Origin of the sequence: Thermincola ferriacetica (assembly GCF_001263415.1) — a bacterium.
Taxonomy (GTDB): Bacteria; Bacillota; Thermincolia; order Thermincolales; family Thermincolaceae; genus Thermincola; species Thermincola ferriacetica.
In genome coordinates this window covers 1-57,671 of sequence record NZ_LGTE01000017.1, presented here as the reverse complement: position 1 = coordinate 57,671, position 57,671 = coordinate 1, and the positions used below count along the sequence as shown (strand labels likewise).

The window sequence follows — 57,671 nt, the reverse complement described above, 5'->3', positions numbered from 1 at the left end:
AATATAACCTGATACTACTCCCGCAAAAAAGAAAAAGCCCAAAGCCAGAGCGTCATTTTTAAAAAGAAATGGAAACGGCAAAAATAATCCTATACCTGTACAAAAATATAAATACCTTAAAAGAGAGAGAATGAATGTCGGTAAAGTAATAGATATAATTTTGACCCAATCTATTTTCCAGAAGCCCTCTTTTTTCAACCTAAAAATAAATTTAGGAATTGCAAGTAATAAACCAAAAATAACTGAGAAAACTAAAAAAAATTCTACACTTGGTTTAATATTGTAAGTTCTCTCTCCGGTAAGTTCGAAAAATATATGAATCTTAATGCCCAAAACTAGAATTGCACTATATACTAATACAGATAAAAAATATACAACCCCCCGTTTTAAATCAGTCATAAAAACCCTCCTATTACTGTTTTTGAGCATTTCTCTTTTTAATTTACTTTATTTTACCATGGCATCTAATGTTAAAGCAATCAGATATTCCCATAATAAAAAAATTGACATTTTTTACCGTTCAGTTAACGGATTCTGCAAACGACCAAACAATAAGTGTAAAGGCTACTAGTACAATTTATTGGAATTACGAGTATAACAGCAGCGGTAGTAAATTTATTAAATTCACAAAAGGAACCGGAAGCTGGACAATTCTTGATAGTCAGGCGAGTATTATCAGCCGAAAAGTATCTTATGGTGCCAATGGCGCCCTTTACCCCAATACTAATGGCTATTCCGACCAAGGTCCCAATTACATTTATCCGACGTCAAATTCCTTTACACTGTATCCCCCAACTACTTGGAAGTCCTTAGCCATGAGCGCCCCCTACAATTTTGGTCAAACAATGTACTGTACAATGAAGCGCCTGCCAACCGGAGAAACCTGGGACTTCAAAGTCAATGGAGTACTCGGATTTTCCGTTAATAAAACAAATTAAAAACGTTTTGGGGTAAAACTTACAACCTGAGCCCGATATTCAATCGGGTTCAGGTCTTTATGTAATAGATGTGGGCGAAAAGTAACAAGGAAGCCCTTTAGACCTGGTGCAATTCTGTCTTGCGCTTTGGCTGTAAATTTTACTGCGTCTTTAAAAGGATTATTTTGGGGAACGTTAGCAACAAAAAAAGCTCCAGATAACCGGAGCTTCCAAACTTTTTTACAAAGGATATGTTGGAAAATTCGGGGAGGTTAAATGTTTTCCGGAGCGGGGCTAAAATCTTCCCATTGTTCTTCTGGTGTCAGGAGGACATATTATTCTGAAGAGGCACTTAAATCGTCCTCCGGCCCGTGACCCACGCAGTGGGAGCGGCTGCCGGAGGAGATTTCGTCCGTGAGCGGAAGAATAATATGCCCTCCATTTTTTGATTTCGCCCAGAGCGACGAAATCATTTAACCTCCCCTTGGCCTACTATGTTACTTTGTCTTCAAGCTGTAAGCTCCGGTTACCCGGAGCTTCAGCGCTCTAACCAAAGTACCTTTTCAGTAACCCATCCAGGGCCAGGGCATGCCGTGCTTCATCCTTGGCCGACTCGTCAAAAACATCATGGGCCTCATCAATATTGTTTTCTTTGGCCTTTACAGCCGCCTCCTTTTTGCCTTTGTTGGCCATGGTTTCCCCTTTCAGCATTTTTTCCACGTTTTCCTTGGTAGAACTGCTAATGAGCCCGTTTAATTCGGCAAACCTGGCCGCATGCCAGGCTTCATCCATGGCAATGGCCTTAAAGACCTCGGCAATTTCTGGGTATCCTTCCCTTTGGGCCTGCCTGGCCATGGCCAAGTATAAGCCCACTTCCATGGTTTCTCCCCGAAAGTTCTGGTCCACTGCCTCCTCAACAGCGGTTCCCTTTGTAACACCAATTTCGTTCTTAGTAGCAAATTCCATATTCATTCCTCCTCACATAATATGTTTTTTAAACTGGATTTACAAAATTTCCAGTTAAAATTGTTCCCTATTATTGTTGGTTTCGAACGAAAATTAATACCCCTGCCGACCGGCTTGGACTTTACCCCGGAATACGCGGTAAACATAGGTTGTATAAAAAAGGACTACCGGTACTCCCAACAGAGCAATAATAAGCATTATCTTAAGAGTTAACGGAGAAGAAGACGCATTGTATATAGTTAAGCTCAGGTTGGGGTCTGTGGCAGGCACCCAGTTGGGATACATACCCAGGGCCATAGTCAAAATCATGGCGGCCATAGTTACCGATGAAGCCAGGAAAGCCATGCCATACCGCCCGGCCTTGGTAGACAGGGGCCCCAGTATTATACCGGCAAGGGCCAGTAAAGGCACCAGGAAAAGCGCCGGCATTTTGGCGTAATTCGCAAACAAACCGGGTGCAACGATATAAGTAGCTACTGCCGATATTACATAAACAGCCACAAATACGATCCATATCCTGGTAAACAGACCTTTGGCCCGCTCCTGAACAGCGCCTTCCGTTTTCAGCATGGTATAGGTGACTCCCTGCATCAGGAAGGCCGCCAAACCAAGGCAACCCAACAGCAGAGAATAAGGATTGAGGAGCGCCAGGAAACCGCCCGTATAATTATAGGCGCTGTCCAAAGGCAACCCTTTAGCTACGTTGCCGACGGCCACCCCAAACAGCAGGGCCGGTAAAAAACTGCCCAGGAAAAAGAGGAAATCCCATCTCTTTTTCCACGTCTCGCTTTCAACCTTGTTGCGGAACTCTATGGCCGCGGCCCGGAAAATCAATCCCAGCAGGACCACCATCATCGCCAGGTAAAACCCGCTGAAAACGGAGGCATATACCTGAGGAAAAGCCGCGAACAGCGCTCCGCCGCCCGTTAAGAGCCATACTTCGTTCCCGTCCCAAAAGGGGCCCACAGAATTTAACAGTACCTGTTTTTCCTCTTCCGTTTTTCCAAGTAAGTAATAGAGAGAACCCACGCCCAGGTCAAAACCGTCTAAAATGGCATAGCCAATAATTAATATACCCACTAACAGGAACCATATTGTGTTTAAATCCATATTCCCCACCCCCAATTATTGCTGTACCGGGACTGTGCCGGAAAGGGAAACAGCAGAAGTTGCAGTCATATCTTCTTCTACAGCCGCCTTTTTTACTTCCCGCCGAATCAAGTAGACCAGCGCCCCCAACAGACCGCTGTATACCACAACAAACAACAGGATGGTCAGCAATATCTCACCGGCGGGCAGTGGTGAAACGGCAACCCCGGTTTTAAGTAACCCGTTGACAATCCAGGGCTGGCGACCGATTTCCGCTGCGAACCAGCCGAACTCGTTAGCGGCCAGTGGCAACAGCATGGAATAATAAGCCGTCTTAAGGAATCTCCTGTCTGTATATATCCTGCCTTTGATGAACAGGTAAGCGCCCCAGAGTACCAGTAGCACAAACCAGCCAAAAAGGAAGATCATGACCCGGTAAGACCAGTAGGTAGCCAGAACAGGCGGCCTGTCTTCAGGCGTGAATGCCTTGAGGCCTGTTATCTCAGCCCTGGTGTCTCCGTATACCAACCAACTCAGGAGACCGGGAACACCGATAGAAAATCGGGTTTCTTCCTTTTGCGGATCAGGAAAGCCGATAAGATTTAATGAGGCATTGGCACTGTTTTCCCACATTCCTTCAAAGGCCGCCAGTTTAGCGGGCTGGGTAACAGCAACCTGCTTGGCGTGCATATCACCAAGGAACCCCTGGGCCACCACGGCAAATAGGGCAAATATCAGGGCAATCTTCATGGAACCTTTGGCCACTTCTACATTTTTATTGCGTAAAAGGAACCAGGCACTGATACCGATGACAAAGAAAGCAGCGGTAATGTAGGAAGCATCAACAGTGTGCAAGTATCTTGGTATCGTAGACGGATTGAACACAGCCGCAAAGAAGTCGGTCAACACGGCCCTGCCTCCTTCAATCTGGAAGCCGGCCGGCGTCTGCTGCCAGGAATTGGCCACGATAATCCAAAAAGCCGATAAGGTACTCCCTAAGGCCACAAAGAAAGATGCAAAAAAGCGCATGGCTTTGGAAATCCTGTCGCGGCCGAAAAGCAGCAGGCCCATAAAGGTTGATTCCAGGAAGAAAGCGAAAACTCCCTCAGCAGCAAGCGGCGCGCCGAAAATATCACCGACGAACCTGGAGTACTCCGACCAGTTGGTGCCAAACTGGAACTCCATCGTTATACCGGAGGCAACCCCGACAGCAAAGATAATGGCAAAAAGTTTAAACCAGAACCGGGACATCCGGTCGTAAACTTCCTTACCGGTCCGCCAGTACAGAAACTCCATGACGGCAATAATTGTAGCCAGGCCGATGCTCAAAGGCGGAAAAAGAAAGTGAAAAAATGCAGTCAGACCAAATTGCAGTCTGGATAAAAATACGGCATCCATGGCATAACCTCCCATTTTTTATTGTTTACTATTTTGGTATACTTTTGGAGTAAAAATTATACACTACTTTAGTATACTTTTAACGTAAAAAAATTTAATTTATCAGATTGCCAAAGTTATGGTTTTTCAGTTCGTTATACAACTTTTTCTGAATACCGTCCAGGGCCCTGTGCACTTTGCAGCCAGGAGGACCTTTTTTGCTGCAGTATTCGGGATCTATGAGGCACCTGTTAATAGCCACGGGCCCTTCAATAGCCGTTACTACATCCAAAAAGCTGATATCCCTGGGGTCCTTCGCCAGGTAATATCCGCCGCCCACCCCGCGCTGCGACTTGACAATGCCGGCTTTAATCAGGGAGGGCATAATCTTAAGCAAGAATCGCATGGGAATAACTTCTTTCCGGGCAATAACCTGCGCTTCCACCACCTTTCCTTTGGGCTGCTGAGCAAGGAACAGTACTGCTCTGAATGCATAATCTGTTGCCTGGTTTATGTGCATGACCAATTCCCACCTTAATTGTTTACCGTTTTTGTGTACTTTCATTTTACAAAACTATACTATTTTTGTCAAGATTATTTTTAAAAAATCTTAACCAGAGTCTTGCTTTATCATTTTATCATTCTTTCAAAATCATCTTCGCTAATGACAGTAATACCTAACTGTCTGGCTTTTTCCAGCTTGGAACCGGGGTCGGCGCCGGACAGCACGTAGTCAGTCTTTTTGCTTACACTGGAGCTGACTTTGCCGCCCAGTTTTTCTATGAGTTCCTGGGCCTCTTTCCTGGAATATTTTTCCAGAGCACCCGTTAATACAAAGGTCTTGCCCTCCAGGGGTCTTTCTCCCCTTTCCGGAATATCCTGGGTCATTTTAACTCCGGCTCCCCTCAGGCGCTCGATCAACCGCAAATGGGCAGGGTCCCGGAAATAGGCCACAATACTTTCCGCCATTTTGGGACCTATTTCGGGAATAGCGGTAAGTTCTTCCTGTCTCGCCTCTTTAAGGCGGTCCATGGAGCCAAAATGGGCCGCCAGAATTTTGCCTGCCCTGGCTCCCACGTGGCGAATTCCAAGAGCGAAGATTAAGGAGGCCAGGTCTTTTTGCTTACTCCTTTCTATGGCATTGAGCAAGTTTTCTACCGATTTCTTACCCATCCGTTCAAGTTTAATCAGGTCTTCGGCATTGAGGTAATACAGGTCGGCGGCATCCTTAACCAAGCCTGCCGTCAATAATTGGTCTATCACCGCCGGCCCCAGTCCTTCAATGTCCATGGCATCCCTGGAAACAAAATGAATCAATCCTTCACGGCCCCGGCCGGGACAATCTTTGTTTACGCACCGGACAGCCACTTCACCGGCCGGTTTCCTGACAGGTCCGTGGCAGACAGGGCACTCTGCAGGCATAAAGAACTCCTGCTCCTGGCCTGTGCGCTTCTCTTTCACCACTTCTATTATTTCCGGAATAACGTCCCCGGCCTTGTGTATGATTACAGTATCGCCGATCCGGATGTCTTTTTCCCGGATGATGTCTTCATTATGCAGAGTAGCGCTGCTGATAGTGGAACCGGCCACCCGCACCGGCTCCAATTCCGCTGTAGGGGTCAGCACACCTGTCCGGCCAACCCGCACGTAAATTCGTTTGACCTTAGTTACAGCCTGTTCAGCCGGAAATTTATAAGCTATGGCCCACCTGGGGCTTTTGCTGGTGAACCCCAGTGCCGCCTGCTGGGCCAAACTATTGACTTTAATCACCATGCCGTCAATTTCATAAGGCAGGTCATGCCTTTTTTCCGTCCAGTTCTGGCAATAATCAATGACCTCATTGATATTTGGCAGCAGAACTATGTTAGGATTAATCCTGAAACCCAGGTCTTTCAGAAGGTGTAAGCCTTCCAGGTGGGTTTTAACCGGAGCTTGTCCCTGTACCGCGCCAAGGGCATACAGGAAAATGTCCAGGGAACGTTCCGCCGTGACAGCCGGGTCCAGTTGCCGTAAAGAACCGGCAGCGGCGTTCCGCGGGTTGGCGAACAAAGGTTCGCCTGCTTCTTCCCTGGCTTCGTTTACCCTGGCAAACTCTTTTTTCGGCATGTAGGCTTCACCGCGAACTTCCAGAAGCTTTAAATCTTGGCGTAAACGCAGGGGAATACTCTTAATCGTTTTCAAATTCTGGGTGATATCTTCGCCAACTTCCCCGTCGCCCCTGGTGGCTCCCCGGACAAACCGCCCGTTCTCATAAAGCAGGGAAACAGCCAGCCCGTCAATTTTTAACTCCACTACATATTCCACCCTTTCCCCCGCCAGGCTGGTCCGTACTCTTTTGTCAAAATCAAGCAGATCTGCGGCGGAAAAAGCATTGGACAAGCTCAGCATGGGAGCCAGATGGCGGACACTCTGAAATCCCTGGGCAGGAGCCCCGCCCACCCGCTGCGTGGGTGAATCGGGCGTGACCAAATCGGGATACTGTTCCTCCAGCTCAGTTAACTCACGCATTAGCCTGTCGTATTCGGCATCAGTAATCCTGGGCCGGTCCAGAACGTAATAATAATAGTTATGTTCTTCGATTTGTTTGCGCAGCTCATTAATTCTTTTCGCAGCAGCAGCCTTATCCAAATTCAATTCCCCTCTCTTGACACCTGAAACTTCCGGAAATCCGGTTATTTCGCCTCAACCTGTTGTTTCGAAAGCTAGATCAATTTAGCCACCTGTACAATAAACCAGGCGGCAGGAAAGAAAATCGCCTGGGCGAGGATAGTCCCGCCAATCCGGCTGAGAGCAAGATAAACAGTCATGTCTTTAACATCAGCCTCTGCCCGCAACCCTCTGGCAGCCTGGTCGGTAATGGATGCCACCTTGGGGTCTATGACAGTAACCCCCAAAACCGTCGCAAGCCCGTTAATAATGCCGGTCATATTGGTGGCCGTCCTGACATGATTTATATCCATCAGCCCCGCGTAAAGAGCAGACAAGACACCCGTCGTGTAAATTCCCGTAACCAGAATATTTAAAACAACAATCCGCTTAGGTATCTTTTGCCGCGAAATATGCGCAATCTGTTTTTTGCCAGGCAACCTGACGGCGCCCAATAGGCTTTTGATTTTTTGCGGGCTCAACAGCATCTTAACCATTCCTGGTACAGAACCAACCCGTTCAAAGAGAAAGATTCCTTTAGTAAAAATCCTGACAAAACTGGGTATCATAATCGTCCCCAGGATAGTCCCGACGGTAGCGGCCAAAAGCACCAATCTCATTTCCCGGCTAACGGCCAGTAAAACCTCCTGCCGGTTGACAGCCACCATGGCGCCGGCCCGGTCAATTATTTTACCCATCAATGGCGCCTGAATGGTATTGGCCGTGCTGGAGACCAGAAATATGACGTTCCACAGGGAAAAAGCCAAGGCCAGCCGCTGGGTCCGCACTCCAGCCAGGCGGACAGAATAGCCAAGCGTATTGATTAAATGTATTAAGGCCGTCAAAACCAGAACAAGCCACAGACGATGCGTAATAGCCATGCTTCACCAACTTCCCGGAACTGCACACCCACCAAAGATATTTTTATCCCGAAACCTTCTTCAAGGGTGCGTATCGTACCATCAGCTTTTTAATACCCAGGTCGGGAAAAGCGATACTCAATTCAGCATCTTCCCCCTTGCCGTTGACGGCAACAACCACGCCCACGCCCCATTTGCTATGCTGTACTTTATCACCCAGGTCAAAGAAACTTTCTTTTGGCCTGTCCTCTATTTTGTAACTTCCTACGGGCGAAACATGGGCCCTGTCAGCAAAAGAGCTCCGCCAGTCTTTGTCCCGTGAACCCCGGAACATTTCCCGGGACTCCCGTTCGTGACGGCGCTTTTCGCCGCCTTCCGTATCCAGTAAAGCAGGGGGTATCTCCTCTATAAATCTCGATACAGGGTTAAACATGGTGTTACCGAAAAGGTTCCTTTCCCAGGCAGCCGTAAGGTATAACCGTTCTTTGGCCCTGGTAATCCCTACGTAACACAGGCGGCGTTCCTCTTCCAACTGGCTGTTGTCCAGCATTGCCCGGGAATGTGGGAAGATTCCCTCTTCCATACCGGCAATAAACACCACGGGAAACTCCAGGCCCTTGGCGCTATGCAGTGTCATCAACACCACGGCATCGGCCCCTTCCGTATATTCATCCACATCGGAAATCAGTGATACCTCCGCCAGAAAGTCTTCCAACCGGTTTTCAGCGGCCCTGGCGTCAAATTCCTTGGTCACTGATAGGAATTCCTTAATATTCTCCAGGCGGGTTTGCGCTTCTACGCTTTTTTCTGCTTCCAGTTCCCGAATATACCCCGTTTGCTGCAACACTTCATTAACCAGTTCAGTTACAGAATAATGCCGGGCCTGCTGCCTAAAAGCTTCTATCAATTGGCCAAAATTCTTTACCGTTGACAGTGACCTTCCTGTAAGCCCCGGTATTTCCTCTGCCCGGATCAGCGCCTCGTAATGCGAAATTCCCTGGTAATTGGCATATTCTGCAATCTTACCCATAGTGGTGTCACCGATCCCCCGCCTGGGCACATTGATAATCCGCTGTAGGCTAATGTTATCGGCCGGGTTGGATATCACACGAAGGTAAGCCAGGATGTCCTTTATCTCCTTACGCTCATAAAACTTCAAACCGCCTACGATGGTATACGGAATCCCATTCTTGATGAAAACTTCCTCAATTACCCTGGATTGGGCGTTGGTCCTGTAAAGTACGGCAAAATCACGGTAAGGCCTGTCCTCTTCAAGATGCAGGCGATAAATGCGTTCAGCTATATAATAGGCCTCCTGGTATTGGTCCTGGGCCCTGAAAAATACAGGCAGCAGGCCTTCCTCATTTTCCGTCCACAGGGATTTTTCTTTCCGCCCTATATTCCTTTTGACCACGTGATTTGCCGCCGCCAGGATGTTTTTTGTGGAGCGGTAATTCTGTTCCAATTTGATTACCCTAGCTTCCGGGTAATCCCGCTCGAAATCAAGGATATTCTGAATATCGGCTCCGCGCCACCCGTATACCGACTGGTCGTCGTCTCCGACAACACACAGGTTTCTGTATTTGGCTGCCAACAGCCTGATCAGCCTGTATTGGGCGTGGTTGGTATCCTGGTATTCGTCCACTAAAATGTATTTAAACCTTTCCTGATAATAATCCAGAACCTGCGCAAACTTTTCAAACAGCTCAACGGTTTTCATGATCAGGTCGTCAAAATCCATGGCATTATTTTCCTTTAGCTTGTGCTGGTACAGTTCATAAACCCGCGCCCCGACCTCCTGGTAATAGTCCTGGGCCTGCCGCTTAAAAGCCGCCGGGTCCTGCAAGCCGTTCTTGGCCTGACTAATCAAAACTTGCATGGCCCGGGGAGGATATTTTTTATCGTCAATGTTCAATTCCTTTAAACAGTTTTTCAGTAAAGTTTGTTGGTCTGCCGAATCGTAAATTACAAAATTCCGGCCATACCCTAGTTTCTCTATTTCCATTCTCAGAATACGCACACAGGCCGAATGAAAAGTACAAACCCAAAGGTCCCGCGAATCATATCCCAAAAAGCGTTCCACCCGCTCTTTCATTTCCTGAGCAGCCTTATTGGTAAAAGTAATAGCCAGGATGTTGCGGGGGAATACCCCTTTCCTATGTATTAAATGGGCTATCCGATAGGTTAACACCCTTGTTTTACCGCTTCCCGCTCCGGCCAGAATAAGCAGCGGTCCTTCCGTCCATTCTACAGCTTCCTTTTGTTCCGGATTCAAATTAGCTCCAGTCAAAACTTTCCCTCCCTGAATATGTCAAAAGTGACTAATTGTAGTTCTCCACCGTGTAATTGTTGCACCATTAGATTGGGATTACTTATCACTGAAGTTCGCTGCCAGGGAGCCTGTTTCCTCCTAAAACTCCCGGCCGATAAAAATACTTACCGTCAGGATTAAAAGTACGGCCAGAGAAATCAGGGCATATTTTTTGTCCTGCTCGATGAAATAAAAAACAAGAACGGCTGTAACCACCCGCAACAACGGCGTAGCCAAAAGGATGAACAAACCGGCTTTTATAACTGTAACAGCCCAGGATCCCGCTCCGGCCAAATGGAGAATCAACCCGGCCAGAGTAATGATTATGCTGACATAATAACCGACAGACAATACCTGGCTGACAATACTGTTAAGCTTCACATTGACCTGATTACGATTTACCATAGCTTAACCCCCAACCCCTTTAATATCATGTCTGCAGCCAGGTATAAAAAGATGACGACAAATACTTTTTTCAGGCCGGCCACAGAAATTTTGTCATTGAAACGGGTTCCCAGCCGGGCGCCCAGAAAAACCCCCAGGGCTGAAGGCGCTGCGGTAACAGGGTCAATCAACCCACGAAAAAAGAAGATAAAACCGCTGGCCGAGGCAGTAACCCCGATCATAAAATTACTTGTGGCTACAGCCCTTTTTAAAGGAACCCCCATCAAAATATACATGGCCGGAATTTTTATCAATCCGCCGCCAATACCCAATAAGCCAGACAAAACCCCGGCCAGCCCGGATGCGGCAAGGCCTGCCGGCAAGCGGGAATACCGTCCGGCGCTATTGACCGATGCCGCTGCCGTTTCCCGGTGCCTGACCATAGAAACTGCATTATATAACAACAAGAGGCCAAATAATATCTGCAAGGTAGAACCGTCAACCATATTGGCTATTAAAGCCCCCGCAATAGCTCCAATAGTAGTACTCAATTCCAATACCATGCCCAACCTGATGTCAGCCTTGCCCTCCCTGACGTAAAGGCTGGCTGCTCCCGTCGATGTGGCTATTACACTGATCAGACTGATGCCTATAGCTTGATGCATGGGTAAACCCAAAACAATAGTGAGGGCCGGAATCAGTATAAAGCCCCCACCTAACCCCAACAGCGCACCAAAAATGCCACTTAATATACCGACGATAAACAACAAAAATAACTCCTGCATTTCCTCCACCTACTTGGCTGCGTTTTTTTTTTATTATATCACATTATAGCCAAAATTTAACCTTAAGCAAAAACAACCTCTCCCGAAAAGAGAGAGGTTATCAACAACAACATAAATTAGGACCGGTTGCTTAATCATTAGTGGTCTGTACCCCCATGGTGCCGGTTAAAGTTCTGGTTCTGGTTCTGGTTCTGGTGCTGGGCCTGGTTCCACTGTGGGGTTTGCTGACCCTGTACCTGCTCCTGAAATATATGGCCCGTTTGCATGCCGGGCAGCGTGTAAGGGCTGTATTGGTATTGCTGGGACTGGGCAGGTTGCCTGGCCTGCTGTCCCTGCTGCATCTGGTAAGGTTGTCTCGTTTGCCCCTTTTGGTTGAGCAGTTGCTCCACTTCCTGGCGGCCTTTGGCCAGAAACTGCGCTTCCTGGGAATCCAGAATTTCCATCAAACGCAGCAGTTCTCCCACATGCTGGCGTTCCTCGTCCCGAATGGAATACAATATGGTTTTTACCCGCTGGTCATCAGTAGCCATCGCGTGAGCATCATAGCCCATAATCGCTTCCAGTTCCCCGGCAATGTCCACTCTCAAAGCCTGTATCAACTCTTCCCTGGAGAGTTTCTTTGGCACATTACCCACAAAGGGGTCGCCCATCATTACCATAAAATCGCCTCCTTGATATTTTTTTCTAGTTTTTACAGTTGATTTAAATTTATGTATAACAACTTTTTTCCAATGAACTGAATTTTGCAGGAATTAGTATTTTTTTGTCGAAATTTGGTATTAGTTTAATTTTTCGATATTTACAAACTACCAAGCCAGTTATCCCTTGTAGTAGTTTCCGCGGGAGGTGATATGTAAAGACCCGCATAACAGAAAAACAGGAAAACGTTCCTAACAGGGGGTTTTCAACAGGGGGGGTTTTTTTGAAGAATATCACAATCCGCAAAAAAATTTTGTTTGCTTTTGTAGCTCTGGTAATTTTGTGCATTATTCCCATCACATTGGTTACTGTTTTTTCAATGAAGGAAGCAGTTGTCAGTACGGTACTGGAGAAAGCCAAAGCAGATTCGGCTACCGGCCTGGCCATTATTGACCAAACATACCCTGGCAACTGGGCTATCAAAGACGGAAAGCTTTACAAGGGTTCCCAATTGATGAACGACAATTTCGCCATAGTTGACAAAATTGCTGAATTGACAGGTGATACAGTCACCATATTCCAGGGAAATACCCGGATAGCCACTACTGTAAAAAAAGACGGCAAACGGGCAGTTGGCACCACTGTATCCAAGGAAGTTGAAGACATTGTTATCGGCAAGGGAGAGCCATATTACGGTGAAGCCGATGTGGTGGGGGTGAAATACCAGACAGCATATCAGCCTATCCGGAATTCCGAGGGACAGATAATCGGTATCTGGTATGTCGGTATTTCAAAAAAGTTTCTCGATGACCTTACCTTCAGATTTATAGTCAAACAGATCATAACAGGGCTGATTGTTCTCCTGCTGGCCTTTGTACTGGCATGGATAATTGCCGGAACCATTTCCTCACCCCTTTTCCGCCTGAAAAATGCCATGGAGCGCGCTGAAAAAGGAGACCTCACCGTTGACCTCAAAGTTGACACCGGTGATGAACTCGGTATCTTGGCTTCTTCCTTCAACAGAATGGTAGCAAATATCAGAGAAATTATCGGTGACATCATTTCTGCCAGTCTGAAATTGTCCGATACTGCCAATGAATTTACCCAAAACGCCGGTAATCTCAGCAGGTCCAACGAAGAAGTAAACAAAGCAATTGAAGAAGTTGCCAAGGGTAATACCACCCAGACCCAGGAAATTGCCGCAGTAGTGAAAAGCATTGACGAGCTCAGTCAGGCCATTTATTCAATCGCTCAGGGTGCCGATCAACAGGCAACCAATGTAAACAGGGCCTCGTCGGCCATCAGCCAAATGGTTGCCGAGGTGGAGGAAGTAGCCGCAAGTGCCCGTTATGCCGCCAAAACTGCCGAGGAAACATCTGAAGTTGCCAGTGCCGGCAGTGAAGTTGTTGAAAAAGTTGTTGGCGGAATGGAAACTATCAAAGCCAAGGTATTTGAAGCAGCCGACAAGATTAAAGAACTTGGTGAACAGTCGCAGCATATCGGAGAAATAATACAGGTTATAGATGAAATAGCCGAACAGACTAACCTGTTGGCCTTAAATGCCGCTATTGAAGCAGCCAGAGCAGGTGAACACGGAAAAGGTTTTGCGGTAGTTGCCGATGAAGTCAGAAAACTTGCGGAACGAAGCAGCAAAGCAACCAAAGAAATTGCCGAATTGGTCAATAATATCAGGCAGGGCACTGACAAAGCCGTCCTGGCCATGAATGAGAGTACAACAGAGGTTGAAACAGGAGCAAATCTTGCCATTGATGCCGGCAAAGCCCTCGAGAGCATATTAAACAATGTGACCCGAACCAATGACGAAATACACAAAATTTCAAACGCTGTCCAGCGTATCTCCGATCAGAACGCAGAGGTTGTTGAGGCCATAGATGTGGTGGCTCAGGTTACCGAAGAAAATTCATCCGCTACAGGAAAAATGGCCGCCAACAGCGATGAAGTAAAAAAATCCATCCAGAACATAGCCTATGTTGCCGAAGAAAGTGCTGCTGCCGCCCAGGAGGTAACAGCTTCAAGTGAACAGATGTATACGATCAGCGATGTATTAGCTTCTTCTTCGAAAGAACTGGCTGAAATGGCTGCCGCATTAAAGAACCTGACCGGTAGGTTTAAAGTTTAAGTAGGCTCGTAAAATAACCATGGCCGATTATAGTGAGGTAAAAGTAAAAGGGGCAATCCCAACAGTTAACCGGGACTGTCCCTTTCAAGTTTTCAATCAGGTTTACCGCCTCTTCCCCAATTCCGCAAACACATCATCTGGTTTGATGTCCTGTTCCTTCAGCAGAACAAGCAGATGATACAACAGGTCGGCGACTTCATAAACCACCTCTGCCTTGTTCCTGTTCTTGGCTCCGATTATTACCTCGGCCGCTTCTTCCCCCACTTTTTTCAGTATTTTATCCAGTCCCTTATTAAACAGATATGTAGTATAAGACCCTTCCGGCCGTTCAACATAACGGTCGGCAATGACATCATATACCTCGTAGAGTATCTCTGCTCCCGCTGCTGTCCTGTCCGTAGTTTGATTTCTGACCTGTGAGCAATTTCCCTGAACATCTTGATTTTCCTTAATTCCATCCACTCTGTTATGAAAACAGGTTTTTTCGCCGGTATGGCAAGCCACTCCCTGCTGCTCCACCATAACCAGCAGCGCATCAGCATCACAGTCATAAAAAACCTCTTTAACCTTTTGAATGTTTCCGGAAGTTGCCCCTTTGTGCCAGAGCTCTTGCCTGCTGCGGCTGTAAAACCAGGTTTCGCCGGTTTCCAGGGTTTTATGCAAACTTTCCGCATTCATGTAAGCCAGCATCAAAACCTCTTTGCTTCTTACATCCTGCACAATGGCCGGAATCAGTCCGTCCGCATTAAATTTCAGGTTATTTACCTCACAACTCAAAGTCTCATCGCCACCCCTCGTTGGATACAGAACTCTTTGCACTCCTTGATTGAATACTCGCCAAAATGGAAGATAGAGGCAGCTAATGCAGCATCGGCTTTTCCCTCCAGAAATCCGTCAGCAATGTGCTGAAGATTGCCGACTCCTCCGGAGGCGATAACAGGAATATTGACAGCTTCCGCCACAGCCCTGGTCAGTGCCAGGTCAAAACCTATTTTGGTGCCGTCCCGGTCCATGCTGGTCAGCAGGATTTCCCCCGCTCCCAATTCCTCTGCTTTCTTTACCCATTCCAGCACATCGATGCCGGTCGGCGTTCTGCCCCCGTGGATATATACCTCCCACTTTCCCGGTTCTCCCGTACTTTTGGCATCCACCGCCAGCACGATACATTGCGAACCAAATTTACCGGCTCCCTCCGCAATAAGGGCCGGATTCTGAACAGCAGCGGTATTTACCGATACTTTATCGGCGCCTGCTGTCAGCATCAACCGCATATCATCTATGGTCCTGATCCCGCCTCCCACGGTAAAAGGAATAAACACTTCTTCCGCCGTGCGTCTGACCACGTCTACCATAGTAGCCCGCCCGTCGGAAGAGGCGGTAATATCCAGGAAAACGAGCTCGTCAGCGCCCTCCCGGTCATAAAGAGCAGCCAGTTCCACGGGATCTCCGGCATCTCTAAGATTAACGAAGTTAGTCCCTTTTACTACCCTGCCACCTGTCACATCAAGACAGGGAATAATTCGCTTCATTAGCATATGTATACTCTCCTTTAATGCGTTGGCACTGCAAGGTGAAACAATCGTTGCTCCAATTGACAATTGCCAACTATCAATTCTCAATTATCAACTGTCAACTGCCAACTGCCAACTGTTAACTGTCAACTGTCAACTGCCAACTGTTAACTGCCAACTGCCAACTGTTAACTGTCAACTGTTAACTGCCAACTGCCAACTGTTAACTGCCAACTGTCCTCAGCGCCTCTTCCAGATCTATACGCCCATCATAAAGGGCTTTTCCCGTAATTACCGCTTCAACGCCGTAAGGTTCCAGTTGGCTGACGGCAATCAGGTCTTCCAGGGAAGAAACACCGCCGGAAGCAATTATTTTCAAGCCGGTGGCCTCCGCCATTTCCCTGGTGCTTTCCAGGTTAGGACCTTTCAATGTGCCGTCCCTCTTTATATCGGTATATATTATCCTGGTGACTCCCAGGTCCTTCATTTCCCGGCCCAGGTCCACAGCCTTTTTGGCAGCCGTCTGGTCCCAACCCTCAACAGCCACATAACCGTCCCTGGCATCAATACCCACCACTATTCTTTCACCGTACCTGGCGCAGGCCTTCTCCACCAACCGGGAATCAGAAATGGCAGCCGTGCCCAGAATTACCCTGTTCAGCCCCATGTCCAGGTACATATCAATGGTATCCATGTTCCTGATACCGCCACCCAACTCAGCCGGTATATCCACAGCAGCAATGATCTTCCTGACAGCTTCCACATTTTTGGGTTCACCGGCAAAAGCTCCGTCCAGGTCTACCAGGTGCAGGAACCTGGCTCCCTTGGCCGCCCATTTCCTGGCCATCTCTGCCGGGTCATCGGAATATATGGTTTCCCTGTCCAGCCTGCCTTCGACCAACCGGACGCATTTGCCGTTGCGCAGGTCTATAGCCGGAATGATTAACATGATACCAGACCTCCAAAATTCTTTAAAATTTGCAAGCCTAACTTGCTGCTCTTTTCCGGATGAAACTGGATACCAAAAACAGTGTCGTTTCCGGCTATCGACGTAAATGGTATGCCGTACTCTGTTCTGGCCAGCGTTACATCTTCTCCGGCATCAACATAATAGGAATGCACAAAATAAAAAGCTGATTTATCGGGTATACCCTTGAGAATAGGGGTTTCTTGCTGTATTTCTATCTGGTTCCAGCCCATATGGGGAATTTTTAAGCCCGGAGGAAACTTTTTGACGCGGCCCGGAAAAAGACCCAGTCCCCTGTGCAGGCCCCATTCCTCGCTCTCTTCAAACATGAGCTGCAGGCCCAGGCAAATACCCAGAAAGGGAGTACCCCGGGATACAACCTCGTAGATAGCTTCAATAAAGCCGGCAGCCCTGAGGTTCCGCATGGCATCGCCAAAGGCTCCCACTCCTGGCAAAACAACGCCTTGTGCCTGCAGAACGGCCTCCGGCCCGGTGACAATCTCGGCAGGAAAGCCTACCTTCTCAAATCCTTTTTGTACACTCCGCAAATTACCCATTCCATAATCGATAATAGCAATCATATGTTCCTCCGCTTACAAGCTCCCTTTGGTTGACAGTACGCCGGAAATGTTTTCATCTATAGCCGAAGCTTCATTTAAGGCTCTGCCCAAGGCCTTAAATATGGCCTCAATAATGTGGTGGGTATTTTTCCCGGCCATCTGTTTCACATGCAGGGTTAATTCGGCATTGACGGCAAAAGCGCGTAAAAACTCCTCCACCAGTTCGGTGTCAAAGTCACCCACCTTCTGGCAGGGAAGCTGCGCATCAAAAACAAGGAAACCACGCCCGCTCAGGTCCACTACCGCCATAGCCAGGGCCTCGTCCATGGGCACTAAAGCAGTACCGTACCGCCGGATCCCTACTTTATCTCCCAAGGCTTCAGCAAAAGCCCGTCCCAGGCAGATGCCTATGTCCTCCACCGTATGGTGGTCATCTATGCCTGTATCACCCTGGGCAGTGATATCTAAATCAAAAAGCCCGTGTTTGGACCACAGGGCCAGCATATGGTCCAGAAAAGGAACACCGGTATCAAGGAAATAGCTTCCTTTCCCGTCCAGGTTCAGTGCTACCTGAATGTCGGTCTCCGTGGTAGTCCTTGTATATTCCGCCGTCCTGCCATGCCCTTTTTTACTTTTACCAGCCACACCCATCACTCCTTGTTATCCCTTAGAATTACACCTAATTTCTCCAAAAAAATTGCGTTTTCCTCTTTTTTCCCAATGGTTACCCGCAGACAATCTTCCAAACCCGGCACTTTTCCTAAATTCCTGATCAGGATGCCGCCTTTAAGCAGTTCCTGATACACTTTATCCGAATTTACCGGGGTTCTGAACAGGATGAAATTGGACTGACTGGGAAAAGCCGTTACACCGCTTAAACCTTGCAGTTCCATGAAAAGTTTTTCCCTTTCTTCAATAATCATCCCTATTTGTTCATCAAAAAGTTGCCTGTATTTGAGAGCTGTCCTGGCAGCCAGTTGGGAAAAAGAATTGACATTAAAGGGTTGTTTTATTTTGTTCAGTTCCTTAATTACTGATTCGTTGGAAATCAGGTAGCCAACCCTCATGCCCGCCAGCCCGAAGGCCTTGGAGAAAGTTCGTAATACTATAAGGTTGGGATACCTGTTTAAATGAGAAACTATGGTTTCCCTTTTAAATTCAAAATAGGCTTCATCTACGATAACAAGAGCGCTGGTATTCTCGAGCACATACATGATGTCTTCCGGTGGAATCACTGTCCCGGTGGGGTTATTGGGCGAAACCAATACAACGATGTCGATCCCTGCCCGGGCCCGTTCCACAAGTTTTTGCACAGGTACGGCAAAGTCTTCGCCGGTCCGCATTTCCTCAACGCCTGTACCGGTAATACGGGCATGAATCTTGAACATGGAGAAGGTAGGTACCGGTATTAATACAGTCCTGTCATTACCCCCAAAGGTTAAATAGATGAGCTGGATCAGCTCATCGGAGCCATTACCTGCTATGAGGTTATCCGGCGCCACCCCGTTATAGTCTGCCAAAGCCTGCCTGAGTTCGACCGCCCCGGGGTCCGGATACCGGGTAAAAACATCGCTGTTCAGTTTTTTGATAATTTCCTGGCAAACCGCTTCCGGAAAAGGATAGGGGTTTTCGTTTAAGTCCATTCTGATGACATTGGGATAGGGATGGGTGTCGTAAGGTACCAAATCCCGCAGATCTTCCCTGACCCTTGTCCGGACATCAAATTGTATGCTCATATTACTACTCCTTTTTGTCTGTTTTTTTTCGCTAATTGGCTTTTATTTTTTTGCTAATTTATCCAACCTTACCTGGATGGAATTGGCGTGGGCGTCCAAACCCTCCACTTTTGCCAGTTTGACAATGTCCTGGCCCACTTTTCCCAGGCGATCCCGGGAATAGGCAATAATACTCATTTTTTTCATAAAGGTGTCCACATTTAACGGAGAATAAAAGCGGGCCGTACCGCCTGTGGGCAGTACATGGTTGGGGCCGGCGTAATAGTCACCGACTGGTTCGGCCGTGTAATGACCCATGAAAACAGCTCCGGCGTTTTTGATTTTTCCCAAAATGTCAAAAGGCTTTTCCACTGCCAGTTCCAGGTGTTCGGGCGCATAAGTGTTGGCCATTTCAATGGCTTCGGCAAGGCTGTCAGTCACAATAATGGCGCTGTAGTCCCGCAAAGAAGCCGTTAAAATCTCTTTCCTGGACAAATATGATACCTGGCGCTCAATTTCTGCTTTTACGGCATGGGCCAATTTTTCGGAAGGAGTAACTAAAACTGCCGAAGCAAGCACATCGTGCTCAGCCTGGGAAAGCAGGTCAGCCGCCACATAAGTGGGATCTGCTGAGGCATCTGCGATGATCAGGATTTCGCTCGGTCCCGCCAGCATGTCTATATTTACCTGGCCGTAAACCATCTTTTTGGCCAGGGTAACGTATATGTTACCGGGGCCTGTAATAAGGTCAACCTTCCTTATGGTCCGGGTCCCGTAAGCCAGCGCAGCCACGGCCTGGGCGCCGCCAACTTTATATATTTCCGTAACTCCGGCCTCCGCCGCAGCAACTATCGAATAGGGATCAATCCGGCCCCCGGCCGTTGGGGGAGCGACCATAACAATCTCTTTAACTCCCGCCACCTTTGCCGGCACGGCATTCATCAGCACAGAAGAAGGATAGGATGCCGTACCCCCGGGTACGTAGATGCCAACCCGTTCCAGGGGGCGTACCAACTGCCCCAGGACAGTGCCGTCCTCTTCTGGGTCAAACCAACACTTTTGCAGTTGTTTTTCGTGATAAGCGGCAATATTGTCGCGGGCCTTTTGCAGGGCAGGCAAAACATCTTTATCAATAACCCGGTAAGCTTCTTCGATTTCTTCTTCCGAAACCCGTAAAGTTTCCGGCGTTAAGCGGGCTTTATCGAAGCGAGCCGTGTATTCCAGCACAGCCTCGTCGCCTCTCTCCCGTACCTCCTTTAAAATTTCGCTTACCCGCTGTTCATAAACGGCCTGGTCTTCATATACTTTGTTTAATACCTTTTCCACCTCGGTCTGGCCGCTTTTTAAAATTCTGATCATTTTTCCTTCCCCCGTTTCTTTAGACTTCTTTAGCTGTTCAAATTTCCTAAAGCCCTGTTCAGTCGTTCAGTTTTCCCACAACCTCTTTCAACTGCCCAATCAAGGGATTGATTCTGTTGTTCTTCAGCCGGTGGCTGACCCGGTTAGCAATCAGCCTGGCCGTAGACTTAAATATTTCAGCCACAGCCACCAGATTATTTTCCCGCAAAGTCCGGCCCGTGGACACAATATCCACAATCATCTCGGACAAGCCGACCAACGGCGCCAATTCTATGTTGCCATGCAGTTTGATAATTTCCATCTGCTTCCCTTCGGCAGCAAAATAATTTTGGGCCACCCGCGGAAACTTCGTGGCTACCCTGGCATGGGTCATCTGTTCCCATTGTCCGTCCTGGGCCGTCTTTTCAGGAACGGCCACTACGAACCGGCAGGCCCCGTATTTCAAATCCAGAAGTTCGTAAACGTCCTTGTTCTGTTCCACGATGGTATCTTTGCCGACAAACCCCAGATCCGCTGCCCCGTACTCCACAAAAGTGGGAATATCGGTAGGGCGGCAAATGATATATTTTACCCGGTCTTCTTCGTTGACAAAAAAGAGTTTCCGTGAATCAGTCTCCAGTTCATCCACGTTGAGCCCGGCTTCCCTGAGAACCCGGATCGTATCCTTATATAGTGTGCCTTTGGGAATAGCTATAGATAAATAATCATCCATAAAACACCAGGACCCCTTTCGCTTTAGCGCGTTAAAGCGCTAACATGATGAAATTATAGCATGGATTTTGATAAATGTCAATCCAAGGTAATAACCTTTGCATCGCTGAACATGGAATCCTCAGAATTCAGTCGGACACCGGATCTTCTGTCTCTTGTAACTACCCGGTGACCTTCTGCTCTCAATTGGGCAGCTTTATCAAAGGCCTCCAGGCGCCGGTGGCTTTCATATTCAATGATATAATCCAGGTTTTTGAAATCCCGGGAATGTCCCTGGCGTTCCAGAGCCAGCATAATCCTTTCTATCCCCAGGGCAAAACCGGTAGCCGGGCATGGCAAACCAAACTGGCCAAGCAAACCGTCATAACGACCGCCCCCACAAATGGGGAACCCCAATCCCAGGGCCGACCCTTCAAAAACAAGACCTGTATAGTAATCAAAATCCCTCAACAGCCCCAAATCCAGGTCGACATACCGGTCCAGCCTGTAATCAGTTAATACGGCAAAGACTTCCTCCAGGTTATCTAAAGCCTTCAAAGCTTTGGCGCTTGTAAGCATAGGCCTTATACTTTCCAGTTCCCGCCGGCTTCCGCGGAGGGTAATTATCTGCATCACCTTATCAATCTCTTTCTCCGGTAGTTTTTGGTTATGTAATATTTCTTCCACACCTACAAAGTTTTGGTTGCTGATAGTTGTTTTTATTTCTTTTTTTACCTCTTCGGCAACTTCCAGTTCTTCCATAAGTCCATTAAAAATATCTATTTGTCCTACACTCAATTTGAAATTTTGCAAGCCGATTTTTTTAAGAACTTCCACGGTAAGGGCCAGCACCTCGGCGTCAGCTTCGGGGCTGCTTGAACCTATAAGCTCTACTCCGGCCTGGTAATACTCTCTCTGGCGCCCGGCCTGCGGTTCTTCATAGCTGAAAACATTTGCTATATAAAAAAGCCGTAGGGGGAATGGTCCCCTTTTTTGCCTCGATGCCGTCAACCGCGCTATTGGCGTGGTCATATCGGGACGCAAGGCTAAAATCCGTCCCTGCCGGTCAATAAACTTATACATAAGGTCTAACTGTTCGTCCCGCTGACCTATCTTTAAAACATCAAAATATTCAAAGGCCGGCGTAACAACCTCCTGGTAACCCCAGGCCCTGAAAATATCACTGATCTCTCTTTCCAGTTCCCTTTTGCACCAAGCTTCGCCCGGCATCAGGTCCCTCACACCGGAAGGTATTTCGGTTTTAAAACTCCTGGACATCATCCACACCCCTCTACTACTTTAACATATTAAAGTGATAAAGATATCTTACCATACATCCCCATAAGTGTCAAGGCGGAATTGCCTTTCTCCCTACCAAAAAGAAAAAGCACCCCGTAACGCAAACCCTACGGCGTGCCCAATACGGCATCTAATTAGCCGGCTGTTTTTGGGGAAAATAAACGGTAAAGACCGTCCCCACTTCTTCATTACCGGTCAAGCTGACAGTTCCCCCGTGTTTTTCTGTCAATTTTTTTACCGTATGTAAACCTAAACCGCTGCCTTCCAAACCTTTGGCGGAAAAACCTTTTTCAAAAATTTTATCTCTTAATTGTTCCGGTACTAACGGTCTCCGGCAGGCAACTTCCAAAAAGAAACCTTCGCCGTTTTCACTAAATGTAACTTTTACCTGCCTGTCGTCAGCGGATACGTTTTCTGCCGCATCCAAAGCATGGTCAATCAAATTGCCGATAATTTGAGATATAGTAATAGCAGAAATCTTTAGGCCAAGTAACTTTGATTTCAGATCAACGGAAAACCGAATCCCCCTTGACTCGGCATTATGTCTTTTTTTCAGCAAGAGGGCTGCTATTTCCGGATGTTCCAGGTTACTTATTGAGGTGTCTGTTTTTAAACGATCGGTCACTTCTTTAATATACTGCAGGGCATGATCCTTTTTGCCCAATTGAATAGAACCCATGATCACCTGTAGGTGATTAAAAAAATCATGCCTATGGGTGCGTAAAATACCGACCAGCTCCTGGCTTTCTTTTAAACAGGCCTGGTTTAGTTCCGCCTCTTTTTCCTTTTTCGCCAACCTGATAATTTCCCTTACCAGGTAAATGGCCGCTATTCCCAGAACTACTCCGGCTGCTAACGAGAAGCCAAACATAGTCTTCATGGGTTTGGCAACTTTTTGGTACAAAGAAAAATAGCCCCAGAACCCGTTTACAAAAAAAATTAAAACTTGTAGCAAAATTACCATAATCAGGAATGCTGATTTTTGGTTAAATTGTGACGGTGAAAGCATGGTTTTCCTCCATTTAAAGTATTTACATGTCAAGATACTTCTGGCGCCTGAACATTTTTCGGAAAACAGATTGCAAAAACAGTACCTTTTTCTTCGTTACTGGTTAGTTCAACAGTCCCTCCGTGTTTTTCAGTAAGCTCCTTGACAATATACAAACCCAATCCGCTGCCATTACGACCCTTGGTTGTAAAGCCCTTCTGAAAAACCTTTTCCTGTAATTCCGGCGGTATGGCAGGCTTGCTATTACAAACCTTGATAATAAAACGCCGGCTGTCTTCGCTGAAAGTTATTTCTACAGTTCGATCCTCTTCTGCCGGTAAACCCTTAACGGCATAAAAAGCATTATCCACTAAATTTCCCAATATTCTGGAAATAACACTTGCAGGAAGGTCCAAACCCCGTAAATCCGATTCCGGCCTTACAACAAGGCGAATCCCATCCTGTTCCGCATGGTGCATCTTTTTAAACAACAAAGCAGCCACTTCAGGATGTTCCATATTACTGATCAGGGATTCGTTTTTCAGGGAATCCACCACTTCATTGATATAATTGAGGGCATTTTCCGCTCTGTTCAAATGGATACATCCCATTATCACCTGCAGGTGGTTGAGAAAATCATGGCGGTGAGAACGCAAAACATCAATGAGCTCCCGGTTCTCCTCTAAATGAACCTTGTACACCTCGGCCTCCTGTTCCCTGGCTGCCAGCCGGATAACCTCCCTGAGCATCAGGACAGACCAGCCGCCCAGTACAATACCGGCCGATAATGAAAGGATGCCAACGGTTCTCAGGGAAATGCCCACTTTCTCATGCAGAGCAAAATAAGTCCATATTCCCGTCTCAACCACCACAAAGCTCTGCAGCAGTATCAAAAAAAGGAGTAATATTTTTTTGTCAACTTTATATCCTGGTATCATAACTGTTCCTCCGCTAACCACTGGACCCCCATTTCACAGTTGTCTACTCCCGCGGTGGCCGGAGTCTTGACCTGTCGCTTTAAGCCTATCGGCCCAGTTGTTCAATATTTATCAGCGCCCGGCCGGTAAAGGCAGTAAACAGACACGCCAAAATAAGTAACGCATCGCCCAGGTAACCGGTGACAATATGGAGCCAGGTATTGGACATTATATCTTCAATAGTGATATTTAGTTTACTAAGAATAAAGGGGAAAGTAGCTGATTCGCTAAGAATCAGAATAATAAAGCCCACCAGGCCGGCCACGGCACTGGCACCCCAGTTCCTGCGGCCGACCAGACGCAAAATGATGATTAACCCCAGCAGGTTCAGCACAGTATGAGTGCCTAACGGCCACTGGTTAATGGTATAAATACCGCGTACCAGGTAGACCAGCAATCCCTGCAGCAGGCCTACCATGACAGTCTGTTTCAGGTTTAGCCTGATGCCAATCAGCGCCATGCCGGTATAACCGACCAGAGCGCCTTCTATGATGTAAAAGAAAACCAGCACCCTGAGATCTTCCACGATAATTGCCTCCTTTGCAAGTACAGCTATAGGTAAATATTTTTATTCAGCGTTTTACATCACAAAGCTTTATTTTCTCAGTGCTTCGGGCAGCGAAGGTTGGTATCCGCTTACATTACACGCGGAAACCACGCTTATTTGGGCCAGAAATGTAAACAGCGCAATAGCCAGCATCAGCAATCTTCTGTACATGGGTTCCCTCCCCCTTTCTCCAGAGGCTAAGGCAACATTCTGTCCACCATTGCCACCAGACGATACCCACAGGGTGTCAGGCTGAAAATCTGCCACATCAGTCCCAGGGTGCCGGCCAAAATAACATCGGATTTGAATAAGTTTACAATACCGCAGGCGCTCCCGCCCCAAAGAATAAACCAGGCAACCAGATACATCCGTGATAATCTGCGCAGCCGCTTCTTCATTTTTTCTTCGGTAATCGGTTTGTTGGGCGTATCGGCAGGCGCATATTTATAAACAGCCCACAAACCCAGCAACCATACTGCTGTTACCAGTGCCGAAAGCAGAGGAGAGGAAAAATAGATGTGAGCAAGTCGCGAGAAGATTGCGATGGTGGGAGAAACTATAGCCCCCAGCAGAGAACAGTTCCTGATACTGGCAGAATGAGCGCCTCCGGACAGTACTCTCAGCCCGGCTGCGGTAAAAGCCGCAACCAGGGCCAACTGAACAACTCCAAGCAGCCAGGATATAATGACTATCAGGACAATTCCGGCCAAATTGCTTACAAAAACAGCAAAACCATAAGTTACAATCTCTGCCTGTTCATTGCTTAAGCCCAATTCTCTTTGCAGGTAATCAGAAAATTTACCGATAATTTTTTCCGTTTACATCTCTCCTTCCTGAAACCAAAAGTCTATATTTCTAATTCTTATTATTTCGACATTTTTTGCTAAAATCCTTCATCATGTTATTTTTATCCTGTGAACCTATGTTTTCTTCCGTGTCCCCAAGGAAGAACTCAAATCCCTGGAACAGAGCTGCTGCCGTCTGTCAGCGGCGGTTTCAGATTTTAACCTTTCCAATACAAGCTTATATCCGTCCGCACCATAATTCAGGCAGCGTTTCACCCTGCTGATAGTGGCCGTACTGGCCCCGGTCCGTTCAGCAATCTCCCCGTAGGTCTTTTCGGCCTGCAGCATTTTGGCCACCTCCAACCGCTGGGCCATGGCCTTGAGCTCGGCCACCGTACATATATCTTCAAAAAAACGGTAGCATTCATCGACATTTTCCAGCAGCAGCACAGCTTCAAACAGTTGGTCAAGCAAAGGATCTTTCAGTTTGAATTCAACCAAGGTTCTCCCTCCATGATCTCTTTTGGTTTACCTAATTCCACAATGAAACATATTTCCCTTCTTTAATATGCTAAAATAAAAAACTAACCATATTTTAGACCGTTTTTTCAGAAAATAGTATACACAAGATTGGTTAGTGGAACTCCGTTCACTTGAAATCACTGAACTTGGCCAAATCGCCGTGCATGGTTTGAGGCCCACGGTTTCCGATGTCCATACTGGAACAGGGGCCACGGTTGAAAGTAAAATGCCCCAAATCACCGGCTAAGGCCAATAACAGCCGTGGCTGGAGCCACATACGGCAATTCAGCCGGGTCCGTGATTTGGGACACAAAGGAAACAATTAATTTATGTGTTTCATAGATGTCGTAAAGCCTTTTGACCGATATCTTTACGATAATGCATGTTGTCGAAATGGATTTTGCCTACAGCTTTATAGGCATTTTCAATTGCCGCCGGTATAGATGGGCCAAGGGCCGTTACACCGAGCACCCGTCCTCCGGATGTAACTATGCGGCCATCCTGTAAACCCGTTCCTGCGTGGAAGACAATGGCCTCTCTAGCCGCATCGTCTAACCCGGTAATAGGGTCGCCTTTTTTATAGCTACCCGGATACCCCCCTGCTGCAAGCACCACACAGACAGCCGCTTCCGGTTTCCACCTGATATTAACTTCATGCAAACGCTTGTCTATTACCGCCTCCATAATCTCCACCAGATCGCTGTCCAAGCGCGTTAATACCGCCTGGGTTTCCGGGTCCCCAAAACGCACGTTAAATTCCAGGACTTTCGGCCCGTCTTTGGTTATCATCAGGCCGGCATAGAGTACTCCCTCGTAAAGGCGCCCCTCCTGGGCCATACCTTGCATGGTGGGTTTAAGAATCTTTTCCATCACCTGCCGGTGTAATTCATCCGTATAAACGGGAGCGGGCGAATAGGCGCCCATGCCGCCGGTATTGGGTCCTTCGTCATTATCAAATACCCTTTTATGGTCCTGGGAAGACACCATGGGAACCACCGTTTCCCCGTCGGTAAAAGCTAAAATACTTACTTCCTCGCCTTCCAGGCATTCTTCAATGATAATCATATCCCCGGCCTGGCCAAAGGCTTTGTCTTCCATCATCATGCGCACGGCATTTATGGCCGTTTCTTCATCCCGCGCCACCACCACACCTTTTCCGGCCGCCAAACCGTCAGCTTTGACCACGCAAGGCGCCCCCGTTTCCTTAATATATTCGATGGCAGACCCGGCATCAGTAAACTTGGCGTATTTGGCCGTGGGGATGTTGTACTTGGACATAAGTTCCTTGGCCATCACCTTGCTGCCTTCCAGTTCCGCAGCCTGCCGGGAAGGCCCGAATACCTTGAGACCTGCGACTCGAAATTTATCCACCAAACCCATGGTTAACGGCGCTTCAGGCCCAACCACGGTCATATCAATGCCTTCCTGTTGAGCAAAGTTTAACAAACCGTCAATATCCTCGACGGAAATGGCGACACATTCGGCAATTTGCGCCATCCCGGCGTTTCCCGGCGCACAATAGACCTTTGTCACTTTTGGGCTTTGTTTGATTTTCCAGACCAGGGCATGTTCACGCCCGCCACCGCCAACAACCAGTACTTTCAAGCTATTCACCTCTGTAAACGGCCAGTGGTCTTTGACAACCGGCCAGAAATTTTGTTCACAGCCCGGAGACAGTGGTCAGTTGATATCCAGCCACAGTTATGGTGAAACAGTGAATTGCGATTTAGCGGAGGGCGGTCAAACAGTGTTAACGACAGTGAAGGCTTGAAATCACTGTTTCCGGCACGGACGCCGGAAACCCGGCCATTGAGTCATGGACGACGATTTGGCCGGGTTCAGTGATTTCAACTGAACGGAGTTTACACTGTTTCCGCCCGCAGCTTTGGAGCAACGATTGTTTTACCATTACTGTGGCGGTAACCGACCAATGTCAACGGACCGTTTCAGTGTTTGAAATGCCTCATGCCAGTGAAGACCATGACTATGCCATGCTCGTCGGCCGCTTTGATGGATTCCTCGTCCCGTAGGGAACCGCCCGTCTGAATAATGGCCGTAATTCCCGCTTTGGCGGCCTCGTCGACTGTGTCACGGAAGGGAAAGAAGGCATCGGAGGCCAGCACCGCCCCTTTCGCCTTTTCGCCGGCCTGGGCAAAGGCTATCCTGGCCGAACCCACACGGTTCATCTGTCCGGCGCCGACTCCCAATGTGCACTTATCCTTAGTCACTACTATGGCGTTGGATTTCACATGCTTAACAACTTTCCAGGCAAAAAGCATTTCTTCTAATTGTTCTCTGGTAGGCTGGGCTTTGGACACTACTTTCAGGTCATCGACAGTTATTGACCCGGCATCAGATTCCTGAACAAGCAAGCCGCCGTTTACAGCCTTCATATCGTAGCCCGCAGGCGGCCCTTCGGGCATCTGCCCGGTCTTCAAAACCCGCAGATTTTCCTTTACCCCAAAAACTTCCAGAGCCTCCTCCGTATAATCAGGAGCAATAACGGCCTCCAGGAAAATCTCATTCATTTTTTCGGCTGTAGCTTTGTCCACAGTAGTATTTATGCCCACAATCCCGCCGAAGGCCGATACAGGGTCGGCTTCATAGGCCCGCCGGTAAGCCTCGGCTAAACTGGCACCGCTGGCCACGCCGCAGGGATTGTTATGCTTGATGATGACCACCGTGGGTTCTGTAAATTCCCTGGCTATTTCGAAGGCTGCATTGGCGTCCATAATATTGTTAAAAGACAATTCTTTCCCCTGCAGTTGCTGCGCTGTTCCAACACCCGGCGTTTTTGCCAGCGGGTCCCGGTAGAAAGCCGCTTTTTGATGCGGGTTTTCGCCGTACCGGCAATCCTGGGCCTTGACAAAGCTGAGATGGAGGTTGGCCGGGAACTTTTCCCCCGTCGTTTCCCGTACCAAGTTGTTCATATAGGCGCTGATGTATGTATCATACTCTGCCGTGTGGGTAAAGGCCTCGGCTGCCAACTGCATTCTGAATTCCCTGCTTACTTTTCCTTTTTTCAGTTCTTCAATAACCTGGCCGTATCTCACCGGGTTCACCACAATGATAACATGCTCAAAGTTTTTGGCTGCCGCCCTTACCATGGTAGGCCCGCCGATATCTATGTTTTCAATGGCGTCTTCCAGTGTCACGTCCGGCTTGCTGATGGTCTGCTTGAAAGGATACAGATTCACCGCAACCAAATCTACCGGACCAATGTTATGTTCTTCTAACTGGGCTAAATGCTCGGGGGTTCTCTTCGCCAAGATACCACCGTGGACATACGGGTTTAAAGTCTTGACCCGGCCGTCCAGGATTTCCGGGAATCCGGTTATCTCAGTAACATACTTGGCCGGTATTCCCGCTTCTTTAATAGTTTTGAAAGTGCCGCCCGTGGACACAATTTCAAACCCCAGCCCGTGCAGGGCGCGGGCAAATTCAACAACGCCTTCCTTGTTTGACACACTGATAATCGCTCTCCTGCTCAACTTTACTCCTCCTTTTCCGGTTTCAGCAACGTCCTAGTCACTGATCCGCACTTTTCTTCCCTCAACCTTTAATTTACCGTCAGCAAAGAGTTGAATGGCCTGGGAGTAAATCTTGTGTTCCTCTTGCAGTATTCTCTGAGCCAAAGTGTCTTCATCATCGTCTTGCATGACAGGTACGACAGCCTGCAGGATAATCGGACCTGTATCCATGCCGGCGTCTACAAAATGGACGGTACATCCCGAATACCTGACCCCGTATTCTACCGCATCCCTTTGGCCATGCGCCCCTGGAAATGCAGGCAGCAAAGCGGGGTGAATGTTCATTATCCGGTTGGGAAAACTCTGTAGCAGCACTTCACCGACCAACTTCATATAGCCTGCCAGAACCACCAGGTCAACACCATGCTGAACCAGGGTGTCCACTATTGCTTTCTCGTATTCGGCTTTCCCTGGAAAACTTGCCAGTTCAAACCAGAAAGCCGGAATTCCTTTTTTCCTGGCCCTTTCCAGGGCAAAGGCCCCTGGTTTGTCGCTGATGACAACAACCACTTCCGCCGATAGCTTCCCGGCATCAATGTTATCCATGATTGCCTGCAGGTTGGAACCTCTGCCGGAGGCCAGCACGCCCAGCTTTACTTTGGCCATAGTTATACCCCCTTATATTCTACAGCCGCCTCTCCGGGTACTACCTCACCTATATAAACGGCTTTTTCCCCGTTAGCGGCAAGGGTCTGCATTACAGCTTCCGCTTCGTCGGGAGCCGCAATTATGACCAGGCCTATGCCCATATTGAATGTGCGCAGCATTTCATGGTCTACCACGCGGCCCGTCTCCTGGATAAGTTTAAAGATAGGCGGTACTGTCCAGGCCGACGGGTCAATTACTACCTTGCAGTTGTTGGGAAGGATACGGGGAATGTTTTCCGTCAAGCCACCACCGGTAATATGCGCCATCCCTTTAATACGATGTTTTTTCAACAGGGGAAGTACCTGTTTCACGTAAATACGGGTTGGCTCAAGAAGTTCCTCGCCCAATGGCCTGGTTAAAGGCGCCGGTGTCTCATGCAGGGCAAAACCGCCTATTTCCAGCAGCACTTTTCTGGCCAGGGAAAACCCGTTGCTGTGGAGTCCGGATGAAGGCAAACCGACCAGTTTGTCACCAGGCTGAACAGCATGGCCGTCAATTATTTTTTCCCGGTCAACAATACCGACAACAAACCCGGCCACATCATATTCGTCTTCGGCATAAAATCCGGGCATCTCCGCAGTTTCACCGCCAATCAGGGCACACCCGGCCTGCCGGCAGCCTTCGGCAATCCCTTTTACAATATCGGCTACCTTTTCAGGAACCAATTTCCCTACTGCCAGGTAGTCCAGGAAAAACAGGGGTTCCGCTCCCTGCACCAGGATGTCGTTCACACACATAGCCACAGCATCAATACCGATGGTATCATGCCTGCCCGTCATAAAAGCTATTTTTAATTTGGTACCTACTCCGTCCGTTCCGGAAACCAGGACCGGATTTTTATATTTGGCTGCATCCAAGGCAAATAAGCCGCCAAACCCTCCTATGCCGGTCAGTACTTCCGGGCGGAAGGTCCTCATGACATGGGCCTTCATCAATTCTACCGCCTCATTGCCGGCTGTAATGTCTACACCTGCATCGGCATAAGTTATCCCTTTTTTTTCTTCCATTTCCTTCCCCTCCTATTCCAGAACGAATTTTCCCATTTCCTCCGGTTTGGGGATAGGAATGGGATAATCGCCGTCAAAACAGGCTGTACAAAACTTACCGGGTACGGTATTGAACGCTTTCAAGAGCCCTTCCAGGCTCAGGTAATGGAGCCCGTCGGCCCCGATGAATTGCCTTATTTCATCAAGGGACATCTTGGCAGCTATTAGTTCTTTCCTGTTGGAAGTATCTATACCATAATAACAGGGCCATAAAATAGGCGGCGAACTGACACACATGTGGATTTCTTTGACTCCTGTATCCCGGAGCATTTTAACCATACGGCTACAGGTAGTACCCCTGACAATGGAGTCATCAATCATCAGAATCCGTTTCCCCTTGAGAATGTTTTTGATCGGGTTTAATTTCAGGTGTACCGCCAGGTCCCTCAATTCCTGTGTCGGCTGGATAAAGGTCCTGCCGATATAACGGTTTTTCATGAGCCCTTCCTCAAAAGGCAGCCCTGATTCCTCGGCATAGCCCCGGGCAGCGGCATTTCCCGAATCCGGCACAGATATCACCAGGTCCACATCGGCACGGTACTCTTTCGCTAATTGGCGACCCATCTCACGGCGAACCTGATTGACCATATACCCGTCAATAACGCTGTCGGGCCGGGCAAAATATATGAACTCAAAAACACAGAGGCCTTTTCTTTCCGCTGCCCCGTAATGTATAGACTTAATGCCGTTTTTGTCTATGACGATTACCTCGCCCGGTTCCACATCCCTGACCAACTCGGCCCCAATGGTATCAAGGGCACAGGATTCGGAAGCAAGTATATAAGCGCCGCCCAGTTTACCGAGACACAACGGTCTGACGCCATGTGGGTCCCGCACCCCGATTAACTTATCCCCGGTCAAAACCACCAGGGAATAGGCGCCTTCTATTTCATCCATACACCTGGTAATAGCCTTCTCAATAGGCACGTTGCTGTGTCTGGCTATGATGTTTACAATTACCTCGGTATCAATAGAAGATTGGAACACTGCACCCCTTTCCATGAGCTTCGGGCGAAGTTGGTGGACATTGGTCAGGTTGCCGTTATGAGCCAGGGCAATCATACCTTTTTGGTAATAACACACGAGCGGCTGGGCATTGGTGACTAAACTGGAACCAGTGGTGGAATAGCGCACATGTCCAATAGCCGCATGTCCTTTCAGGCTGTCTAACCGGGCTTCGTCAAAAACCTCGGGCACCAGGCCCATATTTTTATGCAGCAGGATGTTTTTACCGTCAGCAGTGGCAATACCTGCGCTTTCCTGTCCCCGGTGCTGCAAGGCGTAAAGCCCGTAATAGGTCAGGCGGGCAACATCTTTATCCGGTCCGAAAATACCGAAAATTCCGCATTCTTCCCTTGGTTTGTCGGCCCGGAACAGGTCCGGTTCGACGTCTTTGTCCGAGGAGAGCCCGTAATCTTCCTTGATCATTTTATCTTCCTCCGCATACAAAGTAAATCATTTCCGGAAATATGCCAAAGCTTAAATACTCTCTCCCGTGAGCCTTCTAAGCACTTCCCGGTAAGCCTCTTCCACGTTGCCCAAGTCTCTTCTGAAACGGTCCTTATCGAGTTTTTCTTTCGTTTCCACATCCCAGAAGCGGCAGGTATCAGGTGAAATTTCATCAGCCAGAATTACCTCGCCTTTATGAATACCAAACTCCAATTTAAAATCAATTAAATCTATTTTTTTATCTTTTAAATACTCTCTGAGAATGTCGTTCACCTGCAAAGCTATGGAAGAAATTGTTTGCACCTGTTCGGGCGTAGCTAAATTAAGAGCATAGATATGGTATTCGTTAATTAGCGGATCACCCAGGGCATCATCCTTGTAATAGAACTCAAGCACCGTCCTGGGCAGCATGGTACCTTCCGGCAGTCCTATCCGCTTGGATAAAGAACCGGCCGCAATATTGCGCACAACAACTTCTACCATGATAATCTTTGCCGCCTTGACAATTTGCTCCCTGTCGTTGACCTGTTTCACCAGGTGAGTTGGTATCCCTTTGCTTTCCAGCAAATTGAAAAAATGGGTAGAAATCTTGTTGTTTAGGATTCCTTTGTTCATGATAGTGCCTTTTTTCTTGCCGTCAAAGGCCGTTGCATCGTCTTTGTACTCCACCCAGTACAGGTCCGGGTCAGTAGTCTTGTAGACTTTTTTGGCTTTCCCTTCATAAAGTAATTCCTGCTTTTGAATATCCATTGTTCTCCCCCCTTAAATTTAAGCCACACAGGCATCTGTCAACCGGTCACTGCACACCGGCCACTAATCATAAACCAAAGCGGGCAAAGATGGTATCGACATACCTGAGATACCACTGGTAATCAAACAGAGAACGCAGTTCTTCGGGTGAAATAAGGGCCGTTACATCCTCGTCCGCTAACAAGAGATCCAGGAAGTTTTGCTTGGTGCGCCAAACCTCCATGGCATTTCTCTGCACCAGTTCGTAAGCTCTTTCTCTAAGGATACCTTTTTCCACAAGGGCCAGCAGTACCCTTTGCGAGTAAATCAGGCCCCTGGTTTTATTCATGTTTTCCATCATAGCGTCGGGATAAACCAGTAGGTTACTAACAATTTTTATGGTCAGATGGAGCATGTAATCAAGTAGGATAGTGCTGTCAGGTATGATTACCCGCTCTACAGAAGAATGGGATATGTCTCTTTCATGCCATAAAGCCACGTTCTCCATGGCCGCCAAAGCGTTGCCCCGCAATACGCGTGCCAAACCGGAAATTCTTTCCCCTGTGATGGGGTTTCTCTTATGGGGCATGGCCGAAGAACCCTTCTGCCCCTTGGCAAAGTACTCCTCGGCCTCTCTGATATCGGTCCGTTGCAGATTGCGCAGCTCCGTGGCGATTTTTTCCAACGTGCATCCTATCACCGCTATGGTCGCCATGTATTCAGCGTGCCGGTCCCGCTGAATAACCTGAGTGGCTATCGGCGCAGGTTTTAAGCCAAGTTTTTCGCAAACCCGGCGCTCCACTTCCGGGTCGATATTGGCGTAAGTGCCTACAGCCCCGGATAACTTACCGACGCTGATATTTTCGATGGCCCTTTTCAGCCGTTCGATATTGCGGTCTGTTTCCGCAATCCAGAGGAGCATTTTCATGCCGAAGGTCATCGGTTCGGCATGAATGCCGTGGGTCCGCCCGATCATCGGTGTATATTTGTACTCTTTGGCTTTTTCCACCAGCTTTTCCCGCAGGATCTGCAGGCGGGGAAGCAAAAGTTCTCCCGCTTCCTTCATTAACAAACACAGGGCCGTGTCCCCCACATCCGATGAAGTCATACCCATGTGAATGTATTTTGACTCTTCACCCACGTTTTCGGCCACGTTGGTCAGGAAGGCAATCACATCATGGTTGGTCACCTTTTCAATCTCGTTAATCCGGTCAACATCAAAAGCTGCCTTTTCCCTGATTGCCTTCGCCGCCTCCACCGGTATATAGCCCAGTTCGGCCATGGCTTCACAGGCGGCAATCTCCACGTCCAGCCACTTTTGAAACTTGTTCTCCAGGGTCCAGATTTTCCCCATTTCAGGTAATGTGTAACGGTCAATCATCCTTTAGGTACCTCCGTTAAATTTTGTTCTGACAAGATAAAATTAGCTCTGGCGAGTCCAGAACCAGGGAACCACCAGAGCCAAAAATCAGCATGGTATACCGGATTCCTTTAAAGGAATGCCAAAAGAACCGGTGTTCCCTCGTAGTCCGGTCATTTACGGTGCCGGGTAGAGACTCTCGAACCATATTATCGAGTATATACGAGGATATCAGGATGTCTACTTTGTGATTTTAAAAAATCACCACCGAGGGCACGGAGAACACAGAGAAAACATTGAAATAAATAGTAAACAGGAAAATTCCACAGAAATTATTTGGAATTCAATGACCGGAGTAGCCGGAAACTTTACTTTTGAAACTTAGTCCCCGCGTCCTCTGCGTTCTCTGTGGTTAAAAAAATTCTCTGTGGCTAAAAAATTCTATTAACTGCCGTTGTTCAAATAACCTTCTATACCCAATTCGGCAAGTTTGGCAGCTTTCTCCTCCACTTCCCGTTCCATTTTCGCTTTATATTCCTTTATTTTTTCCCTGACTTCAGGGTACTTGGCGCCAATAATCTGGGCGGCCAGGATACCTGCATTCTTTGCCCCGTTTATGGCAACCGTGGCTACAGGAATTCCCGGCGGCATCTGAACAATAGCGTACAGGGCGTCCACTCCTTCCAGAGCCCCTGATTTGATAGGCACCCCTATAACCGGCAGCGGAGTGAGGGCAGCAATGACTCCTGGCAGGTGGGCAGCCATACCGGCCCCGGCAATAATTACTTCCAGTCCTCTTTCTGCGGCCGTTTTGGCATACTGCGCCGTCTTCTCAGGTACACGGTGGGCCGAAGAAATGATAACCTCGCTTTCGATACCGAACTCTGCCAGTATGTTGGCCGCATTCCGCATTATCTTCAGGTCTGAGTCACTCCCCATTACAATACCAACAAGCGGTTTAGCCATAAGCCACCTCCAAAGCTATTATCATACAGTAAAAAGTTTTTCTAAATAAATTTTCCACATGCAAGGTTAAGTTTCCTGTGTCAAAAACCTTTATCCTTTAAAATTATGCGCTCCCCAGCATAGTGTACCTAACAGCCACCAGGACAACCAGTATATACATCAGCCAGTGAACTTCCCTTGCTTTTCCCGTGGCTATTTTTAAAAATACGTAAGTAAATATGCCGGCTGAAACGCCATTGGCAATATTTTGGGTAAAAGGCATAAATACAATGGTAAGGAATGCCGGAATGGCCTCAGTCATTTCCGAAAAATCAATATCCCTGATGGCCGATACCATCAATAAACCCACGAGAATCAGAGCAGGAGCAGTGGCCGCGCTCGGAATGAGAACGAAAAAAGGCGCCAGAAAAATGGCCAGCAGGAACATTATTCCGGTGGTGACTGCCGTAAGGCCTGTCTTACCACCTTCTCCTATACCGGCGGCGCTTTCAATATAAGCAGTAACGGTACTGGTTCCCATGAGCGCTCCAAAACTGACACCGAGAGCGTCAACCAGCATAGCCCGGCCAATTTTGGGGTTATTCCCCTTCTCATCAAGCAGTCCCGCTTTGCCTGCAGTCCCCACCAAAGTACCAAAGGTATCAAAGAGCTCAACAAAGGTAAAAGTCAATATTACGGTAATCAGTCCTGCTCCGAGAGCGCCCTTCACATCAAGCTGGCCTATGGCAACATTACTGAAAGAGGGAAGGGCATACTTAAAACCTTCAATTTTGGTTACCCCCAACGGAATGCCTATAACAGTCGTTATGATAATTCCCCAGAGCAAAGAACCTTTGATTTTTCTGGCCATCAACAGGCCGGAAATAAGCAGACCTATAATCGCCAGGAGGGCCGGGCCGTGACTGATGTTCCCCAGTTGAACCACCCATTCTGTCGGCTGGATAACACCTTTGCCTGCTTTGGCAATCCCTTCCAGCGTGCCGCCAAATTTGCCGGGCAGTAATTCCAGGAAGACAACGGTAAGCCCGGATAATTTCACACCTATAAAAGTAATAAACAATCCAATACCGACGGTAATTGCTTTTTTCATAGAATTTGGCACAGCTTCTACCAACAACTGTCGAATGTTGGTTACTGTCAAAATCAAAAAAATAACTCCGGAAATGAATACAGCTCCCAGGGCCACTTGCCAGGTCATCTGGCCTGAAGCCACAACAGCGGCAAAGTAAGCATTCAGACCCATACCCGGCGCCAGGGCGATGGGGAAGTTCACGAACAGCCCCATGGCTATAGTAACTATCCCTGCCGCCAGCGCCGTAGCCAGGAAAACGGCATTGTAATCCATGCCTGCCCCGGAGAGAATAATGGGGTTGACGGCAAGTATGTAGGCCATCGTCATAAAAGTGGTCAACCCGGCAACAACTTCTGTTCCGACACTGGTGTCTAATTCCCTGAGTTTGAATAACCTTTCCAGCATAGCAGAATACCTCCTTAAGTTTAAAGTGCGTTAGCTTTGGTAACCATTAAAACATTGAATATTGATTTTATAATTGTACTGCTTAAGCAATTTCTACAATGCTAAGGTTGCCGGTAATATTCTCCCACTTAACTGTGAAATTAGAACAAAAAACAAAAAAGTTTACCAAAATAAACAAAAGTATGAAATATTAAAATAGCCCAGACCGGTAGATCTACTCAATCGAGTGAAACCTACCCGTCTGGGCTTTTATCCCGTCGGTGTAGTGTTAAAAAACACCTGTACCACTCGGACCAGTCCTATAAGTTAGAACCAAATGACCACTTGTACCAGCAACCGGTCATTGGCCACTAACTACAGCGGAACCCTAGGCACACTTTCCCTCGTATAACGGTGCAGCTTACCGAAAAACGAGATTTAATTTTACAAATTTATCTTAACAAGAGAGCATGTTTGTGTCAAGATTAGAGTTTTAAGCAAAATACCTTACCCCGGCCTCAAACAGCTTTTGGTCTTTTTCTCCGGGTACATTCTTATAGACATTGGAGCTAATTCTCTCTGAATGTCCCATTTTGCCCAGCACCCGGCCGTCAGGGCTGGTAATACCTTCAATGGCATGCATGGATCCGTTGGGGTTAAAGGCAATGTCGTAAGTTGGTTTCCCCTCGAGGTCCACATATTGAGTAGCCACTTGCCCGTTTCTCATCAACTGTTCTATCTCTTCCTCCCTGCCCACAAAACGCCCTTCGCCGTGAGAAACAGCTACAGTATGGACATCGCCCACATTTACATTGTTAAACCACGGAGACAGGGTAGACGTTACCTTGGTCCGCACTAGGCAGGAAACATGGCGCCCGATGGTATTAAAGGTGAGGGTAGGGCAGTCTTGCGAAATATCTCTGATTTCACCGTAGGGCACCAAACCAAGCTTAATCAGAGCCTGAAAACCGTTGCAGATGCCCAGCATCAGGCCGTCTCTTTGTTTTAACAATTTCATGACTGCCTCTTTAACCCTGGAGTTTCTGAATATAGCAGCGATGAACTTGCCGGAACCGTCAGGCTCATCACCGGCGCTAAAGCCGCCGGGTATCATAATTATCTGCGAATTATCAATGGCCTTGACCATGGCCTCAATTGATTGCTCTATTTCCACGGGGGTAAGGTTCCTGATAACCAGGGTTTCCACTATGCCGCCGGCCTTTTCAAAGGCCCTGGCGCTGTCATATTCACAGTTGGTGCCGGGAAATACCGGGATAAATATCCGTGGCCTGGCCACCGGTATAGCCGGCTTGCCGGTGTTTCTCCCGGTAAACCACGCTGTTTTTGGCTTTTCAGATATGGCGTCTGTCCTGGTAGGAAAGATTTTTTCCAGGGGTTTCTCCCACTCAGCAACAGCCTCTGCCAAGCCTATTTCTACACCGTTTACCTGTAAAACAGCCTTTTCGCTGGTATACCCCAACACCTTGTAATGCACAGAACCGAAAACCTCTTCCAGATTTATCTTTTCGTCCAGCTCCAGGACTATGGAACCGTAATCGGGCGCAAAAAGGTCAGCCGGTTCCATTTTGGCGGTAAAGACCATGCCTATCCGGTTGCCAAAGGCCATCTTGCTCACAGCAGCAGCCAACCCGCCCATTCTTACCGAGTGCGCTGCCAAAACCTTGCCTGACTGGATCAGTTCATATACCTTGGAGAAGTTTGCAGCCAACCGGTCGAAATCAGGCATCTCCTTGGCATCCCGGGCAGCCGGAACCAAAACAACTTTACTGCCAGCTTTTTTGAATTCCGGCGAAACCACTTTATCCACTTTCACAACACCGGCGGCAAAAGCTACCAAGGTAGGAGGAACATGCAGGTCTTTGAAGGTACCTGACATGCTGTCCTTGCCGCCAATGGCCGGAATGCCAAATCTTTTCTGGGCATAGAAGGCCCCCAGCAAAGCGCTGAAAGGCTTGCCCCACCGGGCTGCGTCTTTCCCCAGTTTTTCAAAGTATTCCTGGAGAGTAAGCCTGATTTTTTTATAATCTCCGCCTATAGCAACCACTTTTGCCACAGCTTCCAGAACAGCATACAAAGCGCCGTGGAAAGGACTCCACTTGGCTAATTGGGGGTTATATCCGAAGGTCATCACCGTTCCCGTCGTGGTATCCCCCGCCAGAACAGGGATTTTGGCCACCATACCTTCCGCCGGGGTGGCCTGGTATTTCCCGCCAAAGGGTATGAGCACGGTGCCGGCGCCGATGGTACTGTCAAATCTTTCTACCAAACCCTTTTGACTGCAGACGTTTAAATCCCTCAAGTTGGCCAGCCAGGCAGCCTTTAAATCCCCCAACTCTTTTTCCACACCGGGGTTGAGCCTGGCAAAATAGCTCTCATCCTCTGCCGGCGCCTTCACCGCTACCCTGGTCTTCTGTTTTACCCCGTTTGTGTTGAGGAAAGCCCGGCTGATGTCAACAATGTATTGCCCCCGCCAGCTCATGCGCAGCCTGCCGGTGGAGGTTACTTCCGCCACCGCAGTGGCTTCCAGGTTTTCTTCCCGGGCTAATTGGATAAAGCGCTGCACATTTTCCCGGTCCACCACAACAGCCATGCGCTCCTGGGATTCGGAAATGGCCAGCTCCGTACCGTCCAGCCCCTCATACTTCTTGGGTACTGCATCAAGGTTTATATCCAGCCCGTCAGCCAGTTCTCCGATAGCCACCGATACCCCGCCGGCGCCAAAATCATTGCACTTCTTTATCATTACGCTGACTTCGGGGTTTCTGAACAGCCGCTGGATTTTGCGTTCCTCGGGGGGGTTACCCTTCTGGACCTCGGCGCCGCAGGTCAGAATAGACTCTTCAGTGTGCTCCTTGGAAGAGCCTGTAGCCCCACCGCAACCGTCCCGGCCTGTGCGGCCGCCCACCAGGATAACCACATCTCCCGCTGCCGGTTGTTTCCTGACCACATTTTTCCTGGGCACAGCGCCTATGACGGCGCCAATTTCCATTCGCTTGGCCACAAATCCCTCATCATACAACTCAGCCACCTGGCCCGTGGCCAATCCGATCTGGTTGCCGTAAGAACTGTAGCCATGAGCCGCCTCGGTGGTTATCTTCCGCTGGGGCAGCTTGCCGGGCAGGGTGTCTTCTATCCTGGTCCGGGGGTCACCGCTGCCGGTAACCCGCATGGCCTGATAGACATAGGAACGCCCCGAGAGCGGGTCCCTGATGGCTCCGCCCAGGCAAGTGGCCGCGCCACCAAAAGGCTCTATTTCCGTGGGGTGGTTATGGGTTTCGTTTTTGAACATAACCAGCCATTCTTCCTCCCGGCCGTCCACGTCCACATTTACCACAATACTGCAGGCATTTATTTCATCTGATTCATCCAGGTCCTGCAAAAGCCCCCTCTTGCGCAGTTCTTTCATGCCCATGGTGGCGATATCCATAAGGCAAATATCCTTCCCTTTATCTTCATAAACAAACCTGCGGGACTGCAGGTACTCCTCATAAGCCTTCTTTACGGGTTGGGTAAAAGTCCCCTCTTCTATGGCCACTTCCTCTATTTCAGTCAAAAAGGTGGTATGCCGGCAGTGGTCGGACCAGTAGGTATCTATTACCCTCAGTTCCGTAACGGTAGGATCCCTTTTTTCAGTGTCCCTAAAATACTCCTGCAGAAACTTGAGATCGGCAAAACTCATGGCCAGGCCCATTTCATCCATCAGGCGCTGCAGCTCTCCGTCAGGCAGGGAAATAAAACCTGCCACCACCGCCACATCAGGGGGAACAATACATTCCATACCCAGGGTTAAAGGCTTGTCCAGAGATGCTTCCCGGGAATCAACAGGATTAATGCAGTAACTTTTTATCCTGGCTATTTCATCATCGGAAATGCTGCCTTTCAGCACAATTACCCGGGCCGACCGGATAACCGGCCTTTCCTTCTGGGTGAGAATCTGCACGCATTGAGCCGCCGAATCTGCCCGCTGGTCATATTGGCCCGGCAGGTATTCCACGGCAAACACTATGTCGCCGTCATCGACAGGCAGCGCCTCGTCATAAACGTAGTCGACGGTCGGTTCTGAAAAAACGGTGGTTCTGGCGTTCCGGTATTCTTCATCGGAAATCCCCTCGATATCATAACGGTTGACAATCCGCAGGCGCTCCAGACCCGCAATATCCAGGTTCTCCTTAAGGTCCCGGTACAGGTTTTGCGCTTCCACATCATAACCGGGTTTCTTTTCGACAAAAATTCTCCGCACTGTCACAGTAATTTTACCCCCATGAAATTTACTACTTTACAGCTTTATTCTACCATACTAAAATTAATAAGTGTAGTTAATATTACTAATATATTTTATTAGGAGCTCTTATATGGACATCAACTTCGAATTATACAAAGTTTTTTACTACGTAGCCAAAAATCTCAGCTTCTCCGGGGCTTCACAGGAGCTGCACATCTCCCAGTCCGCCGTAAGCCAGTCCGTCAAACTGCTGGAGGAAAAAATGAACTGCCGGCTGTTCATCAGGAATACCAAGCAGGTCAAACTTACTCAGGAAGGGGAGACCCTGTTCAGGCATATTGAACAGGCTTATAACCTGATCAGGGCCGGTGAAAGAAGCATTGAGGAAATCCACTCCCTGCAACAGGGAGAAGTCAGGATAGGGGCAAGTGATACCATCTGTAAATACTACCTTCTTCCCTATCTCAAGAAGTTTAACCGCCTTTACCCCAACATTCGCATCAAAGTGACCAACAGGACATCGCCCAGGTGTATTGAACTACTGAAAAAAGGCAGTGTAGACGTGGCAGTGGTGAACATGCCTGGAACAGTGGAGAAAACGATGCGGGTAGATAAGGTGAAAACCATACACGATGTGTTTATAGCCGGGCAAAACTTCGCCCACCTGAAGAGGAAGAAAATCTCCTTGCAAGAACTGGCACAATATCCTGTGCTGATGCTGGAAAAAAACACCACAACAAGAAACTTTATTGATACGTTCCTGGAAAGTAAAGGCGTAAAGATAATCCCCGAAGTGGAACTGGGCAGTGTGGACCTGCTGGTGGAAATGGCCAAAATAGGCCTGGGCATCTCTCTGGTGGTAAAAGAATACATCGAAAAAGAACTCTCCGGCAGCGAAGTTTTTATGTTGAACCTGCGGGAAAAGATACCTGCCAGGAAGCTGGGTGTTTTAACAAATAACAACATTCCCCTGTCGGTGGCAGCGCAAAAATTTGTAGCATTGCTTGTTTAGCCCCTTCTGAAACAAACGGTTGCCCCAGACATAAACGCAAAGACCTGGGCACCGGTGTTCCGTAAAAGATTTTCGCTACTGTGGAAATTGCTTAAAGATACCAAGTCTGCTATAATCACCATAGTAAACAATCTCTCAGTCACCTGTGGAACAATAGAACTACACCTTTTGCATATAGGCATAAATGGGGCTCAAATACGCTGGAGAGGATGAAAAAATTGACCCGCGAATTAACAACCATGCAAAAGAACAAGGTGGCGGCGCTTTTTCTGTTTTTGGCAATATTGATTTTTGCCATAGTTGTTTTAAGAAACGCCTGGGTTTCCGACGACGCATACATTACCTTCCGGACAGTAAACAACTTTGTCAACGGGTACGGGTTAACCTGGAATGTAGGCGAGAGAGTGCAGGCTTATACCCACCCCCTGTGGATGTTCATGGTATCCGCTCTGTATTTTTTTACCCATGAGGCTTTTTATACGAGCATTTTTTTGTCCCTCTTTCTGTCCCTGGCCGCTGTGCTGATACTTGCCTTGAAAATAGCTAATTCCAGAACAGTAGCAATTTTGGGCATCCTGGTATTGACCGGTTCCAAAGCCTTTATCGATTATTCCACATCAGGATTGGAAAACCCCTTGAATCATTTGATTTTAGCATTGTTTTTCCTTGTATATTTCAAAGGCGAACCAAACCAAAAGAAACTGTTCCTTTTGTCGCTTATAGCTTCATTGGGCATGCTCAACAGGATTGATACTGTACTTATTTATTTTCCCTGCCTATTGTATGCAATGCTCAGATTCCGTAAAAAATCAGGACTGTATTGGGCCGCCATCGGTTTTACTCCCATTGTGGTTTGGGAACTGTTTTCCCTCTTCTATTACGGTTTTCCATTCCCTAATACTGCCTACGCCAAACTACATACAGGCATTAGCAACGCGGCCCTGGCGGTTCAGGGAATCCGCTACTTTAAAAACTCTCTTGGCCTAGATCCTTTAACTTTGGTAACTATAATTGCTTCGTTGGTCGCCGCACTGTTGAAAAGGGAAAGAGATAAGCTGGCCGTCGCCGGAGGTATAGCCTTGTACCTGCTTTATATTATTAAAATCGGTGGCGATTTCATGAGCGGCCGGTTTTTTACAGTTGTGCTCTTTTCCGGCGTAGCGCTATTATGCCAGTACCATAACCTGGGCATATTCGGGAAAAAGCAGGCATGGATGACAGGTTTATTTATTATAACCGTCAGCCTAATTGGCCCATTCCCCCCCATCCTTTCAAATGCCGATTACGGTTTGCAAAGGCAAGCTATTTATGCCGACGGTATTGCTGACGAACGCGCTTTTTACTATCAGGCTTCAGGTTTACTGAAAGCCAGAAAAGGCCAGATTATGCCAAACCACGTCTGGACAACAGCAGGCTTGGAGGCCAAAAAAAAAGGCCCTTCGGTGGTAGTTCGAAAAGCCATAGGCTACTACGGTTATTTCGCCGGTCCCGCAGTATATATCGTTGACGAAATGGCTTTATCAGATCCCCTGCTGGCCCGGCTGCCGGCTAAAAAGCCCTGGCGTATCGGGCATTTTGAGCGCAATATCCCATCGGGCTACCTGGCAACCCTACGGTCCGGCAAAAATCAAATAAAAGATCGGGAACTGGCTGAATACTATGACAAACTTTCCCTGGTTACCCGCGGCAATCTCTTTGACAAAAGAAGACTGCTGGAAATATGGAATTTCAATACAGGGAAAAACGAGTATCTGATAAAGAACAATCAATTATCAACTCGGAGGTAAAATATTTATTTGAGACAAAAAATATTCATCAGAAAACATTTGGCAACAACATAATAATTATTTTATCCTGATACCCTCTTTCAGTTCCGGCAGATGTGGGTTCAACAGCACCCGGTCGCCTTCTTTAAGGCCGCTTTTAATTTCTACCAGGTCGTCTCCTTCCACACCGGTCTGCACCTTGACAATAGCTGCTTTACCCTGCCTGTTTACCCAGACATAATCTTCGCCCTTGTCGGAAAAAAGGGCTTCTTTAGGCACCGCCGGTACATCAGGCGCCTTTTGGGTGGTAACCACCACATCCACGGTAGCACCCGGTATTACCTTGATTCCCGCAGGCTTTTCCTTTAAATTAACTGTTACTTTGATTTTATCTTCGGGAATGCCCAGGGAAGAAATTATCTCTTCAGCGGCAGGAGCAATCCGGTCAATCACCCCTTTAACCTCCACATCCTCGCCCGGGACTCTAAAGATAACCTTCACTTCATCGCCCGTGTTCACCCGCATCATGTCTTTATTGTTAACATATACCTCAATTTTCGTCTTCTCCCTACTGCCCACGGTAAACAATAAACTGCCCGGAGAAACTATATCCCCCTCTTTTACCTTCCTGGTAAATACAATGCCATCCCGGTCGGCGGTTACCCGGGATTTGGCTTTTTGTCCCTGCAGGTGCCGCAGTTCAGCTTGCAGGCTCTCTCTTTGGCCCTCATACTGCAATTGGCTGCTTTTATTCTGCTTCTTTAAGGAAGCCAGGGCAGCTTCAGCCTGGGATACAGCTTTTTGTCTGGTTGCCAGGTCAGCCTCGCTTCGGTCCAGCTCCACTCTGGTCGCCGCTCCCTGGGCATAAAGTTCTTTGATCCTTTCATAATTTGCTTTGGCCAGCCCCAAGGCTACCCGGGCCTGTTCCACCGCCAGTTCCTGTTGTTTTATTTGGTTAATGTCCACCTGGGATAAAGCCGTTTGCTCCTGACCCTCCACGGATTTTAATTCCCCTTCCAGGCGGGCTATCTGGGTGTCCAGTTCGCTAACGTCGATAACGGCCAATAATTTGCCTTTTTCTACACTGTCGCCGGTATCCACATAAACGGCCTTTACCCTCCCCTGAATTTCACTGTAAATGTCTTCAGTAGAGTCACTTACAACTTTACCCGTTTCCCATACGGTAGACACTACATCGGTTCTCTGCACGGTGTATGTGTCAACATCCACCGCTTGAAAAGCCACTGAGCTTATCAGGCCTAATATAACCAGCAACCCTACGCCGGCGTAAATCCATTTTTTCCGCTTTTTGTTGTCTTTCAGCCCTGTCTGGAAAACCTCCGGCCATTTGGACATAATTCCATCCCCCTTTTATTCACGCTCTTTGAGTACACCTAACATGGACAACCTGCCTATCTTTCCTTTCATCCGCCACTGGGCGACAACCAGGAATAACAAGGTTCCCAGCAGGCTGATGAAAAATGTTTTGGGAGCAATTATCAAAGGCATATTGTAAATCTCACTGCCGGCAGCATTAACAATGGCATAAAGCATGCCATAGCTGAGCGGTATGCCACAAATTATCGCCAGTGAACCCAGGAAAACCTGCTCGCACAGTAAAATCCGCCCCACTTCCCGCTCAGTCATGCCCAGTACCATTAAAGTGGCCAATTCCCTTTCCCGCTCCGACAGAGAAATAAGGTTTACGTTATAAATTATGGCAAAACCTGTCAGAAAAGCAAAGAAAAGAAGAATGAACTGGCTGGCCTTTGAGGAGGCCATTAATTCCTCAAACTGTTCTTTCATTTTAGTCTTGTCATGGATTGCGGCCACATTGCGGCCCTCCTGTAAATTCTTTCGGACCTCGGCCATCTTATCCCGTTCTACTGAAAGCAGTATGGAAGAAGCAGCCGAAGGCATATCCATGAGGTCGCCCAAAGCCCCTATTTCCATATAGGCTCCCAAACCGACGTATTGGGGAATAACCTGTCGTACCACGACCTGCTTTTCTTTTTTATCCCCCAGAAAGGATTTGACTGTTACCAAATCGCCTTCTTTAATACTTAAAACCCTGGCTAACTGGTTTGAAACCACCATACCGTTACGCGGCAGGTCCACTCTCCGGCCATCTTTACTCAACAGAGAAAAAAGCCTGGTGTTGGCCGGAAGCCCGGTAATGATGATATCTTTTTCCAGCCATTTATGGTTCACGGTAACCGGCACTTCCAACAAAGGCTCCGCCCTGATAACCCCATCCAGGTATTCGCTGTCCCGCACACCATGCTCTTTAACCACGTAACGGTCTAATATCACTTTTAAATCATATTTTTCGACCCGTTCAAACTGGAATTTAACCAGGTAGTAGGTAGCATCGAAGGATGCCCCGGAAGCAACCATCATGCTGAAAGCGCCGGCCACACCCAGTACGACAAATAAAGCCCGCTGCTTGTTACGGAAGACATTCCTGACAGCCATTCTGGCCTGGATATTCAACAGTTCCCAGAAAAAGGTGACTTTTTCCACCGGCGTCTTTTTTCCCACAATAGGCGCCGGGGGCCGCATGGCCTCTGCCGGTGTCAGGGTTATAACCCTTCTGCAACCCCGGTAACCCGCAAACAAACTGATTAACAGCGAAAGAAAGGCGCCGGCAATAAGGTAAACCCATGAAAATCGGCCGGTTAACCCAGGAATGTTATAATACATTTGATATATGCGGGCCAGGTAAAATGATAAAGCCGAACCGGCCATACCGCCTGCAAGCCCGCCCACGCTCCCGACTAAAAAGGCATATCCAAGGTAATGCCTGATAATTTCCCGGTCAGTAAAACCAAAAGCCTTGAGCACGCCAAGCTGGCCCCTCTGTTGTTCCACCATACGCCTGAGCATAATATACAGGATGCTGCCTGCAACGGCCAAGAAAATGACTGGCGTTGCGAACGCAGACCCTTCCAGCCCTTTCAGCTCTTGTTCCAGCATGGAATTACTCAACTGATCTTTACGGGGGATAAGCCGGGTCATACCATAAGGCGCCAGCATCCTGGTGACCTGGGTCTTGACACTGGAAAAATCCGTTCCGGAATCCAGCGTAAAAGTCACGTCGTTTACCTGTCCACTCATACCCAGAAGCGATGCCAACACACGATACGGTACAAAAGCCACCCCAAAGGTTTTCGGATTGGGTGTCAATGTCAACCCGTCAGGTATTTCATATACATACTCCGGGCTGTTGGCCGTTCCCGTAATAGTGAATTTTACTTCCCGTCCTTTAATGATAAGGGGAATTTCATCTCCTATCCGGTAATTATTTCCGGCCAAAAAAGCCGGGGTAACCAACAATTCCCTGCTTTCGCCCGCCGGCAGCCTGCCTGATTCCAACTTAAAATTGTTCAACGGCTGCCCCGGTGTAAAAGAGACAAGACGCAAGGTGGTCGTTTCCTCACCAGAAGTTTTATGGACCAAAACGTTCTGCACTATCCTGCCGATAGCCCGGTCAATGCCTTTTATATCTTCCAGCTCGTCTACTATACTTTCCGGGCCCCTGGCAATCTGGGCAAAGCCGTCGGCAAAACGGTAATCCCTATAATAATTATCCTTGCTGATCCTTAAACTTTCCAGGGTCAGGGAAAGAGAAACATAAAGCATCAAGCCGATTACCAAGACGCTGATTACGGCCAGGTAGGCGCCCCAGTTACCCCTGATGTCCCTCCACAGTTTGCGTTTCAGCATTACCAGCTCACCTCGCCGGCAGTTACGGGGTTGGCATTAACCTCTACCTTATCCACCCGGCCGTCCTTGATGTATATAACCCGGTCGGCCATTTTTCCTATGGCGGCATTGTGGGTAATGACCAAAACAGTCTTGCCCATCACCCGATTGAAGTTTCTTAACGTATCTAACACCTGCTTCCCTGTTTCGTAGTCCAAAGCTCCGGTAGGTTCGTCGCAGAGTAAAATATCCGGGTTTTTCGCAATAGCCCGGGCTATAGCAACACGCTGTTGTTGCCCGCCCGATAACTGGGACGGAAAATGATTTTTTCTGTCGGCCAGCCCCATTTCGGCAAGAACTTTGGCGGGGTCTAAGGGGTTAACGGCTATTTCCGCCGCCAGGGCCACATTTTCATAAGCTGTCAGATTGGGTATCAGGTTGTAGAACTGAAAAATAAAGCCTACAGCATTCCGCCTGAACATGGTCAGTTCTTTTTTGCCCATATTATGCAGCGGGATACCCCGATAGTAAATCTCTCCTTCGGTGGGAGCATCCATCCCACCAAGAATATTCAGGAGCGTACTCTTGCCGGAACCGCTGGGCCCCAGGATAACCACAAACTCTCCCTCGTTAATGTCCAGGTTAATTCCCTTGAGGGCATGGACAGGCACCTCACCGTTAAAGAAGGTTTTATGCAGGTTTTTCGTTTTAATAACTATTTCCATAATAATTGCCCCTTTGGTTAAAGTTAAAAAATGGGCAGCGCTAACAGCCTAAGGTTGCAACCCGTTACGCAGCAGCTTCATTGTTTCGTCAATAATACCTTTTATTTGTTCCTCGTTGAGCCTCTCTGCCAGTTCAGGCTTCTTAAGAAGATCATCCACGGCGCTGCCCCCGAGGATATCCAGAATATATTCCGTTAGTCCCTGGGACAGCATAGAAGAAACCATATAGGAAGCAAGCTTAATATCTATATCTTTCCTGATGCTACCCTGTTCCTGACCTCGCCTGACCATTTGGCTGAAATATTCAAGGGTCATCTTCCTGCCCTTGACGATAAAATCGTGCAGCGCTTCTTCCCCGGTAGAATCCATGGCATTGGCAATAACCCGGCTCAGTTTTGGGTGGTCAAGGTTAAAACGGATACCGGCCAGCATGGACTGTTCAAAGGCGGTAAAAAAATCCGCACCGGGATCAACTTCCTGCTCAATATAAGCCAGTTTCTCCCCGGCCGCTAACTCGAGCAGGTACATAAAGAGGTCCTTTTTATCCTCAAAGTACTGGTACATGCTGCCCTTGGCAATCCCCGCCCTGGCCACAATCCTGGACAGGGAGGCTTTGCTGTAAGGCCGGCCGGCAAACTCATCAAGAGCAATATCTATAATTTTTTTTCGTTTATCTTCAGGCAGATTAAAAAAGGTCTGTCTCGGCATAACACCCCTCCCAATCAATAAGCATGACCAACTAGTCATATGACCGGTTGGTCATATTATACTCCCAGAAAAAGCCCCCTGTCAAGGCAAATTTGAGGAGGCCTGAATCTTGCCTAATACCTGATTCCTTAATCAATTTCCAAGTCAAGCTTTCTGACTAACTGGGCATATGTTCTCTTTCCCCAGGCAGCAGCTTTCGCCGCAAAATTATAATTATAGACCACGTCAAAGATAATATCTGCCAGGAGAATACCCCCCAGGACATCCAAAATGACATGCTGCTTCACAAATAAAGTCGACAGAATAATTATACCGGCAATAATCCGTACTGCCACGCTGTTAATTCTGTTTCTTAACGGGCTGACCCGTAAGGCTTTCACCATCAGGTAGCTTGTCGAGACGTGAATACTGGGAAAACAGTTATATGGTTGGTCCTTACTGTATACAAAAGCCATCAACCTGGTCAGGATATCGGCTCCCACCAATTCAGGCCTGGGAACAGTAGTCTGGTAGAAATAAAATATCAGGTAACTCAGCAAGAGGGTCATGTTCAAGGCAATTAATGTAGTATAGTAAGTTTGCCTGTCTTTAAAGCAAAAATAGCATAGTAGGATAAAAATGAATATGTACCAGCCCAGATATGGCAGCACAAAAACCTTTACAAAGGGTATCCACCTGTCCGCTACCGTTACCATGCTGTGTACACCCCGGCCAGGGTTGTTGAGGATAACATAGGACACATTGATTATTGGGATTGAGAGCATTAACAGGAATGATACCAGATTTCCCTTAACTTGCGCCATCCAATATCCCTCCCCTGATGCAGACAAACTTCCGGAATTGAGTCCATTCTGAGTGTATTCTTTTTTACCTATTATAACATTTTTTCAGATGCGCGGGTTTCGTCTAATATTACAAATAATTTACTTTTCAGCAACATTTACGGATTTTCCTGCTTTATCTGACAGATACTAAATTTTTTTGATATTGCCGACAGTGTTCGACAGAATTTTCAGAAACTTTTCTGTATAATTGGAAATGGTGTTTCACTTTTTATAAAATATGGCACATATTTTGGGAAAGGCAGGTGCTACTATTGCTCTTTTTCAAAAAAACAAAAGAAGTGTTAACCGTAAAGGAACAGGTGATAACTGTTTGGAGCCCGGCAGGCTTAAATACAGCAAAAGTCAGTTGGCCTTTGGCTAATCATATTGCCAGGCATACCACCATCGCCCTTGTGGAACTTCCCTGCATGGGGATCCCCCGTCTTGCCTTACAGGCCGATTGTTTGGACCGTACTCTGCATACCGATGCGGCTATATTGGAATATGAAAGAAAAAACAGTTCACCAATTGACTTTTGCCAAAAGGTTAACGATAACCTGGCCATACTGGCGGCAAACGCTTACGCTTTGCCCGATCACCCGGTGGTGCATAAAGTTGAAAACAATCAAACATTGCAATCCTTCCCCGCTCACTTTATCAATCGAGCAAGGAAAAAAGGTTACAGCGTTATTATTTTTGACTGCCAGGGGGTACTGGTCTCGCCTATGACCTTTTTTGCTTTAAAACAGGCCAACACAATCATATTAGTGGTGGACGACCCTTCAGATTTGGCGTGGACCTTAATCAACAAAGAACGATTGGTTGATGCTTATGACATTGACGTAAACGCTTTTCTCGCCACAACTATCACCACCTCGCCGCAATATTACGAAGAAATACAAAAAGTGCTCAAATGTCCAGTCCTCCCCCTGCATAAAATTGTCCATGCGCTGGCTGACCAGGGGTCTAGCACGACTGCCAAAAATCAACATCTTAAACAAGAACAGGTGGTTACGGGATGACAGTTACATTGTTCAGGCCTTACGAACACAGAACGGTCGCTCAACCGGTTATAGAGGAAGCGGTTATCTCCGCAACGGAAAAAATCTATAAAATAGCGGAACAGGTCAGGTTTTACCTGCGAGAACGTCATTCCCACCTGTTTGCCAAGTCTCTGATGTCCAGGGAATGCCGGGCTGAGCTGCTGCTTATTATCGCTGACTATATCAAGGAAAACGCCGATTTACACATTCCCGGCCTCTCGCTGGAAAAACAGATTCAAACGCTGCAGAACGAGATAGTGCATCTGGGGCCAATACAGGATGCTCTGGATGACCCTACTGTTTCCAACATTGAGATCAACGGACCTTACGATATATACCTGGAAGTAAACGGAGAAGAGGTCTACCGCCCGGACCTGGCTTTCCAGGATGAAGACCACCTTTACCGGGTAATTGACAAAATGCTGCTGCCTATGGGCAAAAGCCTTACCGCCAACGAACCTCATGTGGATTCCCAGTTTGAAGGGTTCAGAATCTGTGCAGTTCTTGGCAAGGACCGGGGCGGCATATGCAGTGACGGCCCGGCTGTTTCTATACGCAAGTTTTCTCCGGATATCCTGAGCGACGAGTACCTGATCGAAACAGGCACCCTCAATGAGGAAATTATTGAGTTTTTTAAAGATGCCGTTCCGGGAGGTTCCAACATTATCATCGGCGGTTCAACCAACTCAGGAAAAACTACTACCCTGATCAGGCTTCCCCTCTACCTGGACAAGCATGAACGGATTATCACCATAGAGGACTCCCCGGAAATGATGCTCCGGCAAAAACATGCCTATAAAGAATACAGAAACATCGTGGCGCTGGAAACAAAACCCCATGAAAAACCATCTCGCAGATATGACATCGCCAAATTAACGGGCGTCAGTCTCCGCATGCGCCCTTTTAAAATTATCATCGGCGAAGTGCGTTTCAGTGAAGCGGCAAGACAGGCTCATGAAGCCATGAACACCGGGCATGCCCTCTATATGACTATTCACTGCAGTTCAGCCAGGCATGCCGCCATCCGGATTGTGCAACTGGCCGGCGACGGATATAACGACGACGTTATTGCCGCCCAATTAGCTGACAACGTGGACTTAATCTTCTTCCAGCAAAAAATTAAATCCCAACGCATTATTACCGAAATTGTAGAACTCATAGGCTATGAAGGAGCTAAAAAACCCATCGTCAACCCCATCTTCCGGTGGAGAAAAACGGGCGAAAAGGACGGCAAGGTATTAGGTTGCCATGAACGGGTAGGTAGAATATCCGCTTCCTTGGCAGAAAAATGGCGCAACAACCTTATTCCTGAAGAGCGCATCAGGAAATGGCAAACCCTTCCCGGTACAGGAGGTGAAGGTCAATGATATCTATTATACCGGCCCTATTCATTTTCTTTTGGGTTATCATGGCCGGCTCACTGCTGTTAGACCGCAAGAAAAGTACTGTTCGACGCCAACTGAACCTTGTGCACTATTTCGGTTACAGCCAGGTCAGCGATCAGGCTAAGGATGCAGGTTGGAACATTACCACAAAAGAATTTTTGGCTATCGTGTTGTTCGCTATAGGTATCGGTCTGGTTTTAGCATTAATCTTTAAAAACCCTTTGATAATTGTTGCCGGGGTTGTAGCCGGATACTATCTGCCGCGCTTTATCGTGCAGCGTTACAAAAAACGCGAAAGAATGACCCTGATGGTTGCCATACCGGATTTTGCGCGAATCTTGATTGCGCATTTGGTAGACCACCACAGCATAGTAAAAGCTTTTGAAATGACCCAAAAAGATTGCTTTGAGCCGATGAAAACCCTGGCCCAAGAATTTGTCAAAGACGTTGGTGTGGGCATAGGTGTTCAGCTAGCTTTGGAAAATTTAAAAGTCAAGGTGTCTTACCGTAAATTTAACACTTTTATTGAAACACTCTTGTTAGCACACCAGGAGGGTTACTCTACCGAAGCCCTGGCAGCGATGAAAAAAGCGGTAGAGTCCATCGAAAGCGATATTAAGGCTATTGAAGCCCTGCAAATAACTACCAGGAAGAAAAAACGGGAACTGTTCTCGGTAGTAATCGCATCCTGGCTCTTCCCGGTAGTCCTTTCCTTTATGAACACAGATAACACAAACATTTTTTTAGACACTTTTTCCGGCAAGGTCCTGATTTTTTTATACATAATTTCAACCATGGTTGTGTTGATTAAGGGAGAAGACTACCTCAGCCTGAAACTTGAAGAACTATAGACCCTGGGAAAGAAGGTGAAGCCTATTGCTATAATTTGGTCATATATTCTGCCTGTAGCTGCTTTTTTGTTGACAATCTGGTTGGGCTCTCTTTTGTTTGCCAAAGACAGAAAAGTTGTCAGGGCAATATTGAAGGCCGGCGACATTACTTTGAGTGAATACGAACTACAAAGAAGAAAAGACGGCAAGCTAGTCAGCCTGGTAGCTGATTTTCTCCCCAAAATAGAAAAAGCGCTTGACCTGCAAAAACTCTTCGGCTACGACCTGAGAAATATGCTTAAAATGATGGGAGAGAAAAAGAAACCCGAACGGCTGTTGGCTGACCATATAGTAACTGCAGTTTTAGCCGGTTCCGTTATGCTGGTCTTGCCTTTAGTTACGGGATTTGAGCTGTATTTTCTTCTTTATCCTGTGGCCATAATTCTGATTATGGTCGGCCAGGCCCAAATGGTGAAAAAACGGTTTAAAGCATGGCAAAACGAAGTGGTTAAAGATATACCCGAACTTATTGACAAAATGCGCATCAGTTTGGCCAGCGGCAAGGATTACCTATCTGCTTTAAAAAAGGTCCAGGAAAATTCCGGACCCAGGTTAAGCAAAATAGTGGAAAGATTGATAAATGATATGCAGATCATGCGGCCCGCTCAGGCCCTGGACGAATTTGCCCAGGACTTTGGATTGCCGGTAATGGTTAAGTTTGTCGCGGCTCTGAAAGTAGGTATGGAGGTAGGGTACGAACAGGCAGAAAGTTACTTTGCCAATATCGAGGATGATATTAGAGACCTAAGAAAACTGTCTCTGGAAGAGCTTACCAAAAATAAACCGGAAAAAGTTGTTTTCCTCAAAGGAATTATGATTGCCCATGCTTTGGCGGCTTTGGCCTTAACCGCAGTAAATCTGTTTTCCAACGTGAACAAAATCTTTTAGAAGGAGAGGTTGAAAAATGTTGTATTTATTGAAAATACATGCAGAATTACTGTTCAGACGCTATTTAAAAGATGAAAGAGGCGAAGGTATGGTGGGTTGGATTGTAGGAGCCCTGCTTACCGTAACTATTGTGACAATCTTGCATGGAGCCATCACCGGTTGGCTAGGCGATTTCTGGGCCGATGTTGAGGCTAATATTGAAAAAATAACGGAAACCGGCGCAGGCGGTTGATACCATGTTTGCGCTGTGGCATGACCAAAAGGGAGAAAGTATGCTTACTCTCCCCGTTCTAATTCTGATAGTATGTATGGTCCTGTATATGGGCGTAGATATTTTCGGCATTTATGTAACCAACCAAAAACTGCGGACCGTCGTCTCAGAAACTTTAACGGTAATGAAAATGTACAACGGTTGGGATGAAAGGGCCGAAGCCTTTTACAACGATATGTTAACAAAGGTAGGCCTGGACCCAACCAGGGTTAAAATAGATGAACGGACATTGACAGACGAAAACATCAACAGGGGCGATATGGTTACTCTGGAAATTTCCACAACTTACAAAGTACGTTCACTGAAACCTTTGAATAAAGAAATTATTGTACCCATCCGAGTAAGGTTATCAGGTGTCGCGCAGATGTTTAAGCAACCGGGGGGATAAACCGGATGAAAACCTTATGGTCCATGCTGGGCGCTCTTTTAATCAGCGTCATTATCATGGAAGTAGGTAAAATCTATGTAACATACAATAAGATTTACACCGCAATGGAACACGCACTGGATGCAGCATTGATCCAGGGCATCAAAGAAGAAGACGCCAAACTGGGAACCATATATGTCGATGAGGAATTAGCCCGGGCGGCAGCAGAGGCAACTTTCAAAGAAAACCTTAACCTCAACGAGTTTTTCGAAAACGACTTAATGAAGGACACTACCTTTACCATCGAAATAAACCAGGGCAATCCCGACGTCCCTGCAGATAAGCCTTATGTTTCGGGGATTGTCTCGACTTCCGTAGCAATTATGTCCCCCACTATGTTTGGCCAACCGACCATCCCGATTACTATCAGAAAAAACCAATTCCAACTGACCACCTATTGCGGAACAGAGTAGGAGGAGAAGACTTTGAAAAAATGGCTTAAAATAACCTTCGTCCTGATTACCGGCCTGCTGCTGGCCGTCACCACCTTCATATTAAACAAATCATATATAGCCCAACACACCGATTTAAAGCCCGTTGTTGTGGCAAAAGAAACAGTTACTCCCTATAACCCAATTACCAAATATGAACTGGTCAAAAAAGTCAGGTCTTCTATCCCCGAAGATGCAGTAACAGATCCGAAATACCTGGAAAAGAAAAAATGGTATGCCGGAAAATTGGGTATCGGCGCGGGAGATATCATCAGGAAATCCAGAATTGTCGATGAAGACAGCAATCCCTTCGGCAAAGCCATTTCTTTGACAGATAATAAAGTTCTGGTGGGGGTAGAAACAAATCTTGTCAAGTCAGCGGGCGCCAACATAAAACCTGGTGTAAAGGTAAATGCATTGGTGTTTAAACCGGCCAACGACCGGAGCGAACAGGATACAGTCATCACTCCCAACGAAAATCCGCTTCTGGGCAATATCTTAGTTAAACAGGTATTAAATTCCCAGGCCACCAATGTCGCTGGAAAAGGAAAAGAGGCTATGCCAACAGTAGCCGTTTTAGAAACAACTGTTCCCGTTGCGAAATTATTGGTGCTGTATCAAGAAACCGGTAAAATTTATCTGGCTCCCGTCGGTGTCGACATAAAAACAGCCTCTAAAATAGCTGAACATAAGCAAACTAATGGCGCACCGGTATCCAAGCCGGTCCCTAAACCCAATACCAGTCCTGCCGCAGGACCGTCCAGACCCACCGCGCCGCAGGTTTCGGCACCGGTCCAAAAAACAATTCCTGCGGCAGCTCAAACAAATGATGTTGCTTCCACCGGGCCCCGAACCAGGCCCCGTTAGCCAATTCTTTTCCGATACAAGGCGGGTTGAACAATGAAAAGGGCTTTTGTATTTATATTACCTTTCCTGGCCATTGTATTTAATATTTCTTTTGCCTGGGCACAAACAACTATAAAGGTCAACGTAAACGGTGAGCCTGTTTCTTTCCCCGATGCTCAGCCTTATCTTAACGCCTGCAACCATATATTGGTCCCGGTCCGTTTTGTAGGTAAATTCCTGGGTGCACACGTAAATTGGGACGGTAACGACAAGAAAGTCACCATCCAACGGGGATGCACAACAATCATCTTGAAAATTGGCGAAAATAAAGCAGTGGTCAATAGTGAAACTTTGTTTTTGGAGACTGCGGCCACCTTGCATAATGGGAGAACTATGGTTCCCCTGCGCTTCATTTGTGAAACTCTAGGCGCCGGGGTGGACTGGAAAGCACAAACCAAAACAGCGAAAGTACTTGTCAATAACGGTTATAACATACCTGATAAAACAGATTTAACCTACGAAATTCCGCCGGCGGAAAATCCGGAGCAGACTGATATCGGCATTTTGATTTCTTTAGAAAAAGACCTGGACAAACAGTTGGCAGATGTCCAGGCCATATTAAGCAGCAAGTTTCCGCCGGAAAAAGTCCGGGAAATAGTTGATTATTTGTCCCTAAAAACCGGCCCTGCCAAAGACCTCCCAATACAGAGGTGGAGAATTGGCGAGTACATCATCACCGCCGGGCCCGGCGCGGATACAAGTCTAATTAAAGTAACAGTCACCAAATTAAAGAAATGAAGCTGACAGCTTCGCTGTGCGGGGCACAGAAGGCATCTTGTCGCTGTACGGTGCAACAACGTTGCTCTGCGGATGCCGCTGTTCCGGTGAAACAACCGTTGCTCCGGGGCTACGCCTTCCTTCGACCACGGAAGGGGTGGGTGGGGTTCTCCGCTACCAAGGAGCTTTGTGCTGCAAAACCTGGCCAGGCAGGCAGCGTTCCCGAACTCGATGGCTCATGTTGCATTTCTAATAAGTCAGGCCGCCTCCCGTCCGGTTACTCAGCATATGTTGCGTGCCGCAGATTGGAAAAGGGGAGGTTAAATGATTCCTCCGCTCCGGGCGAAATCTCCATCGGATAACCGCTCCCGCTTACGCGGCTCGCGGACCGATGGACGATTTAAGCCCCGCTCCGGAAAACATTTAACCTCCCTTATCGACAGCCTTGGCACCCTGATAAGTTGAGTGCCGGACTTCCCGGCGGCCTTCGCCATCTTCGAACATGCGGGAAC

At 47.7% G+C, this 57,671-nt stretch carries 53 protein-coding genes, 1 pseudogene and 1 riboswitch (1 of these 55 running past the window's edge); of the genes and pseudogenes, 12 read left to right on the top strand and 42 right to left on the bottom strand.

Going from position 1 to position 57,671, the window contains the following annotated elements:
* The 11 genes from Tfer_RS11120 to Tfer_RS16950 form a co-directional block, all read right to left on the bottom strand.
* A protein-coding gene (locus Tfer_RS11120) for a hypothetical protein (RefSeq protein WP_052218472.1) crosses the window boundary here: on the bottom strand, nt 1-399 show its 5' portion. 33 nt of this gene lie to the left of the window's left edge; 399 of the gene's 432 nt are visible here — the first part of the coding sequence; the start codon lies at nt 397-399; its stop codon lies off the left edge, out of view.
* A gap of 1,064 nt (nt 400-1,463) precedes the next feature.
* Nucleotides 1,464-1,883: a ferritin-like domain-containing protein gene (locus Tfer_RS11115; RefSeq protein ID WP_013119741.1), complete on the bottom strand. Its 420-nt coding sequence runs from the start codon at nt 1,881-1,883 to the stop codon at nt 1,464-1,466.
* A 93-nt stretch (nt 1,884-1,976) separates the two neighbouring features.
* Nucleotides 1,977-2,993 (bottom strand): cytochrome d ubiquinol oxidase subunit II, encoded by a 1,017-nt coding sequence (gene cydB / locus Tfer_RS11110; RefSeq protein ID WP_013119740.1) that lies wholly within the window; start codon nt 2,991-2,993, stop codon nt 1,977-1,979.
* Nucleotides 2,994-3,008: 15 nt separating this feature from the next.
* The gene (locus Tfer_RS11105; protein WP_052218471.1) at nt 3,009-4,370 is read right to left on the bottom strand and encodes a cytochrome ubiquinol oxidase subunit I; all 1,362 of its coding nucleotides are present in this window, start codon (nt 4,368-4,370) and stop codon (nt 3,009-3,011) included.
* Nucleotides 4,371-4,464: 94 nt separating this feature from the next.
* Nucleotides 4,465-4,869, bottom strand: coding sequence for an RrF2 family transcriptional regulator (locus tag Tfer_RS11100; RefSeq protein WP_013119738.1), 405 nt, complete (start codon nt 4,867-4,869; stop codon nt 4,465-4,467).
* A 110-nt stretch (nt 4,870-4,979) separates the two neighbouring features.
* On the bottom strand, nt 4,980-6,977 hold the full coding sequence (gene ligA, locus Tfer_RS11095) for an NAD-dependent DNA ligase LigA (RefSeq protein ID WP_052218470.1): 1,998 nt from the start codon (nt 6,975-6,977) through the stop codon (nt 4,980-4,982).
* Between the two features lie 74 nt (nt 6,978-7,051).
* Complete coding sequence (locus Tfer_RS11090) at nt 7,052-7,876, bottom strand: lipid II flippase Amj family protein (RefSeq protein WP_052218469.1); 825 nt, start codon at nt 7,874-7,876, stop codon at nt 7,052-7,054.
* Between the two features lie 43 nt (nt 7,877-7,919).
* Nucleotides 7,920-10,145 carry a DNA helicase PcrA gene (gene pcrA / locus Tfer_RS11085; protein ID WP_052218468.1) on the bottom strand — a complete coding sequence of 742 codons (2,226 nt, stop codon included), beginning with the start codon at nt 10,143-10,145 and terminating at the stop codon, nt 7,920-7,922.
* A gap of 120 nt (nt 10,146-10,265) precedes the next feature.
* Nucleotides 10,266-10,571, bottom strand: a complete 306-nt coding sequence (locus tag Tfer_RS11080) for a DUF1634 domain-containing protein (protein ID WP_052218467.1) — start codon at nt 10,569-10,571, stop codon at nt 10,266-10,268.
* Entirely contained in the window at nt 10,565-11,335 is a 771-nt protein-coding gene (locus tag Tfer_RS11075; RefSeq protein WP_052218466.1) for a sulfite exporter TauE/SafE family protein, read from the bottom strand. The genes Tfer_RS11080 and Tfer_RS11075 overlap by 7 nt, the downstream gene beginning before the upstream one ends.
* 137 nt (nt 11,336-11,472) lie before the next feature.
* Complete coding sequence (locus Tfer_RS16950; protein ID WP_013119732.1) at nt 11,473-11,994, bottom strand: demethoxyubiquinone hydroxylase family protein; 522 nt, start codon at nt 11,992-11,994, stop codon at nt 11,473-11,475.
* Nucleotides 11,995-12,257: 263 nt separating this feature from the next.
* Here Tfer_RS16950 and Tfer_RS11065 point away from each other — a divergent pair.
* A pseudogene (locus Tfer_RS11065) lies at nt 12,258-13,826 on the top strand (methyl-accepting chemotaxis protein); the annotation flags it as partial.
* Nucleotides 13,827-14,216: 390 nt separating this feature from the next.
* Here the strand turns inward: Tfer_RS11065 and hisIE are convergent.
* The 25 genes from hisIE to Tfer_RS10945 form a co-directional block, all read right to left on the bottom strand.
* Nucleotides 14,217-14,891, bottom strand: a complete 675-nt coding sequence (hisIE, locus tag Tfer_RS11060) for a bifunctional phosphoribosyl-AMP cyclohydrolase/phosphoribosyl-ATP diphosphatase HisIE (protein ID WP_052218464.1) — start codon at nt 14,889-14,891, stop codon at nt 14,217-14,219.
* Entirely contained in the window at nt 14,888-15,649 is a 762-nt protein-coding gene (gene hisF, locus Tfer_RS11055) for an imidazole glycerol phosphate synthase subunit HisF (protein ID WP_013119729.1), read from the bottom strand. Before hisF ends, hisIE begins: the two co-directional genes overlap by 4 nt.
* A gap of 199 nt (nt 15,650-15,848) precedes the next feature.
* A complete protein-coding gene (hisA, locus tag Tfer_RS11050) occupies nt 15,849-16,574 on the bottom strand; it encodes a 1-(5-phosphoribosyl)-5-[(5-phosphoribosylamino)methylideneamino]imidazole-4-carboxamide isomerase (RefSeq protein WP_052218463.1) in 726 nt (241 codons plus the stop codon).
* Nucleotides 16,568-17,173 (bottom strand): imidazole glycerol phosphate synthase subunit HisH, encoded by a 606-nt coding sequence (gene hisH, locus Tfer_RS11045; protein ID WP_052218462.1) that lies wholly within the window; start codon nt 17,171-17,173, stop codon nt 16,568-16,570. The genes hisA and hisH overlap by 7 nt, the downstream gene beginning before the upstream one ends.
* Nucleotides 17,174-17,185: 12 nt before the next feature.
* The gene (hisB, locus tag Tfer_RS11040; protein WP_049771595.1) at nt 17,186-17,803 is read right to left on the bottom strand and encodes an imidazoleglycerol-phosphate dehydratase HisB; all 618 of its coding nucleotides are present in this window, start codon (nt 17,801-17,803) and stop codon (nt 17,186-17,188) included.
* Entirely contained in the window at nt 17,803-18,888 is a 1,086-nt protein-coding gene (gene hisC, locus Tfer_RS11035) for a histidinol-phosphate transaminase (protein ID WP_052218461.1), read from the bottom strand. The genes hisB and hisC overlap by 1 nt, the downstream gene beginning before the upstream one ends.
* Nucleotides 18,889-18,930: 42 nt before the next feature.
* A complete protein-coding gene (gene hisD, locus Tfer_RS11030; RefSeq protein WP_052218460.1) occupies nt 18,931-20,226 on the bottom strand; it encodes a histidinol dehydrogenase in 1,296 nt (431 codons plus the stop codon).
* A 58-nt stretch (nt 20,227-20,284) separates the two neighbouring features.
* Nucleotides 20,285-20,938: an ATP phosphoribosyltransferase gene (gene hisG, locus Tfer_RS11025; protein WP_052218459.1), complete on the bottom strand. Its 654-nt coding sequence runs from the start codon at nt 20,936-20,938 to the stop codon at nt 20,285-20,287.
* Nucleotides 20,939-21,015: 77 nt separating this feature from the next.
* Nucleotides 21,016-22,194, bottom strand: a complete 1,179-nt coding sequence (gene hisZ / locus Tfer_RS11020; protein ID WP_242843587.1) for an ATP phosphoribosyltransferase regulatory subunit — start codon at nt 22,192-22,194, stop codon at nt 21,016-21,018.
* A gap of 151 nt (nt 22,195-22,345) precedes the next feature.
* A complete protein-coding gene (locus Tfer_RS11015) occupies nt 22,346-23,224 on the bottom strand; it encodes a sensor histidine kinase (RefSeq protein WP_052218457.1) in 879 nt (292 codons plus the stop codon).
* Between the two features lie 29 nt (nt 23,225-23,253).
* Nucleotides 23,254-24,141 carry a sensor histidine kinase gene (locus Tfer_RS11010; RefSeq protein ID WP_052218456.1) on the bottom strand — a complete coding sequence of 296 codons (888 nt, stop codon included), beginning with the start codon at nt 24,139-24,141 and terminating at the stop codon, nt 23,254-23,256.
* An 85-nt stretch (nt 24,142-24,226) separates the two neighbouring features.
* Nucleotides 24,227-24,706, bottom strand: coding sequence for a hypothetical protein (locus Tfer_RS11005; RefSeq protein WP_052218455.1), 480 nt, complete (start codon nt 24,704-24,706; stop codon nt 24,227-24,229).
* Nucleotides 24,707-24,775: 69 nt separating this feature from the next.
* Nucleotides 24,776-24,898 carry a cyclic lactone autoinducer peptide gene (locus Tfer_RS16070; RefSeq protein ID WP_083436911.1) on the bottom strand — a complete coding sequence of 41 codons (123 nt, stop codon included), beginning with the start codon at nt 24,896-24,898 and terminating at the stop codon, nt 24,776-24,778.
* Between the two features lie 26 nt (nt 24,899-24,924).
* On the bottom strand, nt 24,925-25,533 hold the full coding sequence (locus tag Tfer_RS11000) for an accessory gene regulator ArgB-like protein (protein ID WP_282432069.1): 609 nt from the start codon (nt 25,531-25,533) through the stop codon (nt 24,925-24,927).
* Between the two features lie 114 nt (nt 25,534-25,647).
* Entirely contained in the window at nt 25,648-26,013 is a 366-nt protein-coding gene (locus Tfer_RS10995; protein WP_052218453.1) for a YerC/YecD family TrpR-related protein, read from the bottom strand.
* Nucleotides 26,014-26,370: 357 nt separating this feature from the next.
* Nucleotides 26,371-27,639: a phosphoribosylamine--glycine ligase gene (gene purD / locus Tfer_RS10990; RefSeq protein ID WP_052218452.1), complete on the bottom strand. Its 1,269-nt coding sequence runs from the start codon at nt 27,637-27,639 to the stop codon at nt 26,371-26,373.
* Between the two features lie 341 nt (nt 27,640-27,980).
* Nucleotides 27,981-29,525: a bifunctional phosphoribosylaminoimidazolecarboxamide formyltransferase/IMP cyclohydrolase gene (gene purH / locus Tfer_RS10985; protein WP_052218451.1), complete on the bottom strand. Its 1,545-nt coding sequence runs from the start codon at nt 29,523-29,525 to the stop codon at nt 27,981-27,983.
* 33 nt (nt 29,526-29,558) lie between these two features.
* Complete coding sequence (gene purN / locus Tfer_RS10980; protein ID WP_052218450.1) at nt 29,559-30,170, bottom strand: phosphoribosylglycinamide formyltransferase; 612 nt, start codon at nt 30,168-30,170, stop codon at nt 29,559-29,561.
* Between the two features lie 2 nt (nt 30,171-30,172).
* Nucleotides 30,173-31,219: a phosphoribosylformylglycinamidine cyclo-ligase gene (purM, locus tag Tfer_RS10975; protein ID WP_052218449.1), complete on the bottom strand. Its 1,047-nt coding sequence runs from the start codon at nt 31,217-31,219 to the stop codon at nt 30,173-30,175.
* A 12-nt stretch (nt 31,220-31,231) separates the two neighbouring features.
* Entirely contained in the window at nt 31,232-32,686 is a 1,455-nt protein-coding gene (purF, locus tag Tfer_RS10970; protein WP_013119715.1) for an amidophosphoribosyltransferase, read from the bottom strand.
* Nucleotides 32,687-32,737: 51 nt separating this feature from the next.
* Nucleotides 32,738-33,457 (bottom strand): phosphoribosylaminoimidazolesuccinocarboxamide synthase, encoded by a 720-nt coding sequence (gene purC / locus Tfer_RS10965; protein ID WP_013119714.1) that lies wholly within the window; start codon nt 33,455-33,457, stop codon nt 32,738-32,740.
* 67 nt (nt 33,458-33,524) lie between these two features.
* Nucleotides 33,525-34,817: an adenylosuccinate lyase gene (purB, locus tag Tfer_RS10960; protein ID WP_052218448.1), complete on the bottom strand. Its 1,293-nt coding sequence runs from the start codon at nt 34,815-34,817 to the stop codon at nt 33,525-33,527.
* A gap of 124 nt (nt 34,818-34,941) precedes the next feature.
* Nucleotides 34,942-35,042, bottom strand: a riboswitch (purine riboswitch).
* A 198-nt stretch (nt 35,043-35,240) separates the two neighbouring features.
* A complete protein-coding gene (gene purE / locus Tfer_RS10955) occupies nt 35,241-35,762 on the bottom strand; it encodes a 5-(carboxyamino)imidazole ribonucleotide mutase (RefSeq protein ID WP_052218447.1) in 522 nt (173 codons plus the stop codon).
* A gap of 103 nt (nt 35,763-35,865) precedes the next feature.
* Nucleotides 35,866-37,239, bottom strand: a complete 1,374-nt coding sequence (locus Tfer_RS10950; RefSeq protein ID WP_052218446.1) for an NCS2 family permease — start codon at nt 37,237-37,239, stop codon at nt 35,866-35,868.
* 472 nt (nt 37,240-37,711) lie between these two features.
* Nucleotides 37,712-41,485 (bottom strand): phosphoribosylformylglycinamidine synthase, encoded by a 3,774-nt coding sequence (locus Tfer_RS10945; RefSeq protein ID WP_052218445.1) that lies wholly within the window; start codon nt 41,483-41,485, stop codon nt 37,712-37,714.
* 106 nt (nt 41,486-41,591) lie between these two features.
* Here Tfer_RS10945 and Tfer_RS10940 point away from each other — a divergent pair, with 106 nt between their 5' ends.
* Together Tfer_RS10940 and Tfer_RS10935 are read left to right on the top strand one after the other, a co-directional pair.
* Entirely contained in the window at nt 41,592-42,473 is an 882-nt protein-coding gene (locus tag Tfer_RS10940; RefSeq protein ID WP_052218444.1) for a LysR family transcriptional regulator, read from the top strand.
* Nucleotides 42,474-42,691: 218 nt separating this feature from the next.
* A complete protein-coding gene (locus Tfer_RS10935; protein ID WP_207642449.1) occupies nt 42,692-44,260 on the top strand; it encodes a hypothetical protein in 1,569 nt (522 codons plus the stop codon).
* 57 nt (nt 44,261-44,317) lie between these two features.
* Here the strand turns inward: Tfer_RS10935 and Tfer_RS10930 are convergent, their stop codons facing one another.
* The 5 genes from Tfer_RS10930 to Tfer_RS10910 form a co-directional block, all read right to left on the bottom strand.
* Nucleotides 44,318-45,595: an efflux RND transporter periplasmic adaptor subunit gene (locus tag Tfer_RS10930; RefSeq protein WP_052218442.1), complete on the bottom strand. Its 1,278-nt coding sequence runs from the start codon at nt 45,593-45,595 to the stop codon at nt 44,318-44,320.
* A 15-nt stretch (nt 45,596-45,610) separates the two neighbouring features.
* A complete protein-coding gene (locus Tfer_RS10925; RefSeq protein ID WP_052218441.1) occupies nt 45,611-47,965 on the bottom strand; it encodes an ABC transporter permease in 2,355 nt (784 codons plus the stop codon).
* Nucleotides 47,965-48,669: an ABC transporter ATP-binding protein gene (locus tag Tfer_RS10920; RefSeq protein WP_052218440.1), complete on the bottom strand. Its 705-nt coding sequence runs from the start codon at nt 48,667-48,669 to the stop codon at nt 47,965-47,967. The genes Tfer_RS10925 and Tfer_RS10920 overlap by 1 nt, the downstream gene beginning before the upstream one ends.
* A 48-nt stretch (nt 48,670-48,717) precedes the next feature.
* On the bottom strand, nt 48,718-49,377 hold the full coding sequence (locus Tfer_RS10915; RefSeq protein WP_052218439.1) for a TetR/AcrR family transcriptional regulator: 660 nt from the start codon (nt 49,375-49,377) through the stop codon (nt 48,718-48,720).
* A gap of 128 nt (nt 49,378-49,505) precedes the next feature.
* Nucleotides 49,506-50,180, bottom strand: a complete 675-nt coding sequence (locus Tfer_RS10910) for a phosphatase PAP2 family protein (RefSeq protein WP_052218438.1) — start codon at nt 50,178-50,180, stop codon at nt 49,506-49,508.
* A gap of 293 nt (nt 50,181-50,473) precedes the next feature.
* On the opposite strand from Tfer_RS10910, the gene Tfer_RS10905 reads away from it, so the two are divergent.
* The 9 genes from Tfer_RS10905 to Tfer_RS10865 all read left to right on the top strand — a co-directional run bounded on the left by Tfer_RS10905 (nt 50,474) and on the right by Tfer_RS10865 (nt 57,180).
* Entirely contained in the window at nt 50,474-51,223 is a 750-nt protein-coding gene (locus Tfer_RS10905; RefSeq protein WP_052218437.1) for a hypothetical protein, read from the top strand.
* Complete coding sequence (locus Tfer_RS10900; protein ID WP_052218436.1) at nt 51,220-52,611, top strand: TadA family conjugal transfer-associated ATPase; 1,392 nt, start codon at nt 51,220-51,222, stop codon at nt 52,609-52,611. Before Tfer_RS10905 ends, Tfer_RS10900 begins: the two co-directional genes overlap by 4 nt.
* Nucleotides 52,608-53,480, top strand: a complete 873-nt coding sequence (locus tag Tfer_RS10895) for a type II secretion system F family protein (RefSeq protein ID WP_052218435.1) — start codon at nt 52,608-52,610, stop codon at nt 53,478-53,480. Before Tfer_RS10900 ends, Tfer_RS10895 begins: the two co-directional genes overlap by 4 nt.
* 69 nt (nt 53,481-53,549) lie before the next feature.
* Nucleotides 53,550-54,407, top strand: a complete 858-nt coding sequence (locus Tfer_RS10890; protein WP_207642448.1) for a hypothetical protein — start codon at nt 53,550-53,552, stop codon at nt 54,405-54,407.
* A 16-nt stretch (nt 54,408-54,423) separates the two neighbouring features.
* A complete protein-coding gene (locus Tfer_RS10885; protein ID WP_013119698.1) occupies nt 54,424-54,639 on the top strand; it encodes a hypothetical protein in 216 nt (71 codons plus the stop codon).
* A 4-nt stretch (nt 54,640-54,643) separates the two neighbouring features.
* Nucleotides 54,644-55,066: a DUF4320 family protein gene (locus Tfer_RS10880; RefSeq protein ID WP_013119697.1), complete on the top strand. Its 423-nt coding sequence runs from the start codon at nt 54,644-54,646 to the stop codon at nt 55,064-55,066.
* 5 nt (nt 55,067-55,071) lie between these two features.
* Nucleotides 55,072-55,518: a hypothetical protein gene (locus tag Tfer_RS10875; RefSeq protein ID WP_052218433.1), complete on the top strand. Its 447-nt coding sequence runs from the start codon at nt 55,072-55,074 to the stop codon at nt 55,516-55,518.
* Between the two features lie 12 nt (nt 55,519-55,530).
* Complete coding sequence (gene cpaB, locus Tfer_RS10870) at nt 55,531-56,403, top strand: Flp pilus assembly protein CpaB (RefSeq protein WP_052218432.1); 873 nt, start codon at nt 55,531-55,533, stop codon at nt 56,401-56,403.
* 33 nt (nt 56,404-56,436) lie between these two features.
* Nucleotides 56,437-57,180 (top strand): copper amine oxidase N-terminal domain-containing protein, encoded by a 744-nt coding sequence (locus tag Tfer_RS10865; RefSeq protein ID WP_052218431.1) that lies wholly within the window; start codon nt 56,437-56,439, stop codon nt 57,178-57,180.
* A 299-nt stretch (nt 57,181-57,479) separates the two neighbouring features.
* Here the strand turns inward: Tfer_RS10865 and Tfer_RS16810 are convergent.
* The coding region (locus tag Tfer_RS16810) for a hypothetical protein (RefSeq protein WP_207642447.1) at nt 57,480-57,671 on the bottom strand (192 nt) is incomplete at its 5' end.

Bases quoted from the DNA above. Each gene is read 5' to 3' on its own strand.
- Tfer_RS10900 (WP_052218436.1), top strand. From the start codon at position 51,220: ATGACAGTTACATTGTTCAGGCCTTACGAACACAGAACGGTCGCTCAA.
- cydB (WP_013119740.1), bottom strand. From the start codon at position 2,993: ATGGATTTAAACACAATATGGTTCCTGTTAGTGGGTATATTAATTATT.
- hisG (WP_052218459.1), bottom strand. From the start codon at position 20,938: ATGGATGATTATTTATCTATAGCTATTCCCAAAGGCACACTATATAAG.
- Tfer_RS11075 (WP_052218466.1), bottom strand. From the start codon at position 11,335: ATGCAGGAGTTATTTTTGTTGTTTATCGTCGGTATATTAAGTGGCATT.
- purF (WP_013119715.1), bottom strand. From the start codon at position 32,686: ATGATCAAGGAAGATTACGGGCTCTCCTCGGACAAAGACGTCGAACCG.
- purC (WP_013119714.1), bottom strand. From the start codon at position 33,457: ATGGATATTCAAAAGCAGGAATTACTTTATGAAGGGAAAGCCAAAAAA.
- Tfer_RS11105 (WP_052218471.1), bottom strand. From the start codon at position 4,370: ATGGATGCCGTATTTTTATCCAGACTGCAATTTGGTCTGACTGCATTT.
- hisD (WP_052218460.1), bottom strand. From the start codon at position 20,226: ATGATCAGAATTTTAAAAAGCGGCCAGACCGAGGTGGAAAAGGTATTA.
- Tfer_RS10925 (WP_052218441.1), bottom strand. From the start codon at position 47,965: ATGCTGAAACGCAAACTGTGGAGGGACATCAGGGGTAACTGGGGCGCC.
- Tfer_RS10910 (WP_052218438.1), bottom strand. From the start codon at position 50,180: ATGGCGCAAGTTAAGGGAAATCTGGTATCATTCCTGTTAATGCTCTCA.
- Tfer_RS16070 (WP_083436911.1), bottom strand. From the start codon at position 24,898: ATGTACAGAAGATTGCTGATGCTGGCTATTGCGCTGTTTACATTTCTG.
- Tfer_RS10930 (WP_052218442.1), bottom strand. From the start codon at position 45,595: ATGTCCAAATGGCCGGAGGTTTTCCAGACAGGGCTGAAAGACAACAAA.
- purB (WP_052218448.1), bottom strand. From the start codon at position 34,817: ATGATTGACCGTTACACATTACCTGAAATGGGGAAAATCTGGACCCTG.
- hisA (WP_052218463.1), bottom strand. From the start codon at position 16,574: ATGTTAATCATTCCGGCTATAGACCTGCGCAACGGCAAATGCGTCCGG.
- Tfer_RS11100 (WP_013119738.1), bottom strand. From the start codon at position 4,869: ATGCACATAAACCAGGCAACAGATTATGCATTCAGAGCAGTACTGTTC.
- Tfer_RS10950 (WP_052218446.1), bottom strand. From the start codon at position 37,239: ATGCTGGAAAGGTTATTCAAACTCAGGGAATTAGACACCAGTGTCGGA.
- Tfer_RS10895 (WP_052218435.1), top strand. From the start codon at position 52,608: ATGATATCTATTATACCGGCCCTATTCATTTTCTTTTGGGTTATCATG.
- Tfer_RS10880 (WP_013119697.1), top strand. From the start codon at position 54,644: ATGTTTGCGCTGTGGCATGACCAAAAGGGAGAAAGTATGCTTACTCTC.
- hisF (WP_013119729.1), bottom strand. From the start codon at position 15,649: ATGCTAATGAAGCGAATTATTCCCTGTCTTGATGTGACAGGTGGCAGG.
- hisB (WP_049771595.1), bottom strand. From the start codon at position 17,803: ATGGGTGTGGCTGGTAAAAGTAAAAAAGGGCATGGCAGGACGGCGGAA.
- Tfer_RS11080 (WP_052218467.1), bottom strand. From the start codon at position 10,571: ATGGTAAATCGTAATCAGGTCAATGTGAAGCTTAACAGTATTGTCAGC.
- Tfer_RS10885 (WP_013119698.1), top strand. From the start codon at position 54,424: ATGTTGTATTTATTGAAAATACATGCAGAATTACTGTTCAGACGCTAT.
- purE (WP_052218447.1), bottom strand. From the start codon at position 35,762: ATGGCTAAACCGCTTGTTGGTATTGTAATGGGGAGTGACTCAGACCTG.
- Tfer_RS11090 (WP_052218469.1), bottom strand. From the start codon at position 7,876: ATGGCTATTACGCATCGTCTGTGGCTTGTTCTGGTTTTGACGGCCTTA.
- hisZ (WP_242843587.1), bottom strand. From the start codon at position 22,194: ATGTCCAGGAGTTTTAAAACCGAAATACCTTCCGGTGTGAGGGACCTG.
- Tfer_RS11010 (WP_052218456.1), bottom strand. From the start codon at position 24,141: ATGATACCAGGATATAAAGTTGACAAAAAAATATTACTCCTTTTTTTG.
- Tfer_RS11015 (WP_052218457.1), bottom strand. From the start codon at position 23,224: ATGCTTTCACCGTCACAATTTAACCAAAAATCAGCATTCCTGATTATG.
- Tfer_RS10920 (WP_052218440.1), bottom strand. From the start codon at position 48,669: ATGGAAATAGTTATTAAAACGAAAAACCTGCATAAAACCTTCTTTAAC.
- Tfer_RS10940 (WP_052218444.1), top strand. From the start codon at position 41,592: ATGGACATCAACTTCGAATTATACAAAGTTTTTTACTACGTAGCCAAA.
- Tfer_RS10875 (WP_052218433.1), top strand. From the start codon at position 55,072: ATGAAAACCTTATGGTCCATGCTGGGCGCTCTTTTAATCAGCGTCATT.
- Tfer_RS16950 (WP_013119732.1), bottom strand. From the start codon at position 11,994: ATGGTAATGATGGGCGACCCCTTTGTGGGTAATGTGCCAAAGAAACTC.
- Tfer_RS10915 (WP_052218439.1), bottom strand. From the start codon at position 49,377: ATGCCGAGACAGACCTTTTTTAATCTGCCTGAAGATAAACGAAAAAAA.
- Tfer_RS11115 (WP_013119741.1), bottom strand. From the start codon at position 1,883: ATGGAATTTGCTACTAAGAACGAAATTGGTGTTACAAAGGGAACCGCT.
- Tfer_RS10865 (WP_052218431.1), top strand. From the start codon at position 56,437: ATGAAAAGGGCTTTTGTATTTATATTACCTTTCCTGGCCATTGTATTT.
- hisH (WP_052218462.1), bottom strand. From the start codon at position 17,173: ATGATTGCTATTATCGATTATGGAATGGGTAATTTGCGGAGTGTACAA.
- purM (WP_052218449.1), bottom strand. From the start codon at position 31,219: ATGGAAGAAAAAAAAGGGATAACTTATGCCGATGCAGGTGTAGACATT.
- purN (WP_052218450.1), bottom strand. From the start codon at position 30,170: ATGGCCAAAGTAAAGCTGGGCGTGCTGGCCTCCGGCAGAGGTTCCAAC.
- hisC (WP_052218461.1), bottom strand. From the start codon at position 18,888: ATGAGCATACAATTTGATGTCCGGACAAGGGTCAGGGAAGATCTGCGG.